The organism is Thermomonas sp., from assembly GCF_029945965.1.
Lineage (GTDB): Bacteria > Pseudomonadota > Gammaproteobacteria > Xanthomonadales > Xanthomonadaceae > Thermomonas.
The window spans coordinates 981,556-1,038,105 of sequence record NZ_JAQSDO010000015.1 but is presented as its reverse complement, the minus strand read 5'-3'; the positions used below and the strand labels follow the sequence as shown (position 1 = coordinate 1,038,105).

Sequence of the window (56,550 nt, the reverse complement as noted above, 5' to 3'; positions counted from 1 at the left end):
CGGCGAACGCGATACCCAGTGCCAGCAACAAGATCGGCGTCGCCCACGGATGATCGCGCATCGCTGTGGTCAGGATCAGGAATTCGCTGGCGAACACCCCAAATGGCGGCATCCCGAGGATTGCCAGGGTGCCGATCATCAGGCCCCAGCCGATGGATGGGCTGACCACAATCAGCCCGCGGATCGAATCCATCACCTGGGTTCCGGCTTTCTGCGTCGCGTGGCCCACGGTGAAGAAGATCGCCGACTTGGTCAGCGAGTGCACGGTCATGTGCAGCAGTGCGGCAAAGTTCGCGACCGGCCCGCCCATGCCAAAGGCGAACGTGATGATCCCCATGTGCTCGATCGACGAGTAGCCGAACAACCGCTTGATGTCCTTCTGCCGCCACAGGAAGAACGAGGACAGCAGCACCGAAAACAACCCGAAGCCCATCATCAGGTTGCTGGCCAGGCCGGTGTGCACTGCGCCATCGACCAGCACTTTGCAGCGCACCACCGCATACACGGCGACATTGAGCAGCAGTCCGGAGAGCACCGCCGATACCGGTGTGGGACCTTCGGCGTGGGCATCTGGTAGCCAGTTGTGCAGCGGCGCCAGCCCGATCTTGGTGCCGTAGCCGACCAGCAGGAACACGAAGGCGAGGGCGAGTACGGTCGGTTCGAGCTGGCCCTTGACGGCGTTCAGGTGGGTCCACAGCAAGGCCGTGCTGCCTTCGCCGCCGAGCACCTTTTCCGCTGCGAAATACAACAGGATCGTCCCGAACAACGCCTGCGCGATGCCGACACCACACAGGATGAAGTACTTCCACGCCGCTTCCAGGCTGGCCGGTGTGCGATACAGCGAAACCAGCAACACGGTCGACAGGGTCGCCGCCTCCATCGCTACCCACAGCAGGCCGAGGTTGTTGGTCAGCAGTGCCAGCAGCATTGTGGACATGAACAACTGGTACATACTGTGGTACAGGCGGGATCGCGCCGGGGTCAGGCGGCCGTGTGCTTCCTCGATGCGCATGTAAGGACGTGAAAACAACGCGGTGGTCAGGCCGACGAAGGCGGTGAGCGCGACCAGGAAGACATTGAATGGGTCGACGAAAAACTGCTCGTTGCCGGCCAACATCGGACCATGCGCCATCACCCGGGCGGTCAGCGCGATGCTGGCCAGGAAGGTGACGAAGCTGAAACCGACATTGACCTCCGGCGCCCAGCGGCGCGCACCGACCATGGTCAGGACCAGACAGCCGAATACAGGCGTGGTGAGCAGCAGGAACAGTTCCATCTCAGTCGTCTTCCTTGAGCTTTTCCATGTGCTCCAGGTCGAGGCTGTCGAACTGTTCGCGAATCTGGAAGAAGAACACGCCGAGGATCACCATGCCGACCAGCACATCGAGGGCGACGCCCAGCTCGACCACCATCGGCATGCCGTAGGTCGCGCTTGTTGCAGCGAAGAACAGCCCGTTCTCCATCGCCAGGAATCCGACCACCTGCGAGATTGCCTTGGTGCGGGTGATCATCATCAGGAACGACAGCATCACCACCGCCAGCGCGATGCCGAGCGTGCCATGCGAAATGGTCGTCGCCAGTTGCGTGACGGGTTGCGCCAACCCGAACGAGAACACCACCAGCACGATCCCGACCAGCATCGTGGTGGGGATATTGATCAGCGGTTCGGTATCCCAGCGCACGTTCAGTCGCGCTATCAGGCGATGCAGGATCCACGGCAGCAGCAGCACCTTGAGCACGCCGGACAGCACGGCCGAGTAGTACAGGTGGTGCTGGCCGGAGCTGTACGCGACGATCGCGGTGGACGCGGTGAGCACGCCGCCCTGCACGGCGAACAGGTTCACCAGCGAGACGATGCGCCGCTGCGAGAGCATCGCGAACGAAGTCAACAGTAGCAGCGCTGCGCACAGATTGATCAACTGGGTGGAGAGCGGGAGCGCGGTCATCGCTCAGATCTCCAGCAACTGGTGGACGAGAAGGCCAAGCACTGCGAGCAGAAAGGCGGTGGCAAGGAACTCGGGTGCGCGGAAGATGCGCAGTTTTGCGCTCAGCGTCTCGATCAGCGCCAGCCCGGTACCGGCGATGGCCAGCTTGCCTAGCGTGATCAACCAGGCACCGAGGATTGTGGCCAAGCCGGCGTCGCTACTGGCCAGCCCCCAGGGTGCGAACATGGCGATCCCGATGGCGACGTAGTTGAGCAACTTCAGTGCCGAACCCCATTCGATAAGTGCCAGGTGCCGTGCCGAATATTCCAGCACCATGGCCTCGTGGATCATGGTCAGTTCGAGGTGGGTGGTCGGGTTGTCGATCGGGACGCGCGCGTTTTCGGCCAGCAGCACCATCACGAAGGCGATCGCGCTGAACGCCAGACTCGGATAGATCACCAACTGGGCGCTCGACAGGGTGCCGATGATGGTTGGCAGCAAGGTGCTTGCGGAGATCATCGATGCAGTGAAAAACACCATCAGCAGGGCGGGTTCGGCGAGAAAGCCGATCAACATTTCCCGGCGCGCGCCGAGCGAGCCGAAGGCGGTGCCGATGTCCATCGCCGCCAGCGCCATGAAGACCCGCGCCACCGCGAACACGCCGACCAAGGCGATGGTGTCGGCGGCCGAACCCAGCGCAGCATCGGCGCCGAAGGTGGGAATGATCATCGCGGCCAGTACCATCGCGCCAAACTGGATGTAGGGTGAGGCGCGGAACAGGGGTGACGCGCCGTTCGCAATGACCGCATCCTTGTGCATCAGCTTGCGCAGCACCCGATACGACTGCAGCACGCCGGCGCCGCGCCGGTTCTGCAACCATGCCCGGCATTGATCCACCCAGCCGATCAGCAGCGGGGCCACCAACACCGCCAAGCCGGTGTCGATCACTGCCATCAGCAGCTCGCGCGCGCTCACAGCACGAACACCAACAGGGCCAGCAGGGTGACAAAGCTGTACAGCAGGTAGATCGCGATTCGCCCGTGTTGTAGCCGGCCTACGAGTTTCGCCACGCCCAGCACGCCGGCCGCCACTGGCAGGTACAGCCAATACCACCAACGGTCACCGAGCTGCAGCGCGTAATGCGGCGCACTGTCGAATGGAGAGGGGCTCTGGCGTTCGATCTGGAAGAACGGTCGGAAGATGCGTCGGATCGGCTGGCCGAAGCCCTCGGCGGTATCCTGCACGCGCGCGGTCTGTCCGGGGAATCCACAATCCCAGAAATCCGCCCTGCGCACGCGGCCGTGATAGAGCAGGCGCACGCAGAGGAAGGTCAGGGCAACCGCCAGCAGGATGCCGGCAGCGAACGCCAGCGGGCTGTAACTGGCGCGACTGGCGGCGGTCGGTGTCAGTAACCACCAATGCTTCGACAGGTCGCCGAGGCCCGATCCAAGCAGACTGAGGTTTACCGCGTCGAGCGCGCGCAGCACGGTGACCGGCATCAGACCCAGTGCGATGCAACCCAGTGCCAGCCAACCAAGGCCGAAACGCTCCAGCCAGCCGGCATCCTGTGCCTGTACCAGCGCCTTCTCGCGTGGCCGGCCCAGGAACACCACGCCGTAAAATTTCACCATCACGTAGGCCGACAGGGCGATGGTCAGCGTAAAAGCTGCAGCACCGATCGGCACCAGCATGTTGATGATCGCGTGCGGAAGGCTGGTTGTGTACAGGTAGCCCTGCAGCAGCAGCCATTCGGAGACGAAGCCGTTGAGCGGCGGCAGACCGGCCATCGCCAGCGTGCCGACCAGCGCCAACCACGCCACCCACGGCATGCTGTGGATCAGCCCGCCGAGCTTGCCGAGGTTGCGCTCGCCGGTCGCGTGCAGCACCGAACCGGTGGCAAGGAACAGCAGGCTTTTGAACAGCGAGTGGTTGAGGCAGTGATACAGCGTCGCCGCCATGGTCAGCGACGCCGCAACGGGCATGTGCAGGCCATGGAACAGCACGGTCAGGCCGAACCCGGACAGGATGATCCCGCTATTCTCGATCGACGAATATGCGAGCAGCCGTTTCATGTCGGTCTGCACCGCCGCAAAAACCACCCCGAACAGCGCGGTGAACGCGCCGAGCATGAGCGCCACCACGCCCCACCACCAGACGGGCGTATGCAGCAGGTCAAAGGTGACCCGAATCAGTCCGTAGATCGCAGTCTTGATCATCACCCCGCTCATCAGCGCCGACACCGGCGAAGGTGCCGCGGGGTGCGCTTCCGGTAACCACACATGCAGCGGCACGATGCCAGCCTTGGCACCGAAACCGAACAAGGCCAGGAAAAAGGCGATCGACGCCCAGGCTGGAGAGAGCGAGGCGGCACGCATGGCGTCGAAGGTGAATTGCCACGAACCGCCCTGCAGCACGCCGAAGCACAGCAGGATACCGATGGCCCCAATGTGGGCGAGCAGCAGGTAGAGAAAACCGGCAGCACGGATCTCGGGTACCCGATGCTGGGTGGTCACCAGGAAATACGACGCCAACGCCATGGTCTCCCAGGCAACCATGAAGGCGTAGGCATCGTCAGCCAGGACCACCATCACCATGCTCGCCAGGAACACGTGGTACTGCAGGCACATCAGTCCGGGCGCGGCGCCTTCGCCGGCGCGAAAATAGCCTGCCGAATACAGCGAGATGCCAGTTGATGCTGTGCCGATCAGACTCAGGAAGATCGCCGCCAGTGGATCCAGGCGTACGTGGAATGGCAGATCGGGCAGCCCGATCGGCAACACCTGGACCTGGATGGGCCCTGTCAGCGCCAGCACGCCGATGACTGCCAACGCCAGGCCACCGACCACTCCCAGTGAAAACAGCCAGCGCCCAGTAAACACAACGCTGCGCGGTCGCAACAATCCTGCCAGGCCGATCAGGACCCAGCCGGCAGCGACGGCGAGTGCTGCGGTTAGCAGGTCGATCGGCACCGGAGCTCGCCAATGGCAAGTGCAAAGGCTGCGTGATCGCTGTAACCACGTTGTTCCGCATCAGTGTGGGTGCGGCGATCGGACATGCCTGCGCTCTCGATGCAGAACATCATGCAGAGTCCTTCAACCGTACGCCGCGTCCCCGGCCCTGGCTGGGCTGGTCGTTGGCGATCAGTTCGACGCCGGTGGCATCCAGTGCTTCGACGATCCTGTTCAAGGTGCCGACCATCCCGCGCACGATGCCATTGCTGGCCTCCATGCGCTGCACGGTGGGCAGGGAGACACCCGCCAGCTGGGCGAGCTGGCGCTGGTCGATCCCGAGCAAGGCGCGCGCCGCGCGCATCTGGGCGGATGAAATCATGATCTGCCGAGTGGAAATCTTGAACGTCTATTTCACCACTCGAAACTACATGATGCAAGCTCCAGATATCGATATAGATATATTAAACATGATAATGATTGTTTCTAGAACGTCACAACACTTCTGACGCGAAATCGGCCAGACGCGAGCGCTCGCCGCGGCGCAGTGTGATGTGCGCGCTGTGCGCCCAGTTCTTGAAGCGATCCACCGCGTAGGTCAGGCCCGAGTTGGTTTCGGTCAGGTAAGGCGTATCGATCTGCTCGACATTGCCCAGGCAGACGATCTTGGTGCCCGGGCCAGCGCGGGTGACCAAGGTCTTCATCTGTTTTGGCGACAGGTTCTGCGCTTCGTCCAGGATCAGGTAGCGCGACAGGAATGTGCGCCCGCGCATGAAGTTCATCGATCGGATCTTGATCCTTGACGCCAGTAAATCATTGGTAGCTGCGCGGCCCCAGCTGCCGCCTTCCTGGTTGTGGGTCAGCACTTCCAGGTTGTCGGTCAGCGCACCCATCCACGGCGTCATTTTTTCTTCCTCGGTGCCGGGCAGGAAGCCGATGTCCTCGCCGACACTCACGGTTGCGCGGGTCATGATGATCTCGCGGTAGCGCTGCGCGTCCATGGTTTGCGCAAGGCCAGCAGCCAGCGCCAGCAGGGTCTTGCCGGTGCCGGCGGTGCCGAGCAGGGTGACGAAATCGATCTCCGGATCCATCAGCGCATTGAGCGCGAAGTTCTGCTCGCGGTTGCGCGCGTTGATGCCCCATACCGCGTGCTGGCTGTGACGGAAGTCATCGACGATCTGCAGCACGATCTTGTCATCGGTGAGGCGGGCGACCTTCATTTCGGCCTGTTCGTCGCCCGGCAGGTAGACGAACTGGTTGGGATACCAGTCATCGTCGTCATTCAGGGCAATTTCGTAATAAGTCCGGCCCTTTTCGGTCCAGGAGCGCAGTTCTTTGCCGTGGATTTCCCAAAAATTCGGCGGCAGCGCGGTGGCGCCTGTGTAGAGCAGGCTGAAATCGTCCAGTGCGCGGTCGTTCTCGTAGTCCTCGTTGGGAATGCCGGCGATCGACGCCTTGATCCGCAGGTTGATGTCCTTGGACACGAATACCACCGGCGCGCCGGGGTCGGATTCCTTCAGCGCCAAAATCGCGCCGAGGATCTGGTTGTCCGGGATCACAGTGCCGAAGCGCCGGCCGGCATCGAAATCGCCGGTCTGGAAACGCAGCCTGCCAATGCTGTCCGCGCCGCGCAATTTCAGGCCGTTTGGCCGTTGCAGCAAGATCCCATCGCTGATATCGGTACTGCCGTGGGCCTCGATCAGCTCATTGAGGAAGCGGCTGACTTGGCGTGCGTTACGGCTGGCTTCAGAGGTGCCTTTCTTGCCGTTGTCCAGCTCCTCCATCACCTGCATCGGCAGGTACACATCGTGTTCCTCGAACTTGTACAACGCAGTCGGGTCGTGCATCAGCACATTGGTGTCGAGGACGTAGATGCGCTTGCTTCGCGTCATGGACTGGCTTCCGTTGGAGTCGGGCAGGACAGGGCCGCCGTGGCCCGCAGGGCGGGACGGAGGTGATTCGTGGAGACAGGAACGATCACTGCGACGTGGCAGCCTTCAAGGCATCCAGCACGGCTTGCGCATGGCCGGGGACTTTGACAGGTCGCCATGTCTGGCGGATGACGCCGATCGGGTCGATCAGGAAGGTCGTGCGCTCGATGCCGAGGTATTCGCGGCCATACAGTTTCTTCAGCTTGATCACGTCGAACGCCTTGCACAAGGTCTCGTCCGGATCGCTGGCCAGCTCGAAGCGATATCCCTGTTTGGCAGTGAAGTTCTGGTGGCTGCGAATCGAGTCGCGCGACACGCCGAGGACATCAGCGCCAGCGCGGCGGAACTTGGTCAGCAGCTCGTTGAAGGCGATGCCTTCGTTAGTGCAGGCCGGGGTCGAGTCCTTCGGGTAGAAATACAACACCAGCCATTTGCCGCGGAAATCGTGCAGGCTCGCCGGGGTGCCGCTGGTGAGGCTGAGCGGCAAGTCGGGAATGCGGTCGCCGATGTCCATTAGACGAGATCCATTAGCAATGCCCACCCATCAATATTTCATTGGATCCATGATCGCGTCGAGGTTCAGATGGTCGCAGAATTCAAGGAAATCGTCGCGCAAGGCGGCGATGTGCATGTCTGACGGGATACCAATCGTCAGTTGCGCGGAAAACATGTCAGCCCCGGTCTGCATCGCACGGTATCGCGCGCAATGCAGGCTCTCGATGGTGATGCCCTGGCCGTCGAAGAAATCCGCGAGCTGGAACATGATTCCGGGTTTGTCCGAGGCGATCACCTCGACCACGTAGGGCAGCAGGTTGGACTGCACCTGCTTGGGGCCGGTGCGATACCAGACCAGTTTCAGGCCTTCCTCGCGCTCGAGCTTGGCTAGCATGGTCTCGAGCTTCGCCACCGCGTCCCAGGAACCGGTGGCGAGCGCGGACACGGAGACGTCGCGACCGACTGTGGCCAGCCGCGTATCGACCAGGTTGCAGCCGGAATCGGCGATGCGCCGGGTCACGGCGAGCAAGGGCGACTGCGGGTGCGTGGTGTACGCGTTGATCAGCAGGTGGTTTTCATTCGGCGCTGGCCGTGGCGTGATATCGGTCAAGTGCAGCGTCCGTGCAAAAGGAGGTGTGTGTGCGGCGCCTGGGTCGTGGCTGGGTGCCGAATACCTGCAGCATACTTGCCGGTGCTTTTGCGCCGCAAGTAAGATCAAGCCTGAATCGGCCCCGGCCGAGCCCTTCCCCGCGTCGGCATGCATCCTGCCCGGCGCCTTCTTCGTGAGTCCGCAGCCTTGCAACTTTCCGGCAGTATCACCGCGCTGGCGACCCCGTTCACGGACGCTGGCGACATCGACCTTCCTGCATGGCAGCGCCTGCTCGAAGCACAACTGGCTGCAGGCACCAATGCCCTGGTAGTCGCCGGCTCCACCGGCGAGGCACCCGCGCTGTTCGATGCCGAATTCGAGACCCTGCTGCGCAGCGCGGTGGCATTCGTGGCCGGGCGCATCCCGGTGCTGGCGGGTACCGGCCAGTCCAACACTGCCAAGACCATCCTGGCCAACCAGCGGGCTGCTGCGCTGGGTGCCGATGCCGCGCTGGTAGTGACGCCGCCGTATGTACGGCCCACGCAATCCGGCCTGCTCGCGCATTTCCGTGCAGTTGCCGATGAGGGCGGGCTGCCGGTCGTGCTCTATAACGTGCCCGGCCGCACTGGCTGCGACATGGCGCCGGAGACCACGGCCGACCTGGCGATGCACCCGAATATCGTCGGAATCAAGGAAGCGCGCGCGGATGAATCGCGCATGGACAGCCTGTTGCCGCTGCGCAGGCAGGGCTTCGCCGTGCTCAGTGGCGACGATCCCACTGCGCTGCGGGCAATGCTGGCAGGCGCCGACGGCATCGTCTCGGTGGCATCCAACGTGGTGCCGGGTGCGTTCCGACGCCTGTGCGAACTGGCGCGGGCAGGGGATGCGGCCGAGGCGGAGGAGTTCGATGCCCGCCTGCATGCGCTTTACCATTTCCTGGGCTTGGAGCCCAATCCGATTCCCCTGAAAGCCCTCCTGGCGCTGAATGGGATCGGCCATGGGCTGCGCCTGCCGCTGCAACCGCTATCATCCATGCATGCCGCCGAGGCCGAACGCCTGCACGCGGACATCATCCAGCTAGAACAACGCTGCCGCATCAAGGCGGCCTGACAGGAGATCCTGATGCGTCTTTCCCCCCGCGCCACCCGTGTTGCCACCATGTTTGTCGCTGCCACCCTGGTTGCAGGCGTGTCGGGCTGCAGCATGTTTGGGCTTGGCAAGAAGAGCGATCTCTACACGCAGAGTGGCGAGAGCCGGCCGCTGGAAGTCCCGCCGGACCTTGATCGCCCGTCCGCAGAGCGTGCCATGGCCCTGCCCGACACAAGCAGCGTGTCCGCTTCGGGCATGAACAACGCAGGTGGCAGCAGCGCTGCGCCGGTCGGCTTCAATGCAACCGGCGACCGTGATGCCGTGTTCGCCCGCGTCGGTGAAGTGCTTGCCGCGACCGATGGCGTAACCATCGCCAGCAAGGCGCAGATCCTTGGTACCTACGATGTCGATTACATGGATGCGAAGTTCCTGGTGCGGGTGACCAAGGTGGGCAACGGCGCATATATCTCCGCGGTCGATCCGCGCGGCCTGCCGCCGACCGGCAACGCCCCGGTCAAGTTGATAGGTGCGCTGAAGTCCGCAATCGCGCCCTGATCGCGGCATCAACCGAACCAACAACAACGGCACCCCATGGTGCCGTTGTTGTTGGTTCGGGCTGCTGGACCGGCGCGACTCCCGAACCAATGCAAGCGCTTCCGCAGCCAGTCCGGATGGTCGGCGTGCGAGCTGGATAGCCTCAGCGTTCCAGCAGCGGCAACTTGTTCGGCTTGCCGTCCCATTCCGCGGCATCCGGCGGCGGATCCTTGCGCGTAGTCAGCACTGGCCATTCCTTCGCCAGATCGGCGTTGATCTTCGCGAAGCCCTCCTGTCCGGCGGGTACGTCTTCTTCCGGATAGATCGCATTGACCGGGCACTCCGGCTCGCACAGGGTGCAGTCGATGCATTCGTCCGGGTCGATCACCAGGAAATTCGGGCCTTCGTGGAAGCAGTCCACCGGGCACACTTCGACGCAGTCGGTGTGCTTGCACTTGATGCAGTTTTCGGTGACGACGAAGGGCATGCTGGTTGGTCCGTGCTGCAGTGTGGGTAGTTTAACGCCGTCGAATCCAAACCGGGCGTGGGATTGGCGTGGCACATCGGCCGTTCAGGCCTTGTAGCCAGGGATCTACGCTTCGCTGCTCGCCACCCCGAGGCCGGGGGCGATGCGGTTTCCCACGCAAATCGGCGTGGACGGTAATCCCCCCATTTTTAGCTGACATCAAAAGTGGAGTTAAGCGGCGAGTGCCAGTTTCTGCATTGGGGTGATGCCGCCGAGGCGATGTTCGGGCGCTCGTGGTTGTAAGTCCATAGCCAGCGCGTCGCTTTGTCCTGCACTTGCTCAATGGATTCGAACAGGGTTCTGGTGAGCCAGGCGTAGCGCACGGTCCGGTTGTGGTGTTCGATGTAGGTGTTCTGCTGCGGCTTGCCTGGTTGGATGTGCTCGATGCGTATGCCCTCCCGTTCCGCCCAGGCCAGCAAGGCGCCACTGATGTACTCCGGGCCGTTGTCACAGCGGATCACACCTGCCTTGCCGCGCCACTCGGTTTCTTCAGGCGTCGGTTCTCGTCCTCAAGTTCCTTCATCCGGGCAACCATGGGAACCTCCATGCCGCCGAACTTGCTACACCACCTGTAGAACGTGGCCGAGCTGATGCCGTGTTCGCGGCACAACTCCTGAACCGGTGTGCCGGCTTCGGCCTGCTTGAGTACGCCGATGATCTGGCTGTCAGTGAATCGCGATGTCTTCATGGAACCTCCTCAGCAAATCGTACGAGAAAATTCCACTTCTGGGGTCAGCTAACCGGTGGGGGATTACCCAGTGACTTTTGGTGCATTCCCTTCTGTGAGCTATCCGATCAATGAATTCACACTGCCGTCTTGTTCGGAAGCAGGCGGTCGTACTCTTTCTTGACTACTTCGTAGCATTCGCAGGATCTACGCTCCAGGCCTTTTCGGTCCAGTACGTGTATGTGTCCACGTGAGTATTGAATCAGGTCGGCTTTTTGAAGCTTCAATGCAGCCTCGGTCACACCTTCGCGGCGCACACCCAGCATGTTCGCAATGAGTTCCTGGGTCATCACGAGTTGGTCGCCTTGCAATCTGTCCAGGCTGAGCAGAAGCCAGCGGCATAGCTGCTGGTCCAGTGAATGGTGGCGGTTGCACACAGCGGTTTGGGCCATCTGCGTGATCAATGCCTGGGTATATCTGAGCAGCAGATGGAGGACTGGGGCTCGATTGAATTCATCTTTGACCACGCGCGATGAGAGTCGGAAGGCCTTGCCGGCGCTCTGGACCACGGCACGACTGGTCGTCGATTCGCCACCCATGAACAGCGAGACGCCCACCAATCCTTCGTTTCCGACCACGGCGATCTCGGCAGAAGAACCGTCCTCCATCATGTAAAGCAGAGAGACGATAGCCGTAGTGGGGAAATAGACATGGGTCTGTAGTCCACCCGTCTCGTAGATAACTTTGCCGAGCGGCATGCTGACGAGTTCGAGCTGTGGCTGCCATCTTTGCCACTCACTCGCGGGTAGGGCGGCGAGAAGATGGTTTGCGAGCGGATCAGAAGACATGGCTTCCTCTTGAGTAGGAACGCGCTACTAGCGAACGCGTGGGAGAGGGTGCCGGGTATCAGTACTGGATTTGATTAATCACCGCTATGTGGAACCGACTGATTACCAACTCATAGTCCCCATTTTACGGATGTCTATGTGCGGTTCCGGACAAACCACAGAATCACTGTCTCAGGGTGAGCTTGGTGTGAGCTGGAGCCGGTCGCAAAGCGCAGACAGGTCTACGAAGTGCAAACGATTCGCTCTTCCTGGTTGCAGGGTTACACTGAACTTTCAAATTCTCTTGTCATTTGTCGGCACTAGCGTCGAATGCGCAGCGCCTAACCTTGTGCTTGACTGCATCCCATGAGCAATCCAGCCCGAAGCTCCGATCAAAAGCTGCAGAACATCCAAAAGAAGGCTTTTCACTATTTCGAGAGCGAAGCCAATCCAGTCAATGGATTGATTCGCGACAAGACGGCGCCTGATGACAAACGGCCGCTGGATTGGCCTTCGAGTATCGCCGCCACGGGATTTGCGCTGGCTTGCTATCCGGTGGGGGTCTCGCGTGGATTTTTATCGCGCGAGGCGGCCGTGCAACGTACGCTAGCCACGCTGCGGTTCTTTGCCCGGAGTGCCCAGGGCCCAGAACCCGATGCCACTGGATATCGGGGTTTTTACTACCACTTACTCGATATGCATACTGGTCGTCGTGCTTGGCAATGCGAGTTGTCCACCGTCGATACAGCGCTGCTGTTGGCTGGCATGCTCACCTGTGCGAGATTCTTTGACGAAGAGATGGCAGACGAAGCGGAGATTCGTACGCTGGCAGATGCGCTATATCGGTGCGTTGTTCACTCATCAGTTTCCGCTGATCTGGATCGACTTCCGCGGGATCCAGGACGCCTTCATGCGCGACAAAAGCAACGACTATTTCGAAAACAGCCGGCGCGCGACGTATGTGCAGCGTCAATATGCCATCGCTAATCCGCTCGGATTCAAAGGCTACTCGGCCAATTGCTGGGGTCTGACTGCCTGCCAAGGACCGGGTCCCGACACGCTGCTGATCGATGGCGTGGAGCGTCAGTTTTTCAGCTACGGTGCGCGGGGAGTCCCCTTTGGCCCTGATGACGGCACCATTGCGCCTTCCGCTATCGTGGCCTCGTTGCCGTTCGCAGCGGAAATCGTGCTGCCGGCTATCGATTACTTCATCGACGAGCTGAAATTCCACGATCTCAATCCGTATGGTTTCAGGACAACCATCAACCCGACATGCGCCACCAAGCCGGATGACGCCTGTGGTTGGGTTTCGCCCTGGCATTTCGGTATCAACCAGGGTCCGATGGTGTTGATGATCGAAAATTACCGCAGCGGTTTGTTGTGGCGGCTGATGCGCGAATCCCCTGATCTGGTGAGAGGCCTCAAACGAGCGGGATTCAGCGGCGGCTGGCTCTGATCAGCGGCGGACTAATCACTGCGACGACTTCCCCGCCAGCGCTTCGTAACCGGCGATAACATCGAACAACTCCTCGTCGATGGACTCCTGTCGAATGCGGTGGAAGGTGCCATTCAATGTTTCCAGCATGCCCTGGATGTTTTTTTCGGCCCGTTGCATCGCCGCCAGACGGCTGCCGTTTTCGCTGGCAAGCGATTCCGCGCAGGCCTGAAAAAGAACGACGAACAGGTATTCCCGGATGAATGCCTGCAGCGCCGGAGCAGCGGGTCCGATGATTTGCGGCACATTGTTGCTCGGCCAGTTGAGCGCTGCGAAAGCGCTGCCCCACTTCCGATCCAGTGGCAGCAATTGCCGGCTCATCGGTTCGTAGACGGCACCTGATTTGGGATGGTTGTAGAAGACATGGATGTCTTCAACCTCACCGCGTTCGCGGGCCGCCTGGATGTCGATGAGCAGCTGGCCGACGAGTGACGTTATGCCATGCACGGAGGTGGGAACGGACAATGCGACGGTGTGCGCTGGCTCGATATCCGTCAGCAGCAACTGGATACGGCCGCCCACCGCCCATATTTTTTTGATCTTGCCGGGCAGCGCCGTGAGCGTACGCGATACGAAATCCGACAACACCTCGTTGAATCCACCGACAAGGCCCTGGTCCGAGCCAAGGACAATCGCGCCGATGGGTTTGTCCACCAACTTTTTATCCACCGGCAATGGCGCTGTAAAGCCCCCGCGCAACGACACGGCCAAGCCGAGTTCCACGGTGCGGCGGTAGTCATCCAGGGATTGAACGGCTTTTTCGTACTGGCCGATGCTGGAGGCGGCCAACGCCTTCATTGATTGCACGACGCCTTGTAGGTCGCGCGCGCCATTGATCTTGCGACGCAGGCTTTGCAGGTCTCCGCTCATTTGGGAGGCGCTGCTTCCGGCGGAGCGTGGAATGGGGTGAGTGCCCGCGTCGCGACATCCACGATGCACTGTCGGTCGGCATCGCTCAATTTTTCGGCTGATGAGAGCCGTTCGATGGCGTCTGCCGGAATCTCTATCGTCGCCTTGCGTAGCGCCTGTTCCGCTTCGTCTACCTTGTCGATAGCCACCGCGTCCAGCAGCCCTGCTGTCAATGCCAGCAGCACGATGATCTGCTCGACTAGCGATATCGGCTGGGATTCAGGCTGAATGAGGTATGCGCGAATACGTAGCCCGTGGTCGATCGACTGGCGCGTGGATGCATCCAGGCGGGTGCCGAACTTGGCGAATGATTCCAACTCCTCGAACTGCGCATAGGCCAGCTTGATGTTGCCAGCGACTGCCCGATAGGCGGCTCGCTGCGCTGCGCCGCCCACCCGTGAGACAGACTTGCCGACATCGACCGCCGGCAGCACGCCAAGATCAAACAGCGTGGGGGAGAGATAAATTTGACCGTCGGTGATCGAAATGAGATTGGTCGGAATATAGGCGGAAATGTCCTGCGCCTGGGTTTCTATGATCGGTAGCGCGGTAAGCGAACCATTGCCGCGTTCCTCGTCCAGATGCGTCGCCCGTTCCAGCATGCGCGAGTGGATGTAGAAAATGTCGCCGGGGAATGCCTCGCGGCCGGGCGGCCGACGCAGCAGCAGGGAGAGCTCGCGATAGGCGCGCGCGTGTTGCGTCAGGTCGTCGTACACGACCAGCACGTCACGTCCCTTCTCCATGAAATATTCGGAAATGCTGGTCGCGGCATATGGCGTGATGTAGAGCAGGCCTGGTGCGTCGTTGCCTTCGGCGACCACCACCACGGTGTAATCCATGGCTCCCTTCTCACGCAGCGTGGCCACCACCTTGGCGACGGCGGAGGCGCGTTGGCCGATCGCGCAATAGACGCAAATCACGTTCTGGCCGCGCTGGTTGAGGATGGCATCGATGGCGATTGCCGTCTTGCCAGTCTGTCGATCGCCGAGGATCAATTCGCGTTGGCCGCGTCCGATCGGAATCAGCGCATCGATGACCTTCAGCCCGGTTTGCAAGGGCACCGATACCGGGGCACGATCCATGATCGCCGGTGCCGTACGCTCGACGGGCAAGCGCTGACTCGTGGCTGGCACACCTTTGCCGTCGAGCGGGTGGCCCAGTGGATCGATGACACGACCCAGTAATGCCTCACCGACCGCCACATCCATCACCCGTCCGGTGCGCTCGACCTCATCGCCGGTGTGCAGGGCTTGGTAGTCGCCTAACAGGATCACGCCGATTTCGTCTTCATCGATGTTGAATGCGATGCCAAGCAGCCCACCCGGAAATTGCACCAGTTCCTCATATCCCACGCCGGGAAGCCCCGACACAATCGCGATGCCGGTGGAAACGCGCGTGACAAAACCCACCTCGCGCAATGTCAGCGACGGCGTGAACGTGGCGCGGGCTTGGCCCATGCCATCGAAAGCGCGATCAAACACGCGCTGCATGGTTTCCGGTGTCGTACTCATGGGGCCTTGGCGGCGGGCGCTGGCGCGGGTGCGGATTTGGGCTGGGCCGGAGCGGGTGCAGGTGCAGGTGTCGGCGACGAAGGCGGCTGCGCCAACACGTCATCGACACTCTTGTTCAACGACGCCAGGTATTCACTTATCGTCCAGCCGAGTTTTTGCCCGCCGGCCGTGAGTTCGATGCCGCTGATGAATTCCGGATTCGTTTTGAATCGGACGCTTACGTCAGTCGCGAAGGTGGCGTCCAGTGCCTTCTGGATGGTTGCCTGCTGCGCAGCGGGAAGATTAAAGGCACTACTTATGACCGCACCATCCGACGAGCTTGAAATCGCATGGGCGAGGGTCTTCTTCGTATCGTCATCCAGTGTAGCGAGCCGCTGCACGAAAACGTCTGCCAGCCGTTCTTCCAGACTTGTCGAAGCCAGATCACCGAGAGCCTTTCGCGTGATCGCGAAGACCTCCTGCTGAACACGGTTACGAAGCGCCTGATTGAGCTTGCCCGCATCGGCCTGTAACGCCGCGCGCTGCGCTTCAGTCAAGGCTTCAACAGACTTGCGCGCTTCGGCGAGCAGCCGTTCGCGTTCGATGTTGGCCTCTTCCGTCGCTTTATTCAGCAGTGCGCTACGTTGTTCGTCGAAGACCTTGTTCTTGCCTTCGAACTCGTCGCGCGCCTGTTGCGCCTCCGCTTTCCTGGTGTTGGCATCGGCGACTTCCGTAGCAATCCGCTTCTCGCGCACATCGATGGCATTGAGGATGGGGCGATACAGAAAACGCTTTAGCAGCCACACCAGGATCAGGAAATTCAGCGCCTGGGCCACTACGGTGAACCAGTCGATGAGCATGGCTTATTTGCCCCCGGCGGCGGTAATGAAGTGGGCCCAGAAGGGGTTGGCGAAGATGAGGATCATCGACACGACAAAGCAGTAGATCGCGGTTGACTCGATCATCGCCAAGCCGACGAACAAGGTTCGGGTGATCGTCGCGGACGCATCGGGCTGCTGCGCGAGCGATGTCATGGCGGCCGCGACGGCCCTGCCTTCGCCAAGCGCGGGACCCATGCAACCGAAGCCGGTTGTCAATCCGGCCGTGATGATCGAGACCAATGCGATGAGCGCGCTGCTGTCCATGGAGAATCCTTTAGGGGTATTGCGCTTTCAATGAATGGGTAAGGAGCGCACTGGCCGGGGTGGTTTGATTGTGCGCACAACAGTGGCAGCAGCGATGTAGACGGCTGCCAGAATGCTGAAGATGTACGCCTGGACCATGCCGGTGAGCAGGCCAAGCGCAGTCATCACGATCGGAAACAGAAATGGCGTGATCGTGAGCAGGATGGCGATGATCATCGTGCCGCTCATCATGTTTCCGAACAAACGCACGGCCAGGGCCAGTGTTCTGGACACCTCGCTGATGATGTTGAAGGGCAGCATGATTGGTGTGGGCTCGACATAGGTCTTCAGATAACCAAGGAAGCCCTGCTCGCGCATGCCGAACAGCGGCACCGCGACGAACACGCACAGCGCCAGTGCGGCAGTAGTGGAAAGTGAACCTGTCGGCGGTGTGTAGCCGGGAATCACGGTGCACAAACTGGCCGTGGCGACAAACAGGAACAAGGTGCCAATAAAACCCAGATAGCGTTCTGGATGGCTCAGGCCCACTTCCTGGATTTGCGTATTGATTCCGGTGACGATGATTTCCAGCGCGGCTTGCCAGCGCGATGTTTCGCCGTCGGTCGTCAGCTTGCGCGTGATGAGCTTGGAGCCAAGCGCCAACACCAGCATGAGCACCCACGTCGTGACGATCGTGCCATTGAGTACTACAAAGCCGTAGTGCCAGAAAATACTTTGGTCAGAGGTCAAGTTCATGGCGAAATTCGCAAGGGTTCGCTGGCGGTCTCTGGAGTGTGTTTACCGATGATCCGCGTCAGCAATGCGCGTGCTACGAGGAACCCGCCCATGCATGCCAGCAGAGGCTGCCATCCGCCTTGCAGGGCAAGGTAGAAGCCGCCCACTGCCACGACAGATCGCAACAGGAAGCTGACAAGTATCAACAGCGCCGGCTGCGGTGAAACCATGCTCCGGTTGACCGTCCACCATAGGCCGCCAAAAAAGAACGCGCCGAGAACTACACCTGCAAGCACGGCAAGCACCAGATACATGGCTTCAGTCATCGCGGTCCTCCGGTTGTTCATGCATGGCCTTGTCCTCTTGCGATATCCAGTGCCAGGCGTTGGCGCAACCAATGACAAGACCCGCCATCAGCAGTGCAAGCGTCCATGAATGCGTGCCGGGATGGTGGTGATCCCACCACATGCCGACCAACGCACCGAGAATCGTTGGGACTGCCACCGACCAACCGACAAGCCCGAACATCCCAAGCCCGGACCAGACCCCGGGTTTGCCTTCACGCTGCACCCTCAGCTTGCGCGCGATCTTCCGGCTTAGCTCGCTGTCGAGATGCGTCTCCTCATTCGGCGGGACGGGTTTCCGTTCATCGCTCATGACGGAATTCCACCAGCCGGCTCATCAGCCCGCTTTCCAATTTATCCATCGCGGCGCGCACGTTGCGCTGCTGTTCGTCAATGCTCAGGAACTCGCGCTTCACTGCATCCTGCAGCTCGGCGAGATTCTTGCCACCAATGGCGCGGCGTACGGATACCAGGACATCGTCACCGGCCTTCACCAGCATGCCCTCATCCACCGCGATATAGGCAAGCGCGTCCTCCTGCGTGGCGTAGGTCAGGATGCCGGGAACCAATGCGGCGGCGCAGTCCAGGCGATGCGGCAACAGGCCGAGCGAGCCATCACTGGTTTCCGCGACGATGCTCGAAACGTCGCTCTGTTCCAGGAAGAGGCCGTAGGGCAGCAGTACTTTAAGTTTCATGGGCGCTCACCGGTTCGGTCTTCGCTGGTGGCGTAGTAGCCGCCGCCGGTGGGGTGGGTGTGGCCGGTTTCATGGCCTCGTCGATCGCACCGATCATGTATAGCGCGCTCTCGGGGTAATCCTTGTATTCGTCGCGCAGGATGCGTTCGCAGCCATCCAGCGAATCCTGCAGGCTGACCAGCTTGCCCTTGACGCCACTGAATTGCTCGGTGGCGAAAAACGGCTGGGTCAGGAATCGTTCCAGTCGCCGGGCACGCGCGACGACGCTGCGATCCTCGGGCGAAAGTTGCTCCAAGCCAAGCATCGCCACCACATCCTTGAGATCGTCGTATTGCGCCAGCGTTCGTCGGATCTCCTGCGCCAGCTTGTAGTGTCGTTCGCCGACGATGCCGGGCGTGGCCATTTTGGAATTGGACTGCAGCAGGTCGATGGCCGGGTAGAGGCCTTCGCTCGCCCGCTTGCGCGACAGCACGATCGATGCGGACAGATGCGAAAAAACATGCGCGGCTGCCGGATCAGTCAGGTCATCCGCCGGCACATACACCGCCTGGATCGAGGTAATGGCGCCAGCCTTGGTATTGGCAATGCGCTCTTCCAGTCCCGACAGTTCCGTGCTCATCGTGGGCTGGTAGCCCAGGCGCGACGGCATCTGCCCCATCAAGCCGGAGACTTCCATCCCCGCCTGGATGAAGCGGAAGATGTTGTCGATCAGCAGCAGCACATCGCGATGTTCGTCATCACGGAAGTATTCGGCCATGGTCAGCGCAGTCGCGCCGACCCTGAATCGGCTCCCCGGCGGCTCGTTCATCTGGCCGAACACCATCACCATGTTTGGCAACACGCCGGCTGCCTTCATGTCGCGATAGAGTTCTTCGCCTTCGCGGCAGCGTTCGCCGATACCACAGAAAATACTCACACCTTGCTGATGCCCGACCATGTTGTGGATCATCTCGGTGAGCAACACGGTCTTGCCGACACCAGCGCCACCGAACAGGCCCGCCTTGCCGCCACGCTCCAGCGGCACCAGCACATCGATCGCCTTGATGCCGGTCTCGAAGATCTCCGATTTGGTGGAACGGTCAGACAATGGCGGTGGCGCGCGATGGACCGAACGCCACTGGACATCCATCGGCGCCGGTTGATGGTCGATGGCATTGCCGAACACATCGAACATGCGCGAAATGATCTGCTTGCCGACCGGCGCCTGCAACGGTCCACCGGTATCTTCTACCGGCATGCCCCGAGCTAGTCCCTGGGTTGGGGTCAACGCGATGCCGCGTACGCGCTGCGCGTCGAGTTGCGACATCACTTCGATGACGATCTGGTTCGAATCACCAGCATGCAGCAGCGAATAGATTGCCGGCAAGCCATCGGAAAATTCCACGTCGACGACGCTGCCGCGTACGGAAACGACCTTCCCGCGCCTGGTTGCAGCAGCCTTGGCGATATCCGGGTTCAACATCACTTCAAGCAGCAGCCGGTGTTCTTTCGGGCTGGACCTGCCACTTCCAGTTGCGGATTTCCGGCATGTCCTCGCCATGCTGGTCGATGTAATGCTTGTGCTCGATCAGCTTGTCGCGCATCTGCTGTTCAAGATAGGCACCCTTCGAGCCCAAGCCCGGCACGCGATCAACCACGTCCTGCACCAGGTGGTAGCGATCAAGGTCGTTTTGCACGCGCATGTCGAACGCGGTCGTGATGGTGCCTTCCTCCTTGTAGCCGCGCACATGCAATTCGTGATTGGTGCGTCGGTAGGTGAGCCGGTGGATCAGCCACGGGTAACCGTGGAAGGCAAAGATAATGTGTTTGTCGCGGGTAAACAGCGAGTCGTAGTCCGCGTCGTTCAATCCATGTGGATGTTCTGAACAGGACTGCAGTTTCATCAGGTCGACCACATTGACGACGCGCACCTTCAGGTCAGGCAGGTGCTCACGCAGGATCGAGACCGCGGCCAGCACTTCCAATGTCGGGGTATCGCCGCAGCAAGCCATCACCACGTCTGGTTCGCTGTCCTGATCATTGCTGGCCCATTGCCAGATACCAATGCCCTGCGTGCAATGCAGAACCGCGGCATCCATGGTCAGCCATTGCGGCAAGGCATGTTTCCCAGCCACCACCACGTTGACATAGTTCCTGCTGCGAAGGCAGTGATCCATCACCGACAACAGGCAGTTGGCATCCGGCGGCAGGTACGCGCGCACGATGTCGGCCTTCTTGTTGATCACGTGGTCAAGAAAGCCCGGGTCCTGGTGGGTGAAGCCGTTATGGTCCTGTTGCCAAACGTGTGAGGCGAGCAAATAGTTCAACGAGGCGATTGGTCGGCGCCACGGCAGCTCCTTGGTCACCTTGAGCCACTTTGCGTGCTGGCTGAACATCGAATCGATGATGCGGATGAAGGCTTCGTAGCTGTTGAACAGGCCGTGTCGGCCGGTCAGTAGATAGCCCTCCAGCCAGCCTTCGCACTGGTGCTCGCTCAGCATCGAGTCCACGACGCGTCCAGCGGGTGCGAGGAATTCGTCGTTGTCTTGCGTGCGCGCGTCCCACTGCCGGTCGGTGACCTCGAATACGGCGCCGAGCAGATTCGACATCGTCTCATCGGGGCCGAACAGGCGGAAATTGCGCTGCTCCTGATTGACCTGGGCCACATCGCGCAGGAATTTGCCCAGCACCAGCGTGTCCTGTGCATCCACTGCGCCGGGCGAAGCCACCTGCACGGCGTGCTCGCGGAAATCCGGCATGTGCAGATCCCGCAGCAGCAGGCCTCCGTTGGCGTGCGGATTGGCGCCCATGCGCCGATCACCTTTTGGCGCCAGCTCGGCCAATTCCGGCATCAGTTTGCCGGCCTCGTCAAACAGTTCTTCGGGCTTGTAGCTCTTCATCCAGCTTTCAAGCTGTCCCACATGGTCCGGATGCGCGGCATTGACCAGCAAAGGCACCTGATGCGATCGGAATGTGCCCTCGATCTGCAGGCCGTCAACGAACTTCGGCCCGGTCCAGCCCTTGGGCGAGCGCAGCACGATCATCGGCCAGCGCGGTCGTGCCGAATCGACCGATGTGCGTGCGGCCTGCTGGATCCGGCGAATGTCTTCGATGGCCGCGTCCAGGGTGTTGGCCATGAGTTCATGCATCGTGTCTGGATCGTCGCCTTCGACGAAGTAGGGCGTCCAGCCGCACCCGCGGAAAAACTGTTTCAGCTCGTCGTGATCGATGCGTGCCAATACCGTCGGGTTACTGATCTTGTAGCCATTCAGATGCAGGATCGGCAGCACGGCACCGTCGGTAGTGGGGTCGAGCAACTTGTTGGATTGCCATGCGGTCGCCAACGGACCCGTTTCCGCTTCGCCGTCGCCGACCACGCAGGCGACGATCAGGCCGGGATTGTCGAACGCAGCACCGAATGCGTGACTGAGCGAATAGCCGAGTTCTCCGCCTTCATGGATCGATCCCGGCGTCGTCGGTGCGACATGGCTGGAGATCCCGCCAGGAAACGAGAACTGCTTGAAGAATTTCTTCAGCCCGGCCTCGTCCTGGGTGACGTCCGGATAGACTTCGCTCCAAGTGCCTTCAAGGTAGACATTGCCGACGATCGCCGGGCCACCGTGACCAGGGCCTGCGACATAGAACATGTCGAGGTCGTATTTCCCGATCACGCGGTTCAGATGCACGTAGATGAAGTTCTGCCCGGGCGTGGTACCCCAATGGCCGACCACGAGTGGCTTGACGTGCGATAGCTTCAGTGGCTCTTTCAGCAGCGGATTGTCATACAGGTAAATCTGGCCGACCGACAGATAGTTGGCGGCGCGCCAGTAGGCGTCGATCCTGTGGAGCAGGTCTGGAGTCAGCGTGTGGGTTTCCATGGCAAGCGATCTCCGTGTGGGTCGATCCCGAGGATGCGAATGACGGGCTTCGTGACCATGAATTCTTCATCGGTGCGAATGACGCGGACATCAACTGTGCTTGCCGCAATCGATATGACATCTGCAATTTGCTGCGTACTTGTCCTGGACAAGCTCAGCGCCAAAAAAATTCCAGCCCTGTGCAAATGCGGGCCCTGACGACAGCGTCACCGCCTCGGCCGCTTGTACATCCAGCCTCTCGCACGCCCATGGCTTCGTAGCGGCGCGGGATCGGGAGCAATGCTTCAAACAGCGCGAACTTGATGCTCGACGACCCCTCGTTGATCATGAGGACAAGCGGGCTAGGGCGCGTCATGGATAACTCCGTACGAGTCACGTCATGGTCATCTCGGACTTGATCCGGCTGCACTTGGCGCTCCAGATCTGTCTTCGCGCAGGACGCTCATGGTGCATATCGAGCGCTTCATTGCCTCAGGACGACATCTGATTGCTGTGGATATCGCGCACAACCACATTGGTCGCCGACCATGGGGTTGCGGCCATGGCGGCCATTCTGGACTGATGGTGCGTAGACATCGTGTGATCGGGGCCGTGGCTCCGTGAAATGAGGCTTTTCATTCGCGAGACGATCCGGGAGAACGGGCTACCCCCGGATGTCGTCTCTCCCATTGGCGATGCCGATGGAGCACCGTTCGGGCTATGCCAGGATCCCACGCGGCTCTGGCCGGAGTTGGCGCAACGCGAGTGGAAAACGTCGTCGGTGAAGATTCCAGACCTCGGCTTCCCGAAGTCTTCGAGCCTGAACTCGATTGGCTTGCCGGCAGTGGGCTGAAAGCCTGAGCGGTACGTCCATTGATCCTGCATTTCGTGGCTCCCAGCCAATGTATCCAGCTTCCAGCTCGCAAGGAGGCCGCATTCTTGCGGCCAATCGCGAGATCCATCTTTGGCCATATCCGTATGGCGCAGCAGCAAGATCCTTCAACTTGATCGTGACCGACGGACGCGATTGTGTCTGTCTGCTACCGAACGTTGAGACGAAATGTTCAGCGATTGGGCGCAGTCGCGCAGGCGACGAAATCGATGCGATAGCACGCACCGGCGCCGGCTGGTGCGGTCATGAAGCACCGACGGGCGCCGAACGCAGCTACACGGTCGGTGCGTTCAGATCCAGGGTGTGCAGCACCTGCGTCGCATCGTCTGGATCCTGAGAGCGCACAAATCCGAGATGTTCGGCGAGTTCGCGCATCGCCTGATTATTCAGCGCATCCATCGAGTACATGTGCGAGATACCGTGCTGGCGCGCGACATCGATCAGGTGGTTCATGAGCAATGTCCCGAGCCCGCGGTTGTGCCAGTCGTCGCTGACTGCAACAGCGCATTCGCAGCTCACGCCATCACTGCTTGCGTAATAGCGACTCACGCCGATCTCGCGCTCAGCGGCACCATCGGAGATCAGGGCAACGAACGCGATTTCGCTCACATGGTTCACATGTGTGAATTGCCTGAGTAGTTTGGAATCCGGACTCTTGATCGACCCGAGAAAGCGATAGCGCCTGGACTGCGGTGACAATTGCTCGATGAAACGTCGTTCAATTTCCGCATCGTCGTCTCTTATCGCGCGAATCAGAACCGTCGTGCCATCGCGCAAGGTCTCGGTCCATTGCATGTCGTCAAGAATCGGATTGATCGATCCCGCGAGGGGCGATGCGACACTCCCGCCAACCGTTGATGCATCCTGAATATCACTGGCCATAGCTGTTCCTGCCTTCATCGAGATGATTTCTTCTGGAAGAATGCACTTGGTTCGACACGCTGTCCGTTCGGTAGCGCACCAAATCAAAGCAGCACCGACTCCGGTTCATCCGGACGAATCCCGCGCCCACGCAATTGCGTCCTCAAGTGCATCGTAAGGAAATGCTTTCAGCTCGGCCTTCACGAAATGCTCGGCAATGCGCGGTGCCAAGCTCGCCAACTTGCCATCTGTTGCCACGGCAACCCGGGCGACCTTCTGTTGGTGATTCCTGATGAAACGCATGTGCCTGAAGACGCCGCCCAAGTTTTGCCAGCCCGGAAACTCGCGAGCGTGGATGACGATTCCATGCAGGCTCCCATGGGCCTCGATCCAGGTGTCGGCGGTGAGCGCGATGGCATCGAAATCGGTTGCGCGTAGCGGGGCGCTGACGTCGACGACGATAACCCCGGATTCCAGAAGTAGCCTGTGCGACGTGGCAGCGCCTTCGGGGAGCGTGGCAAGCCATTGGATCGCTTTTTCGAGATCTTCGTTGCTGAAAACCTGGACAGGGCAAGGCAGGATGAACCCGACCAGCCGCGCGGACTCGCGAATCCAGGCAACGTCACTCACGATGGCGCAGCCGTCGAAGAGTCGCATCGAACGCAGGCCAAGCTTTGCGTCTTCCCACGCGGCGCTCGGAGTGTACCCGTCGAATTCCGTTCCCAACTGGTACAGGAAACGGATACGACGACCATCGCGGCGGGCGTCGTCCAGCATGGGTTCGAAGACGTTTTCGTAGTCCTCCTTGGTGACCTTCCCGACAGCTCTCAGACCCTCGATTCCGGCGGGAAGATTTTCCAGCCGTTCAAGCATGGCGGTTCTCCCTCTCATATCCCGCATCGCCCTCGACGTCGAAAGCGCTGTGCGGTTTTTCCTGATCGGCGTTGCAACGACTAGTGGTGCCTTCCTGGCTGCTCCAGCGTGTCATCGAGCGATCTTTTCAACTTGTTTGTTGCTCCGGCGATCGCCTGATCCAGGGTCGCCGCCGCGCACGTCACTGCGGTGGGCTGCTGCCCCTGAAGGCGGGCTTCCATCATGCAGCGTTTGTCGTTCTGGCCACTCTTGTCGCCGTTCTCGTCGCTGAGGTGTATCTCGAGCCGGGTGATATGCGCACTGAAGCGGTCGAGAGAACTCGCCACCGTTGCTTCAACGCGAGCTAGGAGAGCCTCGCGTCCTTCAATGTGGTCGTCTGTATTGACTTGGATTTGCATGAGCTTCCTATTCATCGAGTCAAATCTACTCGTGGTGTTCCTGGCGTTCCGTTCGGCGTCGTACATGGGCGGCACTGCGTGACATCAGAGCTTGACGAAGACGACGTTGCGCGTACGTGATGTCAAGCCGTGTTTGGCCACCCGGAGGTGGCTTCTTCTACCTAAATTCTCAACCCGACACTTCGTAGGTGGGCTTTTAGGCGGGTCTTAATAGTGCGTACTTCATAAGCCACTGATTTTACTGCCTGGATGGTGCTTTCTACGGGAATCGAAGCGGTGAGGCAGCGATTTGCCTCTGCGTCGGCATTAGTCCTCACCGACGCCGGTCAGCCGATCCGCTTCGCCGAGGGCGCCCATCATGTCGATGTCGAGTTCTGTTGCCAGGCGCTCTGAAAGGTTCTCGGACAGCCGCCCGCGCTGGCGGAGCAGATCAAGCTGGCGACGCTGCGCCGAGAGTGCGGCCATCAGCGCGCGATCCTCGTTCGGCTCGCGCTTGCCCAAGCCAGCCTTGGCGATGCCGATGTCCCCATCGCGGAGGCGTTGCAGTAGTCGCTGGCATTGTGCTTCGTCTAAATGGCCCTCTTTCCTGGCATGTGCGATCGCGACAATTCCCGCTCGGCGTGCGTTGCACCTGGCACGGTGTTCATCGCGTTCGTCGCGGCTCGCATCACCGACCCGGAGCCATCGCACGAGCGGCACCAAGGTGAGTCCCTGCAGCATCAATGTCGCGAAGATCACCGCGAACGTGATGACGATGATGCTGTCGCGCGTGCCGTTGTCACCTCCAATGGAGAACGGCAGCGCGAGCGCGAGGGCGAGTGACACGATGCCGCGCATGCCGGCCCAACCGAGCACCGTCCGTTCTCCCCACGTCGTCCGCGGGCTATCGTCGCCTCGCAGCGATTCGACGATTGGCGGGATCACGTACATCCACACCATGCGCAGTGCGATCACACCGCCGGCAACTGCTGCGCTGGCCGCGAGCAGTTCCCAGGGCGGGCGCGTGACGATGCTCTGACCCATGAGCAGTCCAAGCAGGAGAAATACCAGGCTGGTACTTGCGAACCTGATCGCACCCCACACGGTGCGCGCAGCGAGGCGGGCCGAAGCGCCTGAAATGCTGGTCGCGAAGTGACGCAGCATAAAGCCAAGTGTCACGACCGCGAGCACGCCGGATCCTCCAGTGCGCTCCGCTACGTGGTAGGCCAGATAAGGCGTGACCAGCGAGATCGCTACTTCCAGCGGCACGCTGTCGGCGTATTGTCGGAGCAGCTTGGCGGCCCAGCCCGCGGTGAGCCCGACCGCAATACCCAGGGGACCCGCTTTCGCCAGCGCCATGGCGGCGTCGCTCCATGAGAAGTAGCCGGTTGTCGCAGCCTTCAGTGCGATTCCATATGCAACGATCGCGATGGCGTCGTTGACCAGACCTTCGCCCTCGAGGATCACCACGAGGCGGTGGGAAAGACCGGTTTTGGCCGCGACTGTCGTTGCCGCGACCGGGTCTGGCGGTGCCACGATTGCACCGAGCACCAATGCCGCTGCCCATGGTAATCCCGCGACCACATGACCGAAAACTGCCGTCACAACTATGGTCGCGAGTACCAAGCCGATCGCGAGCAAGCCTATTGGCAACCGGTTGCGACGGAACGATTGCAGCGGCATGGCGTACGCCGCAACGGTAAGCAGCGGCGGAAGGAATGCGAACAGCACCAGGTCAGGCGGCATGCGGACGAGGGGCATTCCAGGGATCCAGTGCCACGCGATGCCTGCAGCAAGACCGCTGATGGCAAAAATTACCGGCGAAGGCGCGCGAAAACGGCGTGCCAGCAGGGTGGTTGCAACAACCAGCCCCAGGATCACGAACGCGGCGTCAATACGTGTCATGGCTGCGTGCTTGCGTACGCCACATGACCATCGAAATCACAGGTAGCCAAGTCGCGATCATGGCTGGTGCAGCGCCACTTTTATGCCGAGATAAAAAGTGCGACCCGCAGCGGGCTCGAAGCTCGCACCATTGGCCTGCCCGACGATGACCGAGCCGATGTATTTGAGATCGAACAGGTTATCGATTCGCGCAAACGAAGAAATCTGATGGCGTCCCGTATTCCACACGTACCCAGCGTTCACGCCAGCAATCGCGTAGCCCGGTGCACTGATCGTCCCGGCATCATTGGCCAATACCGCGTCGGCAGTGTCGACCTGCAGTCCTGCATGCCAGCCGAGTGCGCCACCCCAGCGCAAGCTCGCATTGAAGAATTGGCGCGGAACGCCGGGTATGCGCCCATTCGCAGGAACCGCACATCCATTCGACCCTCCGCAACTGCCAAATGCATCAAGGAAGCGCGCATCCAGGTACGTATAGGCCGTGTCCATCTCCCATGTGTCACCGAACGGCATGTTCAGGCCAATCTCGATGCCGCGACGACGCGAACTTCCGACGTTCTGGTAGGTCGTTCGTCCCCCCGAGTTGCTCAATACGCCAGTCTCATTGGCAGTATTGGCTTGGAACAGTGCAACTTCCAGTTTTGAACCTCCATCAAACAGCCACTTCGAACCCACCTCGGCATTGCCAGAGCGCGAAGGTTTCAGCGAGAAGTTCAAACCACTGCCGTTCTGGCGGTATCCCAATTCGCTGAAGGTCGGCGTCGCGAAACCAAGGCCATATGAGGCATACAAATGCCAGTCGGGACTCACGTTGAACATCACGCCGATGACAGGGGCGGTGGACACATACGACACGCACCCGCTGTCATCCGGATTGTTGGTCGTGATGTAACGGTCGCGTGAGCTGAAACGAACCACACTGTGGCGTGCGCCCGTGGTCAGCGACCAGCGCGGCGCGAAGTGCCAGCTGCCCTGCACGTACTGATCGACGTTGTAAACGTCATCCTGCTCGTTGCGTCGCAACGCCCCCACCACGCCAAGCGTTTGACCAATGAAATTTTCATGGCCCAGGCGCACCTGCTTTGAGCGGTCATAGGCAACTCCGGCGGCAAGATCAAGCGGCTCGCCGCCAAGACTGCCTTTCCATGTCCAGCGGAAGTCGGCCCCACCAAAAGTAGTGTCGAGATCGACCACCCCGCCAGAACTCAACGGATTGTTCTGGGCGCTGACCGGGACCGAAAGAAATTGTTGCACGCCGCGTGTGCCGTAATAGACCAAGAGGTTCACTGCCTGGTCATTACCCAGCGGTTGTGTGTACACCGCACCGACCTGATTTTGATGGACGCTCTTGCGGGTTTTATAGGTCAATGCAGATGGCGATGCTTGTCTCGGATTGGATTCGAATTGTTGCGCCGTCAGGCCCTGTGGGTCCAGCGCAAGCGGCATCGATACCGAATTCAACATTAGCGTCAGCTTACCGCTGTTGTCGAATTTGAAATCAAGCTTGCCATTGCTATTTATGCGCGATACGCGGCTGTAATCACGGTAGCCGTCGGTGTGGAAGTCGGAAAGGTCCGCGTTGTAGCCCATGTCGCCACGCGTCCCGCGGACACCGGCGTCGAGACGCCACATGCCATCGCTGCCGTGGCCGCTACTGCTGCGAAGGACAGGTGGGTCACTGCCGTCCGCGGTAAAGATCTGGATCACGCCGCCGGAGGAATTGCCGTACAGCGCCGAAAACGGTCCGCGCAAGACTTCGATGCGCTCGGCGCTGTCGAAATTGAAGTTTGATACCTGGCCTTGGCCATCCGGCATCGTCGCGGGAATGCCATCGGTATACAGGCGCACACCGCGCACACCGAACGTGGATCGCGAACCGAAGCCGCGGATCGATATTTGTTCATCCTGCGCGTAATTCTGGCGTTCGCGGGCTAGCACGCCCGGCACCTGGCGCAGGAATTCGGAAGCATTGATATTTGGCGTGTCAGCGTTGAGATTGCCGAGAGGCACCACGGTGATGGAAGCGGGCACGTCGAACGCTGGTTCCGCTATGCGGATTGCGGTGACCACAAGGGCAGGCAGGCTTTTCTGCGTGCCTGATGAATTGCGTTGCTGCGCCTGAGCAGCAGGCAAGGCCAGCAAGTACAGCGCCAATGCAGATGCGAGGCAGCGATACGCAGACCGGTCAGTCACGGCGTTTATCGGGTGGCCGATGACACCCGCCAGACAGAATTGCCGACATCATCCGCAATGACCAGCGCGCCTTCCTTGTCCAAGACCAGGCCCACCGGCGCGCCATAAAGGCTCTTGTCGTCCTCTGAGTGGAAGCCTGTGACGACAGGCACTGGTTTGCCGACAGGCTTGCCCTGGTCAAAACCGACGAACACCACCTGATAGCCACTCAAGGGAGATCGGTTCCAACTGCCGTGTTCGCTGATGAAGGCGCCGTTCTGGAATTTTGCCGGCAACGAGTTGCCAGTGGAGATCAGCAGGCCCAGCGGAGCTACATGTGAGCCAAGCGCATAGTCGGGCTTGATGGCACTCTTGACCAGGTCAGGACGTTGCGGCATGACGCGAGTGTCCACGTGCTGGCCGTAATAACTGTAAGGCCACCCATAAAAACCGCCTTCCTGCACCGAGGTCAGATAGTCCGGCACGAGATCAGGGCCGATCTCGTCGCGCTCGTTGACAATCGTCCAGAGCTTGCCGGTCGTAGGTTCCCATTGCAGCCCGGTGGGATTGCGAAGGCCTGAGGCATAAATGCGACTGCCACCGGTGGCGACATCCACCTCGAGGATGTCGGCGCGTCGGTATTCCACGGCCAACCCGTTCTCTGTGATGTTGCTGTTGGAACCGACGCCGACATAGAGCTTGCTTCCATCCGGACTGGCCAGCAGCGACTTGGTCCAATGGTGATTTATCGTGCTGGGCAAATCCGCAAATTCGACGCCGTGGGCGGTGATCTGCGTTTCCCCTGTGACATAGGGAAACTTCATGATGCGGTCGGTATCAGCGACATAAAGCGAGTCTCCAATCAGCTGGATGCCGAACGGCGAGTTCAGGTGCTCGATGAAGACATGCTTCTCCCATTCGCCGCTGGCGCCAGTTGCTCTTCTCAGTAACGTGATGCGGTTGCCACCTTCGCCACTCTTGCCGGAGCGCGACATCACCAATCCGGCGATCATCTGCTTCGGCGTGGTGACAGGTTCGGTGCCGGGGCCATTCGCTTCGACCACCAATACGTCTTCGTTGGGCAGGACGAGGATCTGACGTGGGTGCTTCAAGCCACTGGCAATCCTCTCAATTACCAATCCATCAGCCACTTTCGGGGTCTGGCCTTGCTTCCAGTCCGCTTTTGCAGGTACCTGCATCGGTGGCGTCAGGAATCGCTGGGGCGGTGGCAAACGAGGATCATCGCCTGCCTGCTGAACAGGGCTCAAGGATGCTTTTTGGTTGCACCCGCCCAGGAATGCCAGACACGCCAAGGCGAGGGCGGCAGGAACGATGATCTTACTCATGGACGTAATCCCCCGCGGTGGCTGGGCGCATGGCAGGCAAGATGTGCGCGATCGACAACAGGATCACCGTGACCAGCGACAGCCAAACGGCGGTGGGCACTACTTCGTAGGCATCACGCGTATGCACGAATGCGTTGAAAATCGCTGCGATGATGGCGAACAGGTTAAGCCAGAAATCAAGTCGGTCCGCCGTTGTAGCGAATTTCCGCGAAGTGAACCAAACCTGCACCAGATTGATGAAGCGGGGTATCACCGCAAACAGCAGGCCGATCGTCACCAACCAGTCAGCACTCTTGCCCCACATCACGACCGCCGTGTTTGCATAGATGATGTCGAAGATCAGGGCAGCGACAAAAAATCCAAAGGCAATGGGATTGAGCAGGGCATAGATGGCATTCGCAAGCGCAGAGCGATGCGGTGCGTTGATGGGATTCATGTGGGTCGACCTCCGTGAAATAAAACGGATCGATCTGTGCAGCAATACCTGGATGGACGGCCCAGATCAATTGACTTGTCACTACGACGGTTCAGGCTCATTGGCCAGATGCGTGGCCGTACAGAAGTTTTATTCTGCGACTCAAGGCGTGAAAAGCTCGTTCACGAAAACAAGTGTTGCAGCGACCTTCCGCGAAGCAAAGGCAATGCTGATCACTGATGCCGACTATTGCTTGGGTAGTGCGTACACCACGATTTGGTCGCCAACCTGATCCTTCAGGATGGTGTTGCCACCGGCCACGAATGCCACGTATTCGCGCCCCTTGTATTCATAGACTGACGGGTTGGCGACCGCAGGTGCCTGCGTCTGATCTGACCAGAGTTCCAGTTTCCTCGACTGATCGAGCCGTGATTTTGGCCTGGTCGGGAACGGCTGCGTCGGCGATAGTTTTTCACCCATTACAGAACCGTCACCGCTGGGAACCGGCCGTTCCTCGATCGGCTAGACGTCCTCGCCGGTCTTGCGATTGACGACGAACAGGAGCCCATCTTGGTGGCCTGGATCAGCGCGGGGATGCGTATGCCGGCGACCGTCATGTCCATCAGTGTCGGCGCCGAGTTGATGTCGTAATCCAAGACGTCGTGATGCAACCATTGCCGCGACCAGATAACCCTGCCAGTCTCGACGTCCAGTGCGGTAGTAGACGTCGCCAGTGGTGCTGCTTCTGTCCGGTTGCCACCCCAGTAGTTGGGTGATGGGGACGAGACAGGCAGATACACGAGACCAAGTTTTCTGTCGGCCGACATCTGGGTACGGACGTTGGCGGTACCGCTCTTCTTGCGCATCTCATCGGACAGCGCTTGGAAGGCCCATTCGCGCTTTCCGGTACGTGCATTGATTGACCACACGGTGCCGGGGGCCTTCTCGAAAGCCCAATCCTTGCCGGCCTAGCCGAGATCAGGTGATCGCCGACGACGGTCGGCGGCTGCAGCAGCGACAGCGGCCATTTGTCGTGAGTGGTGTTCCATTGATTGACGTTGAGCACGCCATCGTTGGCAAAGCCGGCGCATTTCTTGCCCGTATCTGCGTCCAGCGCGAACAGCCGTGCGTCCATCGTTCCCATATAGACGATCTTCTGGCACGGCATACGCGTTACCGGATCGTCCGTAGCCCAGAAAGCGACGCCACGATTTTTCAGGACAGGCTGGGTCAGCGCCTTGAGCGGCGTATGCGTATCGAAGCTCCATTTCTGCTTGCCGGTCGCCGGATCCAACGCGATCAGGCGATAGAACGGCGTGCCGATGTAGAGCGTGTTGTTGGCAGAAATCGGCGTAGCCGACCAAACCGTCGCCGGTACATTGCCACTGCCGTCAGATAGGTCCCTGGTATGGGACTCCCAGACCTTCTTCAAATGGCCGACATTTTCTGCGGTGATTTGATTGAGATGGCTGTAATTTGGGCATTCAACTGGCCATGGAAACTGTCCCAGGTTGGCTGGTTCGGTACCAGCGGGACATTCTTGTCGGTCTGGCTGGCGGCCGTGGCATCAACTGCCTGTGGCACACGCTGCGGCTGCGCTAACACCCACGTCGAGATTGTCATCAGGAGGAGCGCTGCACCTGCACTGGCAGTTGTGGTGAGAATTTTCGTGGAGTTCTTCATGGTGGGCACGGTTTGAGTCCTCATGAGTAGGCGGCGCAGTTCACACCAGATGGCCGTATCCCATCAAGGATCAGGCCGACAAGACCAACGCCCATCGCCACGCAGACCCACCATTGATGGAGCAAGAGGGCGACGAAACAGGTGCCGGCAAGAGCGAGCACGATCAGCACGCGCAGCACAACTTGCACGGTGCTGCGCTCGTGGCCCCGAGAACTGCCGCCATGACCGCCAGTGCCGCACAGACCAAGATGACCGCCAGCGCGCCGAGCGCGAAGACCAAGAGTGCGACCATGAAGCTCCAGAAATACAATTCACGCCCGTAACCGAAGGGGTGCGTGGCGTCCGCCGGCTTGGCCGCCCGCCTGAGACCGTAGAGCAGCAGTAGCTCGTTGGCGCTATCCACCAGCGAGTGAATACCTTCGCTGAGCATCGCTGAGCTGCCGGTGTATGCAGCAGCGGCGAACTTGGTGATGGCGATGGCGACATTGCCTGCCAGCGCGGCATAGACCACTTACTTCGAGGTCCCAGGGGCGGACATAGACGAGATCCCAGATGTCAATAAGCCAATTCCAGCATGGAGCCGGTGAATGTTCACTCAAAAGCAGTGGTAGTGGGCAGCCGTACGCAAGCTGTCGGTGAAGGAAACCATGGACGCGCGGAACGACCAGCGCATTGCCACCAGCAATGATTATTAGATGACACACCGCCCGAACGGTGATCCAATCCTCTACATCGCATCTAGACAACAATCCTGAGGAGGATTACGGATGGCAACGAAGAAAGCGGCTCCGGCCAAGAAAAGCGCAACCAAGGGAGTTGCTCCCAAGCCAATTAAGGAAGCATTGACAAAATCAGGCTTGATCGCGCACATCGCTGAAGTCAGTGGGGTTGCCGCGAAGGACGTACGTGCCGTGCTCGCCACGCTGGAAGGCGCAATCAGTGGTTCCGTCTCCAAGAAGGGTGTTGGCCAATTCACCCTGCCTGGCATGATGAAGATCACCGCCTCGAAAGTCCCGGCAAAGCCGAGGCGCAAGGGCATCAACCCGTTTACCAAGGAAGAAGTGTGGTTTGCCGCCAAGCCTGCCTCGATCAAGCTGAAGGTGCGTCCACTCAAGAAGCTCAAGGACGCTGCCGCCTGATCTTGTCGATACGCACAACAGAAGACATGGATGGTGGCCTGCGGGTGCTCGTGGCAATTGCTGGCGAGCACCTAGTAGTGCGGGTTTCTTTGCGCAGTGAGCCTGCGGCGATCAATCTGGACTAGATACTACTGCCGACGCCACCGCCATCTCCGCCTTCACCGTCGGCCCCAGGTGGGGCAAGATCAGGGCGAATGCCAGACGGAACGTCTTCCGATTTCACTTGCTTCAGAAATTCCGCATCGCGTTTGACTTTGTCGGCATTCGTCTGGCTGTTGGCGGATTCGTGGTTGGTCGGGTTGGACATATGCTTAACCTGCGAATTCGTGGGTGGATTCTCAGGATAAATCCAGTCGCGTGAATGCAGCGGGAGGGTATCCATCCAACCCTTTCAATGCACTAGCCGCGCGCTACCTCTGGCCGTTAGCAGCGAACGGCCGTTTCCGACCTATTCCGTTGAAAAACTCGGTTGTGTTGCCCGAGCACAACGCATCGCAAGATCGCGCGCCAGATCAACGAAGCAGCACGCGACGTGGCCCGCCAGATCGCGACCACACTGCGATACAAACAGATCAGGGATGCCTTTGCCCGCAGCATGGTGTGCGTTCCATACGAGCCGCTGTCGAGCCCGATCTCGCGAATGCAGCGATGCACGATGAGTGAGTACTGGCGCGTAGACGTAGGCAAGTGCAGGGACCTGGCGACTCGGACGGGGAATACTAAAGTCAGAGGCGCGAATAGGACGTCCCAGACATCCATAAGTGATGAAGCCACCCGGAGGTGGCTTCATCGTTTCTTTACCAACCAACCAACGATTCGTAGGTGGGTTTCATCCGTGAAATTTCATAAGTAACTGATTTTACAAAATTTATGGTGCTCCCTACGGGATTCGAACCCGTGTTTTAGCCTTGAGAGGGCCACGTCCTGGGCCTCTAGACGAAGGGAGCAGTGTCGAAGCTCGCGCTTCGCCGGTTGGACGACCGGTACGGTGGCGGCTGGGCCGGGCACCGAGCTTGCTAGTATAGAAGCCCGCGCTTGCCACTGGCAATCGCCCGACAGCCTTCTGGAGCGGCACTGCCGCAACGCATGACCGACAACGCCACGTACAGCACACCCCCATTGCCCGAATCGCGCACGATCACTCGGGATCAACACGGCATCTCGCGCAAGCAGATGAGTCCGAACGCACTGCGCGTGCTCTACCGGCTGCGCGAGGGTGGCTTCGGCGGTTACCTGGTCGGTGGCGCAGTGCGCGACCTGCTCGCGGGTGGATCGCCCAAGGATTTCGATGTCGCCACCGACGCGACGCCTGAGCAGGTCAAGTCGTTGTTCCGCAATTGCCGCCTGATCGGTCGCCGCTTCCGTTTGGCTCACGTGGTTTACGGGCGCGAGATCATCGAAGTGGCCACGTTCCGCGCCAATGGCGGTGAGGATGTCGAAGGGGATCGCCAAGTCCATGCCGATGGCAGGCTGTTGCGCGACAACATCTACGGCAGCATCGAGGAGGATGCGATCCGCCGCGACTTCACAGCCAATGCGCTGTATTACACGGTCGAGGATTTCTCGGTACGCGACTACACGGGCGGCTATGCGGATGTGGAGGCGAAGTTGTTGCGCCTGATCGGTGATCCAGAAGCCCGCTATCGCGAGGATCCGGTACGCATGCTGCGCGCTGCCAGACTGGCGGCGAAACTCGGTTTCACCATCGAGGCTGCCACTGCCGAACCAATCCCGCGACTCGCACCGCTGCTGGCCGAATCTGCGCCAGCGCGGCTGTTCGAGGAAACCCTCAAGATGTTCCTGTCTGGCCATGCTGTGGCCAGCTTCGAATTGCTCGAAGCCAATGGGCTGCTGCCTGCGCTGTTTCCGGAAACCGCGCAGGCGCTGGCATCGAACAAGTCCGGTGCGCTGCGCCGAATGGTCATCGACGGCCTGGGCAATACCGACCGTCGTGTCGCCGCGGACGAGCCGGTCTCGCCGGCCTTCCTGTATGCAGTGTTGCTGTGGCCGGCCTATTGCCGCGCGCTGGCATTGCTGCAGGCGCAGGGCGTGCATGCGGTCGAGGCGCAACGCCGCGCCGCCGATCGGGTCACCCTGCACCAGGTTTCGCGCACAGCCCTGCCGCGCCGGTTCTCGCTGCCGATGCAGGAGATCTGGCTGCTGCAGCCGCGGTTCTCGTTGCGCCAACGCAAGCGGATAACGCGCCTGCTTGCGCATCCACGTTTCCGCGCAGCCTTCGACTTCCTCGAACTGCGCCTGTCGGCATCGAATGCGCATGCCGACGATGTCGCGTTCTGGCGCGAGGCGCAGTTGCACCCGGCCGAAGCAGGGGTGGTCGGGAATGGACCTGCATCAGATGCCGAGATGCTTGATGACGCGCTCGAGCAAGCCAGCGATGAAGGCGAGCCGGGCGCACCACGCAAGCGTCGCCGCCGTCGCCGTCGCAACGGCGCGGAAAACTCCGAATCCGCGTGAGCATCGTTGCGGTCGTTGGCCTGGGTGCGAACCTGGGCGATGCCGAGGCGAGCGTGCATGGCGCGATCGTCGTGCTCGACCTGTTGCCGGCAACACGCCTGCTGCGCGCATCGAAGTTGTATCGCACGCCTGCGTGGGGTCAGACCGAACAGCCGGATTTCATCAACGCGGTGGTCATGCTCGAAACCGGGCTTGGCGCGCGCGCTTTGCTTGATCGCCTGCTTGCGATCGAGCGCGACTGCGGCCGCATCCGCACGGCGGGCGAACGCTGGGGGCCACGCACGCTGGACCTGGACTTGCTGTTGTTTGGCGACGAGGTGATCAATGAGCCCGGCCTGCAGGTGCCGCATCCGCACCTGCACGAGCGCGCATTCGTCTTGTTGCCGCTGGCGGAAATAGCCCCCGAACTGCCCATTCCCGGTATCGGCATCGTGGGCGAACTGGCCGCCATGATGGCGAGCGACGGCATCGAAGCGATACCTTAGACGCCCGTGCCAAGGAGTCCACGATGACCGACGTGCAAAAAACCTGGACAGTTCCGCGACTGGCCGCGGCGCGCACCGAAGGCCGCAAGCTCGTCATGCTGACCTGCTACGACGCCAGCTTCGCGCGCGTGCTGGACGACAACGGTTGCGACCTGATCCTGATCGGCGATTCACTGGGGATGGTGGTGCAGGGGCATGCGTCCACGCTGCCGGTCACGGTCGACGACATCGTCTATCACACCACCAATGTCGCTCGCGGCGCCAAGCGCGCGTTGAAGATCGCGGACTTCCCGTTCGGGTCCGACGGCTCGCCGCATGAGGCGCATGCCAGCGCGGTGCGCTTCATCCAGGCTGGCGCCAGCATGGTCAAGCTGGAAGGTGCGGGGCACAAGCTCGACACCATCCGTTATCTGGTCGAGCGCGAGATCCCGGTCTGCGCGCACCTTGGCCTGACCCCGCAATCGGTGCATCGTTTCGGTGGGTTCAAGGTGCAGGGTCGCGAAGATACAGCCGCGGTGAAGTTGCGCGAAGACGCACTCGCTGTTGCCGATGCCGGTGCGTCGTTGCTGGTGTTGGAGGGTGTGCCTGCAGCGCTCGCCACCGCGATCACCGCGGCAAGTCCGATCCCGACAATCGGTATTGGTGCCGGCGCAGGCTGCAATGGCCAGGTACTGGTCCTGCATGATCTGCTCGGCCTGGATACCGGTCACCGCAGGCCGAAGTTCGTGAAGGATTTCCTGGCTGATGGTGGGTCGGTTGCTGGTGCGGTGCGTGCGTTCGCTAATGCGGTGCAGGACGGCAGATTCCCGGCCGCCGAACACAGTTACTCGTGATCGGATTTTCATACTCTGGTCTTGATGATTGAATCTTGATGATTGAAGTTGTCGACCAACTGGATGCCTTACGGGCCCGCATCGTCGCGTGGAAACGCGATGGCTTGCGCGTCGGTTTCGTGCCGACCATGGGCAACTTGCACGCAGGTCATTTTTCATTGATCGAACTGGCGCGCAGGCATACCGACAAAGTCGTCGCCAGCGTGTTCGTCAACCCGACCCAGTTTGGCCCAAACGAAGACTTCGGCTGCTATCCGCGCACACCTGATGCCGATGCAGAAGGCCTGCAGGCTGCAGGTTGCAATGTGCTGTGGCTGCCGTCGGTCGGGGCAATGTATCCATATGGCGCCGATCATGCGGTGCAGATGCACGTGCCCGGCATCACCGATACGCTGGATGGTGCGTCCAGGCCTGGTCATTTCGATGGCGTGGCGACCGTGGTCACGCGCTTGTTCAACCAGGTGCAGGCGGACGTCGCAGTGTTTGGCTGCAAGGACTATCAGCAGTTGGCGGTGATCCGTTACCTGGTCCGTGACCTCGCATTCCCGATCGAAATCATGGCTGGCGACACCCTGCGTGAAGCGGACGGTCTGGCGATGAGTTCACGCAACCAGTACTTGAGTGCAGAAAATCGTGCCATCGCGCCAACCATCCATCGCTTGCTGCAGGCGATGCGCGATGCCTGGCATGCGGGAATGCCGCGCGAGGGAATTGAGGCGATCGCGGATCAATTCTTGCGCACTGCTGGCTTCGTGCCGGATTACGCCGTACTGCGGCGCCCGGATCTCAGTGAGCCCATGGACGGCGAGGGTGGTGCGCTGGTCGCGTTGGTTGCTGCGCGGCTGGGGACGACACGGCTGATCGACAACCTCGAGTTCGATGCCTGAATTTGACCCGGGTTTAACTTATGTCCTGCGATGTTGCAGTGCGGAATATCGCATTTATACTAGCCGCTGACGGGTGCAAACCCGGGCCGCCTGCTGGAGCCACCGATGCAACTGACCCTGCTCAAAGCCAAGATCCACCGCGCCACCGTGACCCATGCCGAGCTGCATTACGAAGGTTCGTGCGCGATCGACGGTCGCCTGCTGGATATCTCCGGCATCCGCCAGTACGAGCGCATCGACATCTACAACGTCAACAACGGCAAGCGCTTTTCGACCTACGTGATCCGTGGCGAGGAAGGCAGCGGGGTGATCTCGGTCAATGGCGCCGCCGCGCACCAGGCGCAGCCTGGCGACCTGGTCATCATCTGTGCCTACGGGCATTGCGATGAAGCCGAAGCCGCCACTTACAAGCCGACGCTGGTGTACGTGGATCGTGACAACCGGCTGACCCATACCAACCATTCGATGCCCAAACAGGCGGCTTGAGCGGACGTGGGGTCGACTTGAAAAATGGGGTCAGAGTGAAGTTTCCTGATCGCGTTGCCAGAACGAATTGAATTCGTCGGCAGGAAATTCACTCTGACCCCATTTTTCCCATGCCGCCGAAGGTCCCGGAGTAAGCCGGGACCAGCCGACCTCGCCTTCAATTACTTGATCCCGTGACGTTCTAGCGCCCATTGCACATGTTCGCGGACGACGGGTGACGGATGCTCGCGGCGCGACTGCAATGCAGTGATCACCGCTTCGCTGCGGGGTGCATTGCCCAGGGCCACCGCGATATTGCGCAACCAGCGCTCGTGCCCGCTGCGGCGGATCGCCGAGCCTTCGGTACGTTGCAGGAATTCGTCCTCGTCCCACCCGAATAATTCGGTGAGGCTCGCCTGATCCAGGTTGTTGCGTGAGCGGAAATCCGGTTCGTCGGTACGTTTGGCGAACTTGTTCCACGGGCAGATCAGTTGACAGTCGTCGCAGCCGAAGATGCGGTTGCCGATCAGCGGACGCAGTTCCTCGTCGATGCTGCCTTCGTGCTCGATGGTGAGATAGGAAATGCAGCGGCGCGCATCCAGTCGATAGGGTGCAGTGATGGCCTGGGTCGGGCAGATGTCGATGCAGCGCGTGCAGGTGCCGCAATGTGCGGATGCGGGCGGATCGATCGGCAATGGCAGGTCGATGAAGATTTCGCCGAGGAAGAACCAACTGCCGCCATCGCTATCGATCAGGCAGGTGTGCTTGCCGATCCAGCCCAGCCCCGCGTTGCGCGCCAGCGCGCGTTCCAGCACCGGCGCGGAATCCACGAATACCCGATGCCCGAACAGGCCGATTTCATCCGCCACCGCGTCGGCAAGCTTCTGCAGACGTTGGCGCATCAGCTTGTGGTAGTCGCGACCGAGTGCATAGCGCGCGACATAGGCACGTTCGCCGTCGGCCAGGTTGGCCCATGCGGCGTCGGGATCCTGACCGTAATCCAGGCCGACCGAGATTACCCGCAGTGTCTGCGGCACCAATTCGGCCGGACGTGCACGCTTGTCGCCATGCCGGGCCATCCACTCCATCGAACCATGCAGGCCTTGCGCCAGCCAGTCGTTGAGATGGGCTTCGTCGCTGGCCAGTTCCACCCCGGAAATGCCGACGCGCTGGAACCCGGCGGCCTGCGCCAGCGTGCGGATGCGGGCTGCGAGGGCGGTGTAGTCGGGCAGGGGCGTGTCCACCCGTGAAGTATAGGAGCGCGCCCGATGGCCTGCGCCCATTAGAATCTCTACATGTCACCGACCACCACCCTGTACGACATCGATGCCCTGCGCTTGCTGGAAGCACGCGGCATCGAACGATGCGATGACGATGGCTTCGCATTGATGGCCCGTGCAGGCGAGGCGGCATGGCGTTGCGTGCTCGCGCACTGGCCGCAAGCCCGGCGGATCGTGGTGGCGTGTGGACCGGGCAACAATGGCGGCGATGGCTATGTGCTGGCCCGCCATGCCCATGAATCAGGGTGCGATGTGCGCGTCCTGCGCTTGTTCGGACATGCACCGGCGACACCACTGGCCAAGCAGGCGTGCGACGAGTACATCACCAGCGGTGGCCGCATCGTCGAATTCCTTGATGTGCAAGCCGCGTTGGCGGATGCCGACCTGGTCGTGGATGCATTGTTCGGCATCGGTCTGTCGCGTGCACCGGATGCTGCCACATCGCCATTGATCGATGCGATCAATGCGCAGCCAACACCCGTACTTGCGCTGGATGTGCCAAGTGGCGTCGATGCCAATACCGGCTACACAGCGGGTGCAGCGATCAATGCGCTGCGCACGTTGCAGTTCATCGCCGCACATCGCGGGCTTTACACGGGCGACGCGCTCGAGCATGTCGGTGAACTGGAACTGGCCACGCTCGATTTGCCCGCTTCACTGTTCGTTGGTGTCGAAGCCAGCGCGCAAACCTGCACGGTTGATGCACTGCAGGCCATGCTGCCGCTGCGTGCGCGCAATACCCACAAGGGCCGCAATGGTCATGTGCTGTGCATCGGTGGCGACCACGGTGGCGGTGGCGCGGTGTTGCTGGCCGCCGAAGCCGCATTGCGCTGTGGCGCGGGTCTGGTCAGCGTGGCCACGCGTAGCGAACATGTGTCGGCGCTGCTGTCGCATCGTCCCGAGGTCATGGCGCATGCGGTTGCATCGGGAGCGGACCTGCATGCATTGTTTGGTCGTGCGGATGTGGTCGCGATCGGGCCGGGGCTCGGCCAAACCGAGTGGGGTCGTGGCTTGTTCGATGCGGTCATGGCCAGTAACAAGCCGCGCGTGGTGGATGCCGATGCGTTGAACCTGATCGCGCAGGCACCACGCATGCTGCGTCCCTGCGATGTGTTGACACCGCATCCGGGCGAAGCCGCACGCCTGCTGGGTTGTGACACCAGCGAGATCCAGCGCGACCGGTTTGCTGCTGCGAAGTTGCTATGCGAACGCTTCGGCGCGCAGGTCGTTCTCAAGGGTGCGGGCACGATCATCGCCTCACCAGACGCACGGCCCGTGGTGATCGCTGCGGGCAATCCGGGGATGGCGGTCGGCGGCATGGGCGACCTGCTGACCGGCTGCATAGCGGCAATGCTGGCGCAAGGACTGTCGCCACGTGATGCGGTGATCGCAGGTCCCTTGCTGCATGCAAGCGCAGGTGATGCGGCATCGCGCGAGGACGGTGAACGCGGCCTGCTGCCCAGCGATCTGCTGCCGTGGCTGCGTCGGCTGGCTAACCCGGTGCGACGATAAGCACATGCACGATCTGTTCCTCCCCGATGCCGATGCCACCGCCGAACTTGGTGCGCGCCTGGCCCAACACCTCCCGGCGCAAGCGGTGGTGGAACTGCACGGCGACCTCGGTGCCGGCAAGTCCACGCTGGCGCGCGCATTGCTGCGCGCGCTCGGCGTTACCGGCACCATCCGCAGCCCGACGTACACCCTGGTCGAGCAATATCCGCTGCCGGCCGGCGGAATGGCCTTGCACTTGGACCTGTATCGGATTGGCGATCCCGGCGAGCTGGAATTCCTGGGCCTGGATGCCGGCGAGATCCGACTGTGGCTGGTCGAATGGCCGGAGCGCGGGCAGGGTGCGCTGCCGCATCCGGAGCTCAGGATTGAGCTTGAAGTCGAAGGCATGGGCCGGCGCTGCCGGCTACGACCTGCAAGCCCCGTCGGCGAGGCATGGGTGGCAGCACTCACTCAGAAGTGAGGTTTGCGGAATGTTGTTGCAAGACCTGAATAGGAAAGTACGGCAGGTCACGGATTATTAAGGGAAAAGTGCTTGCCAATACTTGTAACAAGTGCTTAACTCCGTCACATGCGCGTGAAGGAGCTCAACCTGCAACAGGTACTACTCAGCGCCGCACTGATTGGTGCGTTGTGCTGGAACCTTGCGGATGCCTCTGAAATCAAGGGCTTGCGTGTGAATGCCGGTGCCACAGGCACCCGCGCCGAGCTGCTGCTGGACCGCGAAGGCCAGTACAAGCTGATCGACCTGCGCAACCCCGACCGCCTGGTGTTGGATTTCCCGGACAGCCGGATCAGCCAAAACCTGACGATGCCGCAAGCAGCAGGCGTGGTGAAGGGCGTGCGCAGCGGCCAGCCGCAGCCTGGCACCGTGCGCATCGTGTTCGACCTGGCCAGCAATGTAAGTCCACTCAAGCCGCGCATCGAGCAGTCTGCCGAAGGCCCACGGCTGGTGCTCGAGTGGCCGGGTGATGACGTAGCCCACACGGCATTGCCAGTGCAGTCTGCAACGACTCGGCCTGCGACGAACCAACCTGCAAAGAGCCCGCTTGATCCAATTGCCGAGATCGCACGCAAGGCTGCTGACACGCCGGTGACTGCCGCTGTTGTGGCCGATGCGGCTGCAACAGACAAGGTAGCCGCCAGCAGCACGTTGCCGACCGCAACGTCGATGCCGGGTGTGGTTGCAACCGGTATTCCCACCCGCATCGCGACCGGACAGCCTGTTAACGACGCAGTTGCTCCGCAAACGATCGAAAACGAACCGGCGCCAATCGTTCGGCGCACCATGCAGGCCGGGATGCGCCCGCTGGTGGTGGCCATTGATGCCGGCCACGGCGGCCAGGATCCTGGCGCCCACGGCAAGAACGGTTCGCGCGAGAAGGACGTGACCTTGGCAATAGCCCGTGAACTGGCGCGCCAGGTCAATGCCACGCCTGGTCTCAAGGCTTATTTGACCCGCGATACCGACGAATTCATCCCGCTGCCGCAGCGCGCGCGCCGGGCCAGCGCCAACAAGGCCGATATCTTCCTGTCGATCCATGCAGATGCGGCCGAAAACCGTTCCGCGCGTGGTTCCTCGGTCTATGTGCTGTCCACCCGCGGGGCATCGTCGCAGCGTGCGCGCTGGCTGGCCGACAAGGAAAACGCGGCCGATGTGATCGGTGGCGAGCGCATACGCACGGCCGGCAACACCTTGACTTCGGTGCTTCTGGACCTGACCCAGAGTGGCAATATGAAAGCGTCTGAAGACGCCGCCGATCATGTGCTCAGCGGGCTGAAGCGAGTCGGCAACAACCACAAGCCGGACATCGAGCGCGCCAATTTCGCGGTGTTGCGCACCTCCGACAAGATGCCGGCGATGTTGGTGGAAACCGCATTCATCTCCAATCCGGACGAAGAAAAACGGCTGACCGATCCCGGCTTCCAGCGCACGCTGGCCGCGGCCATCCTGGATGGCGTGGACGATTATTTCTCCCGGCAACCGCCGCCGGGCACGCTGTACGCAGCGCGCGCGCAGGTATCGCAGTCTGCAACCGCGGCAGCGGGCGGCAGTCCCTGAAAGCTGGACGCTGAATTTCTTGGAGAGAACTGCTGCGCGAGACTCCCGCGGTAAACTCACTGAGTGAGCATCCGCCAACACAGCATTCGTCAACTGCCAGACACACTCATCAACCAGATCGCTGCTGGCGAGGTTGTTGAACGTCCTGCCTCCGTGGTCAAGGAACTGGTCGAGAACGCGCTTGATGCCGGTGCGCGCCGGATCGACATCGACCTGGAGGAAGGCGGCGTGCGCCTGATCCGCATCCGCGACGACGGTGGCGGCATTCCTGCGGACGAATTGCCGCTGGCGGTAACCCGGCATGCGACCAGCAAGATCGCCAGCATCGAGGACCTGGAAGCCGTGGCCACGCTGGGGTTTCGCGGCGAGGCCTTGCCCTCGGTTGCATCGGTGAGCCGTTTTTCGCTGATCTCGCGCCATAACGGCGCCGAACACGGCGCGATGCTGCAAGTCGATGGCGGCCGCATCGGTCAGGTGATGCCGCAATCGCATCCATCGGGAACCACGGTCGAAGTGCGCGACTTGTTCTACAACGTGCCAGCGCGGCGCAAGTTCCTGCGCGCCGAGCGCACCGAGCTGTCGCATATCGAGGAATGGCTGCGCTCGCTGGCATTGGCGCGGCCCGATGTCGAGCTGCGGGTGTCGCACAACGGCAAGCCGTCGCGACGCTGGAAGGGAGAAGGCGATCTCCTGAGCGATGTGCGCCTGCACGAGGCGCTCGGTCAGGACTTCGCGCGTAACGCATTGCGTGTGGACCACAGCGGTGCCGGCCTGCGCCTGCACGGCTGGATCGCGCAGCCGGCCTACAACCGCGCCAGCACCGACCAGCAATACCTGTACGTGAACGGTCGTGCGGTGCGTGATCGGAATGTCGCGCATGCGGTGCGCCAGGCGTTTTCCGACGTGCTGTTCCATGGCCGGCATCCGGCCTATGTGTTGTTCCTCGAACTCGACCCGCGCGGCGTGGATGTCAACGTGCATCCGGCCAAGCATGAAGTGCGTTTCCGCGAATCGCGGCTGGTGCATGACTTCGTTTATCGCACCCTGCACGAGGCATTGGCAGAGACCCGCGCCGGCAGCATGCCGCACCATGATGTCTCGCATCCTGCATCGATCGGCTGGACGATGCCGCCGCCGCGACAAGCTGGCATTGGATTGCAGGTGGGTGACGCGTCAGCCGCCTATGCCGCGCTGTATGCCGATAGTGCTATGAATGAAGTTTCAGAGTCCTTCGTGTCGATGCCGGCGGATGACGAACAGGGCATGCCGCCACTCGGTTTTGCGATTGCGCAGTTGCATGGCATCTACATATTGGCCGAAAACGTCGACGGCATGATCGTGGTTGACATGCATGCCGCGCACGAACGCATCGGCTACGAAAAACTCAAGACTGCGCACGATGGCGCCGGCCTTCGCACGCAGCCGTTATTGGTGCCAGCCAGCATGTCTGTGTCCGAACGCGAGGCCGATATAGCCGAACGCGAGGCCGATACCTTGGCCAAGCTGGGTTTCGAGGTCGCACGCAGTGGCCCGCAATCCTTGCTGATGCGCAGCGTGCCGGCGTTGCTTGCGCAGGGCGACGTGGAAGCCTTGTTGCGCGACGTGCTCGCCGACCTGCGCGAACATGGCAGCACGCGCCGCATCGAGGAAACCCGCGACGAATTGCTATCGACGATGGCCTGCCATGGCGCCGTGCGCGCCAACCGGCGCCTGACGCTCCACGAAATGAATGCATTGCTGCGTGAGATGGAAGCCACCGAACGCTCGGGGCAATGCAACCACGGCCGTCCAACCTGGACGCGTTTCAACCTGGCGGAGATGGATCGATGGTTCCTGCGCGGACGATGATGAAACAAACGGTGACAGTGCTGGCGATCGCACTGTTGTGCGCGGCCTGCCAGAAAAGCCCACCACCCACCAAGGCGGTCGATGACACGATGGCGAAGGCAGCGTTCGTGAAACAACAACAGGATTGGCGCGCCGAGCGCCTGGCCAAGTTGACCAAACCAGATGGCTGGGCCAGCCTGATCGGCCTGCATTTATTGGACCCGGGTGCGCATCGCCTGGGCAGCGCCGAGGACAACGGCATTCGCCTGGCGATGGGGCCGGCGCACCTGGGCGTACTTACCGTGAAAAAGGACGCATTGAGCTTTGTGCCCGAGCGCGGTGTCGATGTGAAAGTCGACGATGCGCCGGTGCAGGGCAGCGTCAGCCTGCGCGACGACACCAAGCCGGATGGCCCAAGTCGGATCAGTTTCGACGATGGCAAGGGCGTGGCGACGGTCATCGTGCGCGCCGGCGGCTATCGGCTGCGGGTGAAACATGCCGATGCCGACACCCGCCTGCATTTCGTCGGACTGGACTATTGGCCGGGTGGCCGGGACTGGCAGGTCAAGGCCCATTTCATCCCGAATGCTGCAGGCAAGACCATGCCGGTCGCCAATATCATTGGCAGCATCGACGAGATGGCCAATCCCGGCGTGCTGGAGTTCCAGTATGCAGGCAAGACGTTCCGGCTTGAAGCGCTGGACGAAGGCGAGGGCACCCTGTTCCTGGTGTTCGCGGACCGGACCAGTGGCCACGGCAGCTATGGTGCGGGCCGTTTCATCGATGCGCCGATGCCGGATGCGCAGGGCAATGTGGTGATTGACTTCAACCAGGGCTACAACCCGCCATGTGCGTTCACGCCTTTCGCGACATGTCCGCTGCCGCCGCCGGAAAACCGGCTTGACCTGGCAATCGAAGCCGGCGAGAAGGCCTACGCGAAATCCACGCACTGAGGCGAGCAGGCATCACGCCCATATCGAACGAGGATCTGCCTTTGAACATCCGTCGCCTCCCGCTTGCCCTGGCCGTCATGCTCGCCGTGTCGTTCACCATGCCGATGGCCAATGCGGGGCAAGCCAAGCCTGGACAAGCCAAGCCTGGACAAGCCAAGCCTGCTGCCACCGCAAAGCCGGCATCAACGTCGGTCTCGACTCCTGCATCGGCTCCCGCATCCATTCAGCGGCCCTTACTATGGAAGGTGTCCGATGCCGACAACAGCGTGTACCTGTTGGGTTCGTTCCATCTGCTCAAGGCCGACGATTATCCGTTGCCGGCCGAAGTTGTTCGTGCGTTCGACGATGCCGAATCGCTGTTGTTCGAGATTGATCCGCGCGAAATGAATTCCCCGGACACGATGGCCGCTGCGCGCAAGTACATGGCGTACGCGCCGGGCAAGTCGCTCAGTACGGTGCTGCCCAAGCCCACGCTGGAGAAGCTGGACAAGGTGATGGCCGCGAGTGGCGGCTCGGTGCAGGCGATGGAGCAGAGCGAACCCTGGGCGGTCAGCCTTGGCATGATTCTAGCGGTGACCCAGACCATGGGTTTCAAGGCGGAATTGGGACTGGACCGGAACCTGATGGAACGCGCTGCGAAGGCCGGCAAGCCCACTGCCGGGCTGGAAACCGTGGATGCACAGCTGAAGGCGATGGATTCGGTGCCGTATGACGAGCAGGCAGAGGGCCTGGACGAATTCCTCGATGATCCGATGAAAGCAGCAAAGCAGATAACGGACATGCATGCCTGGTGGCGTGCTGGCGATGTTGCCAAACTCGATAGCGGGATGCGCGTCGACATGGCCAAGAAAACGCCAATCTCCTACAAGCTGCTGGATGTGGATCGCAACAATATCTGGGTGCCATTGATCGAGCAGCGCCTGACCGGTTCCAAGCATGACGACACGTTGGTCGTGGTCGGTAGCCTGCACTTGCTGGGCAAGGACGGCCTCGTCGAAAAACTGCGTGCGAAGGGCTATAAGGTCGAGCGCATCTGCGATACCTGTGAAGTCGCTAAGTCGGGTAGAAAGCCCTGAGCAAACTGCGACGCCGCCTAGCGTCGGATAATTCGCTCCGCGGCTCGAAATGCCGCTATTTCCCGGCCCGTCGGCTTGCATGCCGACGGGCGTTCTCGGGCTCGCGGCTGCGCCGCTCGAATTCCCCGTTCACCCCGACGCTCTCGCCGTCGAACCTGCGACTCAATAATGTCGTTGATGGTGTTTTGATACCGGCAAAGCGAGCCCATCCAAACCTCCCCCTGCACGCAGGGAGAGGCGTTAGAGAGGCACCATCACGATGCAATCCACCGGGCAGGGCGTCACGCACAGCGCGCAGCCGGTGCATAGCGATTCGATTACCACGTGCATGTGCTTGCTGGCGCCGATGATCGCGTCCACCGGGCAGGCCTGGATGCATTTGGTACACCCAATACAGTCGGCTTCGACGATCATCGCGACCAATGCTGGCTGCTGTTCGCCGCGACTTCGGTCGTAGGGCTTCGCCTGCAAGCCCAGCACATGTGCGAGTGCGCGTGCACCGGCATCGCCACCAGGCGGGCAATGGTCGATCCCCGCTTCGCCGGCAGCTATTGCCTGGGCGTACGGGCGGCAGCCGCCATAGCCGCATTGACCGCACTGGGTCTGCGGCAGGATGCGGTCGAGGCGTTCGACCAGTTCGGATGATCCCAGCGGCGCGCGTGCGCTCACTTCACCGGCATACCCGGCTGCGCGCCGGTATCAGCGTCCAGCAGCGACAGTCCGCCGCCATCGAAACCCGCCGACAGGATCATGCCTTCGCTGATGCCGAAGCGCATCTTGCGCGGCGCCAGGTTGGCGATGAACACCACGTTGCGGCCAATGAGTGTGTCCGGCTCGGCGTAACTGGCTCGAGTGCCGGAGAAGATCTGCCGCTGCCCAAGCTCGCCGGCATCCAGCAGGAACCGCAGCAGCTTGTCCGAACCTTCGACGAAGCCGCATTCGAGCACCTTGCCGATGCGCAGGTCGAGCTTGGCGAAATCGTCGATGCCGATGAATTCACCCGTTTGCTTGCTTGCCTCTGCAGGTGCAGACGTCTTTGGTTTGCTCACGGTGACAGCTGGCGCGGCGGGGGCGGGGGCGGGCGTGAGTGTGTCCTTGCTGGCGTCGATCATGGCTTCGATATGCTTCGGGTCAATGCGGGTGAACAGGGGCGTGTAGTTTTGTGCCAGCGTTCGCCCCTCGAGTTCGACACCCTTTTCTAGCGTCAATTCCGTACCAAGGTAATGCTCTACTTTGGTGGCTGTCGCGGGCAGGATCGGCTTCAGCACGCCGGCGATGTCGGCAAATGCCTGCATGGCGGTACTCAGGACGACGTGTAACTCGGTTCTACGAGTCGCATCCTTTGCTAACGCCCAGGGAGCGGTTTGCGCAATGTATTCGTTGACCTGATCTGCAGCCGTCATTGCATTGCGCGCGACTGCCGCCGCGTTGTCCTCCGCATACAACTCGACAGCCAGATTGTGCGTGTGGGCAGCAACACTACCGAGCAAGGCGACGCGCTGTTTCCAGATGTCACCGAGTTCCTCGGCTTCGCTGGTACCGGAGGGCGCAGCCCAAAGCGTATTTTCGAAATGAGTTTCCAGCAATTTCGCGCAGCGACTTGCGATGTTCACGAACTTGCCGACCACGTCGCTATTAACCCGCGCCACGAAGTCGCCCAGGTTGAGGTCGAGGTCATCGACGCCGCCTGAGGTCTTGGTGGCGAAGTAATAGCGCAGCGCTTCCGGCGCGAGGCCGGCATCGAGATATGTCCGCGCCATCACGAAGGTGCCGCGCGACTTGCTCATCTTGGCGCCGTCCACGGTCAGGTAACCGTTGACGTGCAGCCGGGTCGGCGCGCGCATGCCGGCGCCGTTCAACACCGCAGGCCAGAACAGGCCGTGGAAATTGACGATGTCCTTGCCGAGGAAGTGATGCAGTTCGGTGTCGCTGTCCTGACGCAGGTAGGCGTCGAAGTCGATCCCGCGTGCTTCGCACAGGGCCTGGAAACTGGACAGGTAACCGATCGGTGCGTCCAGCCAGACGTAGAAGAACTTGCCGGGCTGGCCGGGAATCTGGAAGCCGAAATATGGCGCGTCACGTGAGATATCCCACGCGCGCAGGCCGCCTTCGGCATCCAGCCACTCGCGCAGTTTGGCTTTGACGCCAGGCACCGCGACATCGTTTTCAAGCCACTGGCGTAGGAAATCCTGGAACTGGCCCACTTCGAAAAAGAAATGTTCGGAATCGCGGAGTTCGGGTGTCGCGCCGGACACCACCGACTTCGGTTCCTTGAGTTCGGTGGGCGCGTAGGTCGCGCCGCAATGTTCGCAGTTGTCGCCGTACTGGTCGGGTGTGCCGCAATTCGGACAGATACCCTTGACGTAGCGATCGGGCAGGAACATGCCCCTTGCCGGATCGTAGAACTGTTGCACCGAGCGTTGTCCGATGTGGCCGCCTGCTTCCAGCGCCGTGTAGATCGATTCGGTCATCACGCGGTTGCGCGGCGAGTTGGTCGAGTCGTAGTGATCGAAGGCAACGCCGAAGTCAGCGAAGTCGCGTTCGTGGCTGGCCTGGATATCGGCAATGAAGGCTTCCGGCGTGACCCCGGCCTTTTCAGCGGCCAGCATGATCGGGGTCCCATGGGTGTCGTCCGCGCAGACGAAATGCACCGTATCGCCGGCCATGCGCCGCGCGCGCACCCAGACGTCGGCCTGGATGTAGCCCACCAGGTGGCCAAGGTGCAGCGGACCGTTGGCGTAGGGCAGGGCATTGGTGACGAGTGCGTTGCGGGACATCGTGGGTATCGGTGCGAAGCGGTCGGCGATTATCGCATGCAGGCGAATGAGGCCCGGAATGCGAAACCCCGGCTGCCGGGGTTTCAGGATGTTGCAAGGTGCGCGTCGTTGCGGCTTATTGCCGGATCCACACCTGCTGCCGGCAGAAGAACGCGATGCAACCGGACATCCCCAACTTGCGGCCGCCATCCAGCAGTTCAAGTTTGGACTTGTAGGTCTTGCCGTTGTCCGGGTCCAGCACCCGGCCTCCACTCCAATGCCCGGCGCCGTCGGGCTTGAGTCCCCACAGGATCACCATGCCCTTGATCGGCTTGTCCTTGTTGCTGCCGCTGCACTTGATGCAGTTTGGATCCGGGCCATGCTTGGTATCGAGGACCTCGGTCACGCGGCCGGCAAAGCTCCCATCGCGCGCCTGGTAGATCTCGACCACCGACTTCGGCTTGCCGGTCGCATCATCAATCGTCGTCCAGCGGCCAGTCGCCGCCTGTTGCGCATGCGCGGGCAACATCGGCAGCGCAAGCAAGGCCAGCATTGCGAAAAATGTAATCGTACGCATCGTCAGTTCCTCGTCCAGACATGGAAACGGCCCGCAGGCGGGCCGTTTCGCGGTTTCATACTGATGAAGTCACATCGACAGGTTCAGTCCGCGCGTACCCAGGTGGCGGTGCGGCAGAAGAACGCCTTGCAGCCCTTGAGCTCGAGCTTGTTGCCGCCGTCGACCAGCTTCATCGACCTCGCGGTGAAGTTCATGTCCTCAGACGGCTTGTAGCCACTGCCGCCGCCCCAGGTGCCATCCTTGTCGGCCTTCATGTTCCAGACGGTGACGATGCCAACGAAGGACTTGCCCTTGTTGGCGCCGCTGCACTCGTCGCAGGTGGCCGGAAGGCCCAGGTTCTCCACGATCTTGGCCGCAAGCGTGCCGTTCTTGGCCGCATAGACCTCGGTGACGGTCATGGCCTTGCCGGTTTTGTCATCCAGAGTTTTCCATTTGCCGATCGGCGAATTGTGGTCCTGTGCCGAGGCCGAGAATGTGATCGACGCGATCGACGCGAGCGCGACGGTGAGGATGATCTTGCGCATGTGCTGTGCTCTCCCAGGGAATGATGGGGCGCGATGGCACCCGACACCTGTTTTATACCCCATTCGCAGTGGTATGGAACACTCGACTGCGATGTGTTCGGCTTGAACCTGCATATGGATCAGCAAGGATTCAGCCGGGCGGCGTCAGGCACCGGACGAAGAAAGTCAGCGCGGCGTGTCTTGTTTTTGTGATGGCTTCGGTTGTGATGGGGTGCTGTCATCCAGTTTTTCCGGTTCTCCGACAGTCACTGTTCCATCCCGGAGGTTTTCCCAGAAGTTGTCGTGCCAGGCGCGATATAGCTTGGGATCCCAGTATTTCGGATCGAAGAACTTGGAGCCATCAATGCTGCCGTGGCCTGGAACGATGATCTGCATATTGCTGGAAAGCGAGCCGACCCGGCTTCCCGTCATCTTGGAGCGTCCCCGTCGCAGCTCTTTTGCGAGGCGCGGCTCAGTAGCGGCGTCTCCGTACTCCGCATAGATGTCGTCGACGCGATCACGAGCCCGCTGGCGTTCGGCCGGGCTCAATGCATTCCAGTAACCATTGCGGGTATTCACGAAGCGTGGATATCCGCGTTCAGCGGCCAGATCCATCCAGACCAGCGCCATCACCCGGTCGCGTTCAACGCCGACACCCGACCACGACATCTCCCCAATGATGGCCTGGGATGCCTTGTCGCCGTAATAGGCGGCCTTGCGGAAGCGCTCAATGGCCTTGCCGAAATCGCGTTCGCCATAGGCACTGAGTCCTTGCGATCGGAACAGCAAGTCCGGGTGACCGTCAAGAAATCCGGAGGCAAGCATGGTGTCATCACTGCTCGGATCTGCTTGTGCCTGGGCCGCCGCATGCGCAGGCAGGCCGAGCAACAACGCCAAGCTGGGGAGCAACCAGGTCATTCGTGAAATTCGCATCAGGATCTACCGCGTGAAAGGTGACAGGAAGTAACAGGATAGGCTGCGAAGCGAGCCGACATGAGAGCCGGAAGTCAGGGCGAAAAAAAAAGAGCCCGGCTTGCGCCGGGCCCTTGGTCACGCACCTCAATGGGACTCTAGAATTTGAAATTCAGGCGGGTAAAGAACGAACGGCCCATCAGATCGTACTGGGTAGCGAACGCCGGCACGTTGCCGTAGCGGGTTGCGACGCCGCTGGACACGTAGGGCGGCTTCGAGTCGAGCAGGTTCTGGATGCCGAACAGCACCGACCATTTCGGCTGGTTGTAGCGCACCGAAACCGTGTGGTACAGGCGGGACTCAGCAACGATGTCACGCTGCGCGCCGATCCACCCTGAATAGCCGGTGGGGTAGGTCGGCGACAACGTCAACGCCTTGGTCGCGTCCACGTAGTCCATGTACCAGGTGTAGTTCCAGTCACCACGCTTGAGCAACGTCCGCAGGTTGCCGACCAGCTTCGGGCGGCCGATCTGACCATTTCGATCCGAATTACTGAACCCACTGGCGGACGTGGTGCTGAACAATTGCTCGAAGTCCTCCATCGTGTAGGTGACCTGGCCTTCGACTTCCAGCTTGCCGAACGAATAGTCCTTGTCGAAGCGGGCTAGCAAGTCGTAACCACGGACCTTTTGTTTGTTGATGTTGACGTAGGTCGCGTAAACCTCTTCGATCTTGTTCGGCGCGGTCGGATCGGTCGACGGATTGCGTTTGAGCATGCTGCAGAAGCTGTTCGGGTAGACCTGGGCGCCATAGCAGCCTCTCAAGATCGAGGTGGCACCGAGGTTGGTGATCTGGTCGCGAACCTCATAGTCGAAGTAGTCCAGCGCCACGCTGAACGGCCATACCGTCGGCGTCAGCACGATGCCAGCGGTAAAGGCGTTGGACGTCTCCGGCTTCAGGAAGCCGGCGCCGCCGCCTTGGAACACCTTGGCAGAGGATGGATTGCCCACGTAATTAGACGGAATGCCTGCGGCCCCGCAATTGGCGCGGATGAAATCGTTGGTGCTTGTGCCCCAATCGATGCAGGGGTCGATGCTCAGCTGGCTGGTGAAGCTCGACAGGTTGCCGAGGTAGAGCTCGTACAGACCAGGCGCACGGTAGGACGTGCCCTTGGTGGCACGCAGGCGCACCGACGGGATCACTTGCCAGCTGAGGCCGGTCTTCCAGACATAGTCCGACTTGCTGACCGAGCCATAGTCGAACGCGCGTGCAGAGAAGTTGGCTGTCAACGCCTCGATCGCGGGTAACCCCTTCAGTAGCGGCACTTCGATTTCGGTGAAGATTTCCTTCACGTGATCGCGGCCCTTGGTGACTTTCGCGGAACTCTGGCCCCACAGGTCGCCGTTGCGCTCCACGTCGCTGGGTTGGTCGTTGATGCCGAAGTTGCGATATTCGACGCCGAACGCGGCACCCACGGCACCTGCCGGCACGTTGAACAATTCGCCGGTCGCCGTAGCGTTGAAGAGAATCTGGTCGTAAATGGTGTTGCCGGTATGCCACTGGCTGACGGCCGAGACCAGCTCACTCATGCATTTGCCACTCAGCACGCAGGGGCTGAAATAGTCCACGGTCGGCGCGTTGGGGCTGTAGGTCACGTCGCCAGACTTCGAGGCCAGGATCGACAGGACGCTGTAGTCGCCATCCGAACGCGTGTAGGACAGGTTGGTAGCCCAGGACCAGGTGTCGGTCTTGCCAATCAGCCCGTCGAGTCCGGTATGCAGGTAGTAGTAATTAACACGGGTCTTCGAGTCAGACGGGAACGGCATCACCGGCTGTGCGACACCTGACGGCACCTTGGCAACGTAGGTCGGATCATTCGCATAGCGATAAGCTGCGTACGGTGACGTCGCGCCACCAACCACGGGGAAGAACTGGCGCCAGCGATGGGTATCAGTGCCACGCCGATTGAACAGGACCTCATTGGTCCAGTTCACGTCGCCGAATCTGAAATCGGACGTCGCAAACACGCTGAAACGCTCCTGACGATCAACGATCTGCTGCTCACCATAGAAGTCGAAGTTCAGCACGTCTTCGTAAAAGGCCTGTCCAGTGTTGCCAGGCCCATAGCCGGCGTTGGTGCGTGGACGGTAACCCGGGATCAGGCCAATTGTTGTGCCATCAGGCGAAGGAATGTAGCGACGGCCGGTCAATGCGTCGAACACGGTATTCGCATACAGGTTGCCGCTGGTGCAGCCGGTCAGTGGCGTGCCTGCGGTGATCGAGCGATCCTGGCGATCAATCCGGTTGCCGCTGGCATCGAACGCCAAGTCCTGCGGGCATTTCAGGAAGTCGCGGTCACGTATGCGCAACGGCTCCTGGATGTAGTATTCCGCGGCAGCGGCTATGTTGCCATTGCTGAAGTTCCAGCCGTTTGCCAGCGAAAAGCTGACTGTCTCGGCCCCGCCATGCTGGGTTCCGCGGCCATTGAAGCTGAACTCAAGGCCATCGAAGTTCTTGCGGGTGATCAGATTGACCACGCCGGCGATCGCATCGGACCCATAGATGGAGGACGAGCCATCCTTCACGATCTCGGCACGTTGCAGGATCGCTTGCGGGATCACGTTCAGGTCGAATGCAAGCACCTGGCCGCGGGTGCCGGCGGGGCCGGGACGCTGGCCATTGAGCAGGACGGCGGTGCGCTGGGCGCCGAGGCCGCGAAGATTGATTGTCTGCACACCGGTACCGCCTTCCACCACGAAGCCAGCGAACTGGTTGCTGATCTGGGTAGAGCCCGCGGCCACGCTGGATTTTTGCAGGAATTCGGCGGTATTGATCTGGCCGACGTCCGCGCTGACGTCCGCGCTGATGACCTGTACCGGCGACGTCGTGTCGTATTCCAGGCGTTTCAGCAGCGAGCCGGTGACCGTGATTTTCTCAAGGGTCTTGGGTTCGGCTTTCTTGGCCTCATCCTTCTTGGCCTGTTCAGCAGCCTGATCCTGTGCAGGCGCAGGCGCTTGCTGAGCCATTCCGACGCTACCATACAGGCAGCTTGCCAAGGCGACGAACAACGGAAGCTTGCGGAGCTTCAGGCTCTTTGCGGTATTCCTCATCATTTTCCCCTTTCCCCTTGCTGGATGATTGTCCGAAGCCCCCTTCGGACAATTGTTGACAAACTTGTTGACAAATTGTTAACCCAGTGTATTTGCGATGTAATGAACCTGCAACCTTCCGGTAATGCCCGATCTGCATGAGGCGTCGATAGGTGGTGCCTATCAGAGGCCGCCATCTCCGCAGTCGTTTTTCAGGAATGATTCCATCAATCCGAGCGTCTGGACCTGGTGCGAGGTGTACCAAGGCATGCTGTGGGGCATGTCCGGGATCAACGCGAACTTGGCATTGACCTTGCCGCGCACAGCGTCATAGAAGCCCTTGGCGTGGAAGGAGGGCACGCGTACATCGCGATCACCCACAAACAGCAAGACCGGGATGTTTGCCTTGTCGGTGTTGAGCATGGGATCCATTCCCTTCACCGTATTGCCCTGCAGGATGCGCTGGAGGCGGTTATCACTCCAGCTTCGGTCGATATTGCCCAGGTCGGTCACGGGTGCGCCTGCAATTGCGCACTGATAGGGGCTGTTGGGTCTCACTACGGCTGCAGCAGCGGAGAAGCCGCCATAGGAATAGCCGAAAATAGCCAGTCGCTTCGGATCGGCGATGCCCTGCTTCACCGCCCATGCGGCCGCGTCGTCATCGTCATCCTGCATTTTCTGGCCCCACTCGGCATCGCCTGCAATCCACAATTTGCGGCCCAGGTCCGTTGACCCACGGTACTGCGGGCGCAATACCGCGTAACCGCGCGAGGTCATGAAGGGCACCCAGCCCGACACGTCCCATCCGCCGTAGTCGCGTGCCCACGGTCCGCCATGCGGATGGATGATCAGCGGCAGCGGGGCGCTGCCTTGCTTCCAGTCGGCCGGCAGGTCCAGTAGCGCTGGAATGGTGAGGCCATCGCGTGCTGGATATTCGACCCAACGTTGCTCACCTATTTGTTTCGGATCGATACCTGGCCGCTGGCTGCCGAGGGTCACGATGCGCTTGCGGTCGAGCAGGACGTGGTAACTCGGTGGA

56 protein-coding genes, 1 tRNA gene and 1 pseudogene (2 of these 58 cut by a window edge) are annotated in these 56,550 nt (G+C 60.9%); 16 read left to right on the top strand and 42 right to left on the bottom strand.

Annotated elements, in window-relative coordinates; translation table 11 throughout:
• The 8 genes from PSV05_RS11075 to PSV05_RS11040 form a co-directional block, all read right to left on the bottom strand.
• A protein-coding gene (locus PSV05_RS11075; protein WP_300065070.1) for a hydrogenase 4 subunit F crosses the window boundary here: on the bottom strand, positions 1 to 1,276 show its 5' portion. The gene continues 176 nt to the left of window position 1, outside the view; only the first 1,276 of its 1,452 coding nucleotides appear in the window; its start codon is at positions 1,274 to 1,276; its stop codon lies beyond the left edge, outside the window.
• 1 nt (position 1,277) lies between these two features.
• The gene (locus PSV05_RS11070; protein ID WP_300065068.1) at positions 1,278 to 1,946 is read right to left on the bottom strand and encodes a formate hydrogenlyase; all 669 of its coding nucleotides are present in this window, start codon (positions 1,944 to 1,946) and stop codon (positions 1,278 to 1,280) included.
• Between the two features lie 3 nt (positions 1,947 to 1,949).
• A complete protein-coding gene (locus PSV05_RS11065) occupies positions 1,950 to 2,900 on the bottom strand; it encodes an NADH-quinone oxidoreductase subunit H (RefSeq protein ID WP_300065066.1) in 951 nt (316 codons plus the stop codon).
• Positions 2,897 to 4,894: a hydrogenase 4 subunit B gene (gene hyfB, locus PSV05_RS11060; protein ID WP_300065064.1), complete on the bottom strand. Its 1,998-nt coding sequence runs from the start codon at positions 4,892 to 4,894 to the stop codon at positions 2,897 to 2,899. Before hyfB ends, PSV05_RS11065 begins: the two co-directional genes overlap by 4 nt.
• A gap of 109 nt (positions 4,895 to 5,003) precedes the next feature.
• Positions 5,004 to 5,255 (bottom strand): helix-turn-helix transcriptional regulator, encoded by a 252-nt coding sequence (locus PSV05_RS11055; RefSeq protein WP_300065062.1) that lies wholly within the window; start codon positions 5,253 to 5,255, stop codon positions 5,004 to 5,006.
• A gap of 112 nt (positions 5,256 to 5,367) precedes the next feature.
• Entirely contained in the window at positions 5,368 to 6,765 is a 1,398-nt protein-coding gene (locus tag PSV05_RS11050; protein ID WP_300065060.1) for a PhoH family protein, read from the bottom strand.
• Between the two features lie 85 nt (positions 6,766 to 6,850).
• On the bottom strand, positions 6,851 to 7,318 hold the full coding sequence (locus PSV05_RS11045) for a peroxiredoxin (protein ID WP_300065058.1): 468 nt from the start codon (positions 7,316 to 7,318) through the stop codon (positions 6,851 to 6,853).
• Between the two features lie 30 nt (positions 7,319 to 7,348).
• Positions 7,349 to 7,909, bottom strand: coding sequence for a glycine cleavage system protein R (locus PSV05_RS11040; RefSeq protein ID WP_300065056.1), 561 nt, complete (start codon positions 7,907 to 7,909; stop codon positions 7,349 to 7,351).
• 186 nt (positions 7,910 to 8,095) lie between these two features.
• Here PSV05_RS11040 and dapA point away from each other — a divergent pair, with 186 nt between their 5' ends.
• Positions 8,096 to 8,998, top strand: coding sequence for a 4-hydroxy-tetrahydrodipicolinate synthase (gene dapA / locus PSV05_RS11035; protein ID WP_300065054.1), 903 nt, complete (start codon positions 8,096 to 8,098; stop codon positions 8,996 to 8,998).
• A 12-nt stretch (positions 8,999 to 9,010) separates the two neighbouring features.
• Positions 9,011 to 9,532, top strand: a complete 522-nt coding sequence (locus tag PSV05_RS11030) for a hypothetical protein (protein ID WP_300065052.1) — start codon at positions 9,011 to 9,013, stop codon at positions 9,530 to 9,532.
• A gap of 142 nt (positions 9,533 to 9,674) precedes the next feature.
• Here PSV05_RS11030 and fdxA read toward each other — a convergent pair whose 3' ends face one another.
• The 3 genes and pseudogenes from fdxA to PSV05_RS11015 all read right to left on the bottom strand — a co-directional run bounded on the left by fdxA (position 9,675) and on the right by PSV05_RS11015 (position 11,552).
• Complete coding sequence (fdxA, locus tag PSV05_RS11025) at positions 9,675 to 9,998, bottom strand: ferredoxin FdxA (RefSeq protein ID WP_300065050.1); 324 nt, start codon at positions 9,996 to 9,998, stop codon at positions 9,675 to 9,677.
• Between the two features lie 210 nt (positions 9,999 to 10,208).
• Positions 10,209 to 10,725 (bottom strand): annotated as a pseudogene (locus PSV05_RS11020) (transposase).
• Between the two features lie 116 nt (positions 10,726 to 10,841).
• Complete coding sequence (locus tag PSV05_RS11015) at positions 10,842 to 11,552, bottom strand: Crp/Fnr family transcriptional regulator (RefSeq protein WP_300065048.1); 711 nt, start codon at positions 11,550 to 11,552, stop codon at positions 10,842 to 10,844.
• Between the two features lie 634 nt (positions 11,553 to 12,186).
• On the opposite strand from PSV05_RS11015, the gene PSV05_RS11010 reads away from it, so the two are divergent.
• Positions 12,187 to 12,987, top strand: a complete 801-nt coding sequence (locus tag PSV05_RS11010; RefSeq protein ID WP_300065046.1) for a glucoamylase family protein — start codon at positions 12,187 to 12,189, stop codon at positions 12,985 to 12,987.
• Positions 12,988 to 13,002: 15 nt separating this feature from the next.
• Here the strand turns inward: PSV05_RS11010 and PSV05_RS11005 are convergent, their stop codons facing one another.
• The 10 genes from PSV05_RS11005 to PSV05_RS10960 are packed head-to-tail and all read right to left on the bottom strand — an operon-like array spanning position 13,003 to position 22,180.
• Entirely contained in the window at positions 13,003 to 13,896 is an 894-nt protein-coding gene (locus PSV05_RS11005) for a F0F1 ATP synthase subunit gamma (protein WP_300065044.1), read from the bottom strand.
• A complete protein-coding gene (locus PSV05_RS11000; protein WP_300065042.1) occupies positions 13,893 to 15,446 on the bottom strand; it encodes an alternate F1F0 ATPase, F1 subunit alpha in 1,554 nt (517 codons plus the stop codon). Before PSV05_RS11000 ends, PSV05_RS11005 begins: the two co-directional genes overlap by 4 nt.
• Positions 15,443 to 16,285, bottom strand: a complete 843-nt coding sequence (locus PSV05_RS10995; RefSeq protein ID WP_300065040.1) for a F0F1 ATP synthase subunit delta — start codon at positions 16,283 to 16,285, stop codon at positions 15,443 to 15,445. Before PSV05_RS10995 ends, PSV05_RS11000 begins: the two co-directional genes overlap by 4 nt.
• Positions 16,286 to 16,288: 3 nt before the next feature.
• Positions 16,289 to 16,570, bottom strand: coding sequence for a F0F1 ATP synthase subunit C (locus PSV05_RS10990; protein ID WP_300065038.1), 282 nt, complete (start codon positions 16,568 to 16,570; stop codon positions 16,289 to 16,291).
• A 27-nt stretch (positions 16,571 to 16,597) separates the two neighbouring features.
• Positions 16,598 to 17,305, bottom strand: coding sequence for a F0F1 ATP synthase subunit A (locus PSV05_RS10985; RefSeq protein ID WP_300065036.1), 708 nt, complete (start codon positions 17,303 to 17,305; stop codon positions 16,598 to 16,600).
• Positions 17,302 to 17,598 carry an ATP synthase subunit I gene (locus PSV05_RS10980; RefSeq protein WP_300065034.1) on the bottom strand — a complete coding sequence of 99 codons (297 nt, stop codon included), beginning with the start codon at positions 17,596 to 17,598 and terminating at the stop codon, positions 17,302 to 17,304. Before PSV05_RS10980 ends, PSV05_RS10985 begins: the two co-directional genes overlap by 4 nt.
• A gap of 4 nt (positions 17,599 to 17,602) precedes the next feature.
• Positions 17,603 to 17,941 (bottom strand): AtpZ/AtpI family protein, encoded by a 339-nt coding sequence (locus PSV05_RS10975; RefSeq protein ID WP_300065032.1) that lies wholly within the window; start codon positions 17,939 to 17,941, stop codon positions 17,603 to 17,605.
• Positions 17,931 to 18,323, bottom strand: coding sequence for a F0F1 ATP synthase subunit epsilon (locus PSV05_RS10970; protein ID WP_300065030.1), 393 nt, complete (start codon positions 18,321 to 18,323; stop codon positions 17,931 to 17,933). The genes PSV05_RS10975 and PSV05_RS10970 overlap by 11 nt, the downstream gene beginning before the upstream one ends.
• Positions 18,313 to 19,785, bottom strand: a complete 1,473-nt coding sequence (atpD, locus tag PSV05_RS10965) for a F0F1 ATP synthase subunit beta (RefSeq protein ID WP_300065028.1) — start codon at positions 19,783 to 19,785, stop codon at positions 18,313 to 18,315. Before atpD ends, PSV05_RS10970 begins: the two co-directional genes overlap by 11 nt.
• 4 nt (positions 19,786 to 19,789) lie before the next feature.
• Positions 19,790 to 22,180: a phosphoketolase family protein gene (locus tag PSV05_RS10960; RefSeq protein WP_300065026.1), complete on the bottom strand. Its 2,391-nt coding sequence runs from the start codon at positions 22,178 to 22,180 to the stop codon at positions 19,790 to 19,792.
• Positions 22,181 to 22,784: 604 nt separating this feature from the next.
• Here PSV05_RS10960 and PSV05_RS10955 point away from each other — a divergent pair.
• A complete protein-coding gene (locus PSV05_RS10955; RefSeq protein WP_300065024.1) occupies positions 22,785 to 23,012 on the top strand; it encodes a hypothetical protein in 228 nt (75 codons plus the stop codon).
• 312 nt (positions 23,013 to 23,324) lie between these two features.
• Here PSV05_RS10955 and PSV05_RS10950 read toward each other — a convergent pair whose 3' ends face one another.
• The 11 genes from PSV05_RS10950 to PSV05_RS10900 form a co-directional block, all read right to left on the bottom strand.
• Complete coding sequence (locus PSV05_RS10950; protein WP_300065023.1) at positions 23,325 to 23,933, bottom strand: GNAT family N-acetyltransferase; 609 nt, start codon at positions 23,931 to 23,933, stop codon at positions 23,325 to 23,327.
• A 105-nt stretch (positions 23,934 to 24,038) separates the two neighbouring features.
• Positions 24,039 to 24,785 carry an STAS/SEC14 domain-containing protein gene (locus PSV05_RS10945; protein ID WP_300065021.1) on the bottom strand — a complete coding sequence of 249 codons (747 nt, stop codon included), beginning with the start codon at positions 24,783 to 24,785 and terminating at the stop codon, positions 24,039 to 24,041.
• Between the two features lie 80 nt (positions 24,786 to 24,865).
• Positions 24,866 to 25,198: an HPF/RaiA family ribosome-associated protein gene (locus PSV05_RS10940; protein WP_300065019.1), complete on the bottom strand. Its 333-nt coding sequence runs from the start codon at positions 25,196 to 25,198 to the stop codon at positions 24,866 to 24,868.
• Positions 25,199 to 25,489: 291 nt separating this feature from the next.
• Positions 25,490 to 27,067 carry a sodium:proton antiporter gene (locus PSV05_RS10935; RefSeq protein ID WP_300065017.1) on the bottom strand — a complete coding sequence of 526 codons (1,578 nt, stop codon included), beginning with the start codon at positions 27,065 to 27,067 and terminating at the stop codon, positions 25,490 to 25,492.
• A 57-nt stretch (positions 27,068 to 27,124) separates the two neighbouring features.
• Positions 27,125 to 29,260 carry a TonB-dependent receptor gene (locus PSV05_RS10930; RefSeq protein WP_300065015.1) on the bottom strand — a complete coding sequence of 712 codons (2,136 nt, stop codon included), beginning with the start codon at positions 29,258 to 29,260 and terminating at the stop codon, positions 27,125 to 27,127.
• 5 nt (positions 29,261 to 29,265) lie between these two features.
• Positions 29,266 to 30,585 carry a sorbosone dehydrogenase family protein gene (locus PSV05_RS10925; RefSeq protein ID WP_300065013.1) on the bottom strand — a complete coding sequence of 440 codons (1,320 nt, stop codon included), beginning with the start codon at positions 30,583 to 30,585 and terminating at the stop codon, positions 29,266 to 29,268.
• Positions 30,578 to 31,021, bottom strand: coding sequence for a hypothetical protein (locus tag PSV05_RS10920; protein WP_300065011.1), 444 nt, complete (start codon positions 31,019 to 31,021; stop codon positions 30,578 to 30,580). The genes PSV05_RS10925 and PSV05_RS10920 overlap by 8 nt, the downstream gene beginning before the upstream one ends.
• A 225-nt stretch (positions 31,022 to 31,246) precedes the next feature.
• Positions 31,247 to 31,480 (bottom strand): hypothetical protein, encoded by a 234-nt coding sequence (locus PSV05_RS10915; protein ID WP_300065009.1) that lies wholly within the window; start codon positions 31,478 to 31,480, stop codon positions 31,247 to 31,249.
• Between the two features lie 142 nt (positions 31,481 to 31,622).
• Entirely contained in the window at positions 31,623 to 32,432 is an 810-nt protein-coding gene (locus tag PSV05_RS10910) for a PQQ-binding-like beta-propeller repeat protein (protein WP_300065007.1), read from the bottom strand.
• On the bottom strand, positions 32,429 to 32,683 hold the full coding sequence (locus tag PSV05_RS10905) for a hypothetical protein (protein WP_300065005.1): 255 nt from the start codon (positions 32,681 to 32,683) through the stop codon (positions 32,429 to 32,431). Before PSV05_RS10905 ends, PSV05_RS10910 begins: the two co-directional genes overlap by 4 nt.
• 163 nt (positions 32,684 to 32,846) lie before the next feature.
• The gene (locus PSV05_RS10900; RefSeq protein WP_300065004.1) at positions 32,847 to 33,194 is read right to left on the bottom strand and encodes a cation transporter; all 348 of its coding nucleotides are present in this window, start codon (positions 33,192 to 33,194) and stop codon (positions 32,847 to 32,849) included.
• Positions 33,195 to 33,450: 256 nt separating this feature from the next.
• Here PSV05_RS10900 and PSV05_RS10895 point away from each other — a divergent pair, with 256 nt between their 5' ends.
• Positions 33,451 to 33,822, top strand: coding sequence for an HU family DNA-binding protein (locus tag PSV05_RS10895; protein ID WP_300065003.1), 372 nt, complete (start codon positions 33,451 to 33,453; stop codon positions 33,820 to 33,822).
• Positions 33,823 to 33,943: 121 nt separating this feature from the next.
• Here PSV05_RS10895 and PSV05_RS10890 read toward each other — a convergent pair whose 3' ends face one another.
• Both PSV05_RS10890 and PSV05_RS10880 read right to left on the bottom strand, forming a co-directional pair.
• Positions 33,944 to 34,204, bottom strand: coding sequence for a hypothetical protein (locus tag PSV05_RS10890; protein WP_300065001.1), 261 nt, complete (start codon positions 34,202 to 34,204; stop codon positions 33,944 to 33,946).
• 489 nt (positions 34,205 to 34,693) lie between these two features.
• Positions 34,694 to 34,769 (bottom strand) — tRNA-Glu (locus PSV05_RS10880).
• A gap of 139 nt (positions 34,770 to 34,908) precedes the next feature.
• Here PSV05_RS10880 and pcnB point away from each other — a divergent pair.
• The 5 genes from pcnB (at position 34,909) to panD (ending at position 38,988) form a co-directional block, all read left to right on the top strand.
• Complete coding sequence (pcnB, locus tag PSV05_RS10875; RefSeq protein WP_300064999.1) at positions 34,909 to 36,297, top strand: polynucleotide adenylyltransferase PcnB; 1,389 nt, start codon at positions 34,909 to 34,911, stop codon at positions 36,295 to 36,297.
• 2 nt (positions 36,298 to 36,299) lie between these two features.
• Complete coding sequence (gene folK, locus PSV05_RS10870) at positions 36,300 to 36,782, top strand: 2-amino-4-hydroxy-6-hydroxymethyldihydropteridine diphosphokinase (RefSeq protein ID WP_300065486.1); 483 nt, start codon at positions 36,300 to 36,302, stop codon at positions 36,780 to 36,782.
• 23 nt (positions 36,783 to 36,805) lie between these two features.
• Positions 36,806 to 37,615, top strand: a complete 810-nt coding sequence (gene panB / locus PSV05_RS10865; protein ID WP_300064997.1) for a 3-methyl-2-oxobutanoate hydroxymethyltransferase — start codon at positions 36,806 to 36,808, stop codon at positions 37,613 to 37,615.
• A 38-nt stretch (positions 37,616 to 37,653) separates the two neighbouring features.
• Positions 37,654 to 38,502: a pantoate--beta-alanine ligase gene (panC, locus tag PSV05_RS10860; RefSeq protein WP_300064995.1), complete on the top strand. Its 849-nt coding sequence runs from the start codon at positions 37,654 to 37,656 to the stop codon at positions 38,500 to 38,502.
• 105 nt (positions 38,503 to 38,607) lie between these two features.
• Complete coding sequence (gene panD / locus PSV05_RS10855) at positions 38,608 to 38,988, top strand: aspartate 1-decarboxylase (RefSeq protein ID WP_300064993.1); 381 nt, start codon at positions 38,608 to 38,610, stop codon at positions 38,986 to 38,988.
• Between the two features lie 161 nt (positions 38,989 to 39,149).
• Here panD and queG read toward each other — a convergent pair whose 3' ends face one another.
• Positions 39,150 to 40,250: a tRNA epoxyqueuosine(34) reductase QueG gene (gene queG, locus PSV05_RS10850; RefSeq protein ID WP_300064991.1), complete on the bottom strand. Its 1,101-nt coding sequence runs from the start codon at positions 40,248 to 40,250 to the stop codon at positions 39,150 to 39,152.
• A gap of 12 nt (positions 40,251 to 40,262) precedes the next feature.
• Between queG and PSV05_RS10845 the strand changes: the two genes are divergently transcribed.
• From PSV05_RS10845 to PSV05_RS10820, 6 genes are all read left to right on the top strand, one after another.
• Positions 40,263 to 41,759 carry an NAD(P)H-hydrate dehydratase gene (locus tag PSV05_RS10845; protein ID WP_300064989.1) on the top strand — a complete coding sequence of 499 codons (1,497 nt, stop codon included), beginning with the start codon at positions 40,263 to 40,265 and terminating at the stop codon, positions 41,757 to 41,759.
• Between the two features lie 4 nt (positions 41,760 to 41,763).
• Positions 41,764 to 42,219 (top strand): tRNA (adenosine(37)-N6)-threonylcarbamoyltransferase complex ATPase subunit type 1 TsaE, encoded by a 456-nt coding sequence (gene tsaE, locus PSV05_RS10840; RefSeq protein WP_300064987.1) that lies wholly within the window; start codon positions 41,764 to 41,766, stop codon positions 42,217 to 42,219.
• A 108-nt stretch (positions 42,220 to 42,327) separates the two neighbouring features.
• Entirely contained in the window at positions 42,328 to 43,818 is a 1,491-nt protein-coding gene (locus tag PSV05_RS10835; RefSeq protein WP_300064985.1) for an N-acetylmuramoyl-L-alanine amidase, read from the top strand.
• A gap of 63 nt (positions 43,819 to 43,881) precedes the next feature.
• Complete coding sequence (gene mutL, locus PSV05_RS10830) at positions 43,882 to 45,666, top strand: DNA mismatch repair endonuclease MutL (RefSeq protein WP_300064983.1); 1,785 nt, start codon at positions 43,882 to 43,884, stop codon at positions 45,664 to 45,666.
• The gene (locus PSV05_RS10825) at positions 45,645 to 46,598 is read left to right on the top strand and encodes a DUF1684 domain-containing protein (protein ID WP_300064981.1); all 954 of its coding nucleotides are present in this window, start codon (positions 45,645 to 45,647) and stop codon (positions 46,596 to 46,598) included. Before mutL ends, PSV05_RS10825 begins: the two co-directional genes overlap by 22 nt.
• A 41-nt stretch (positions 46,599 to 46,639) precedes the next feature.
• Entirely contained in the window at positions 46,640 to 47,674 is a 1,035-nt protein-coding gene (locus PSV05_RS10820) for a TraB/GumN family protein (protein ID WP_300064979.1), read from the top strand.
• A gap of 240 nt (positions 47,675 to 47,914) precedes the next feature.
• On the opposite strand, the gene rnfB is transcribed toward PSV05_RS10820, so the two are convergent.
• The 7 genes from rnfB to PSV05_RS10785 form a co-directional block, all read right to left on the bottom strand.
• A complete protein-coding gene (gene rnfB / locus PSV05_RS10815) occupies positions 47,915 to 48,343 on the bottom strand; it encodes an Rnf electron transport complex subunit RnfB (protein ID WP_300064977.1) in 429 nt (142 codons plus the stop codon).
• Positions 48,340 to 50,451, bottom strand: coding sequence for a methionine--tRNA ligase (gene metG, locus PSV05_RS10810; protein WP_300064975.1), 2,112 nt, complete (start codon positions 50,449 to 50,451; stop codon positions 48,340 to 48,342). The genes rnfB and metG overlap by 4 nt, the downstream gene beginning before the upstream one ends.
• Positions 50,452 to 50,566: 115 nt before the next feature.
• Positions 50,567 to 50,983 carry a DUF2147 domain-containing protein gene (locus tag PSV05_RS10805; RefSeq protein ID WP_300065484.1) on the bottom strand — a complete coding sequence of 139 codons (417 nt, stop codon included), beginning with the start codon at positions 50,981 to 50,983 and terminating at the stop codon, positions 50,567 to 50,569.
• 107 nt (positions 50,984 to 51,090) lie between these two features.
• Positions 51,091 to 51,531 (bottom strand): DUF2147 domain-containing protein, encoded by a 441-nt coding sequence (locus PSV05_RS10800; RefSeq protein WP_300064974.1) that lies wholly within the window; start codon positions 51,529 to 51,531, stop codon positions 51,091 to 51,093.
• A gap of 165 nt (positions 51,532 to 51,696) precedes the next feature.
• Complete coding sequence (locus PSV05_RS10795; protein ID WP_300064973.1) at positions 51,697 to 52,428, bottom strand: sel1 repeat family protein; 732 nt, start codon at positions 52,426 to 52,428, stop codon at positions 51,697 to 51,699.
• A gap of 152 nt (positions 52,429 to 52,580) precedes the next feature.
• A complete protein-coding gene (locus tag PSV05_RS10790) occupies positions 52,581 to 55,532 on the bottom strand; it encodes a TonB-dependent receptor (RefSeq protein WP_300064971.1) in 2,952 nt (983 codons plus the stop codon).
• A gap of 162 nt (positions 55,533 to 55,694) precedes the next feature.
• On the bottom strand, positions 55,695 to 56,550 hold the 3' end of the coding sequence (locus tag PSV05_RS10785) for a prolyl oligopeptidase family serine peptidase (protein ID WP_300064969.1). 1,175 nt of this gene lie beyond the right edge of the window; 856 of the gene's 2,031 nt are visible here — the last part of the coding sequence; the start codon falls outside the window, past its right edge; the stop codon is at positions 55,695 to 55,697.

What these genes read in the sequence shown, in the direction of transcription:
- PSV05_RS10960 (WP_300065026.1), bottom strand. Translation starts at nt 22,180, where the DNA reads ATGGAAACCCACACGCTGACTCCAGACCTGCTCCACAGGATCGACGCC.
- PSV05_RS10800 (WP_300064974.1), bottom strand. Translation starts at nt 51,531, where the DNA reads ATGCGCAAGATCATCCTCACCGTCGCGCTCGCGTCGATCGCGTCGATC.
- tsaE (WP_300064987.1), top strand. Translation starts at nt 41,764, where the DNA reads ATGCACGATCTGTTCCTCCCCGATGCCGATGCCACCGCCGAACTTGGT.
- PSV05_RS11050 (WP_300065060.1), bottom strand. Translation starts at nt 6,765, where the DNA reads ATGACGCGAAGCAAGCGCATCTACGTCCTCGACACCAATGTGCTGATG.
- PSV05_RS10985 (WP_300065036.1), bottom strand. Translation starts at nt 17,305, where the DNA reads ATGAACTTGACCTCTGACCAAAGTATTTTCTGGCACTACGGCTTTGTA.
- queG (WP_300064991.1), bottom strand. Translation starts at nt 40,250, where the DNA reads ATGGGCGCAGGCCATCGGGCGCGCTCCTATACTTCACGGGTGGACACG.
- PSV05_RS11070 (WP_300065068.1), bottom strand. Translation starts at nt 1,946, where the DNA reads ATGACCGCGCTCCCGCTCTCCACCCAGTTGATCAATCTGTGCGCAGCG.
- PSV05_RS10905 (WP_300065005.1), bottom strand. Translation starts at nt 32,683, where the DNA reads ATGAAGAACTCCACGAAAATTCTCACCACAACTGCCAGTGCAGGTGCA.
- PSV05_RS10970 (WP_300065030.1), bottom strand. Translation starts at nt 18,323, where the DNA reads ATGAAACTTAAAGTACTGCTGCCCTACGGCCTCTTCCTGGAACAGAGC.
- PSV05_RS10945 (WP_300065021.1), bottom strand. Translation starts at nt 24,785, where the DNA reads ATGCTTGAACGGCTGGAAAATCTTCCCGCCGGAATCGAGGGTCTGAGA.
- PSV05_RS11045 (WP_300065058.1), bottom strand. Translation starts at nt 7,318, where the DNA reads ATGGACATCGGCGACCGCATTCCCGACTTGCCGCTCAGCCTCACCAGC.
- pcnB (WP_300064999.1), top strand. Translation starts at nt 34,909, where the DNA reads ATGACCGACAACGCCACGTACAGCACACCCCCATTGCCCGAATCGCGC.
- PSV05_RS10805 (WP_300065484.1), bottom strand. Translation starts at nt 50,983, where the DNA reads ATGCTGGCCTTGCTTGCGCTGCCGATGTTGCCCGCGCATGCGCAACAG.
- PSV05_RS10795 (WP_300064973.1), bottom strand. Translation starts at nt 52,428, where the DNA reads ATGACCTGGTTGCTCCCCAGCTTGGCGTTGTTGCTCGGCCTGCCTGCG.
- PSV05_RS11030 (WP_300065052.1), top strand. Translation starts at nt 9,011, where the DNA reads ATGCGTCTTTCCCCCCGCGCCACCCGTGTTGCCACCATGTTTGTCGCT.
- panC (WP_300064995.1), top strand. Translation starts at nt 37,654, where the DNA reads ATGATTGAAGTTGTCGACCAACTGGATGCCTTACGGGCCCGCATCGTC.
- PSV05_RS10975 (WP_300065032.1), bottom strand. Translation starts at nt 17,941, where the DNA reads ATGAGCGATGAACGGAAACCCGTCCCGCCGAATGAGGAGACGCATCTC.
- PSV05_RS10835 (WP_300064985.1), top strand. Translation starts at nt 42,328, where the DNA reads ATGCGCGTGAAGGAGCTCAACCTGCAACAGGTACTACTCAGCGCCGCA.
- PSV05_RS10915 (WP_300065009.1), bottom strand. Translation starts at nt 31,480, where the DNA reads ATGGGTGAAAAACTATCGCCGACGCAGCCGTTCCCGACCAGGCCAAAA.
- PSV05_RS10955 (WP_300065024.1), top strand. Translation starts at nt 22,785, where the DNA reads ATGAGGCTTTTCATTCGCGAGACGATCCGGGAGAACGGGCTACCCCCG.
- PSV05_RS10995 (WP_300065040.1), bottom strand. Translation starts at nt 16,285, where the DNA reads ATGCTCATCGACTGGTTCACCGTAGTGGCCCAGGCGCTGAATTTCCTG.
- PSV05_RS10890 (WP_300065001.1), bottom strand. Translation starts at nt 34,204, where the DNA reads ATGGATACCCTCCCGCTGCATTCACGCGACTGGATTTATCCTGAGAAT.
- panD (WP_300064993.1), top strand. Translation starts at nt 38,608, where the DNA reads ATGCAACTGACCCTGCTCAAAGCCAAGATCCACCGCGCCACCGTGACC.
- PSV05_RS10980 (WP_300065034.1), bottom strand. Translation starts at nt 17,598, where the DNA reads ATGTATCTGGTGCTTGCCGTGCTTGCAGGTGTAGTTCTCGGCGCGTTC.
- PSV05_RS11010 (WP_300065046.1), top strand. Translation starts at nt 12,187, where the DNA reads ATGCCACTGGATATCGGGGTTTTTACTACCACTTACTCGATATGCATA.
- PSV05_RS10895 (WP_300065003.1), top strand. Translation starts at nt 33,451, where the DNA reads ATGGCAACGAAGAAAGCGGCTCCGGCCAAGAAAAGCGCAACCAAGGGA.
- metG (WP_300064975.1), bottom strand. Translation starts at nt 50,451, where the DNA reads ATGTCCCGCAACGCACTCGTCACCAATGCCCTGCCCTACGCCAACGGT.
- panB (WP_300064997.1), top strand. Translation starts at nt 36,806, where the DNA reads ATGACCGACGTGCAAAAAACCTGGACAGTTCCGCGACTGGCCGCGGCG.
- PSV05_RS10920 (WP_300065011.1), bottom strand. Translation starts at nt 31,021, where the DNA reads ATGAATCCCATCAACGCACCGCATCGCTCTGCGCTTGCGAATGCCATC.
- PSV05_RS10990 (WP_300065038.1), bottom strand. Translation starts at nt 16,570, where the DNA reads ATGGACAGCAGCGCGCTCATCGCATTGGTCTCGATCATCACGGCCGGA.
- PSV05_RS11015 (WP_300065048.1), bottom strand. Translation starts at nt 11,552, where the DNA reads ATGTCTTCTGATCCGCTCGCAAACCATCTTCTCGCCGCCCTACCCGCG.
- PSV05_RS10825 (WP_300064981.1), top strand. Translation starts at nt 45,645, where the DNA reads ATGGTTCCTGCGCGGACGATGATGAAACAAACGGTGACAGTGCTGGCG.
- PSV05_RS10940 (WP_300065019.1), bottom strand. Translation starts at nt 25,198, where the DNA reads ATGAATAGGAAGCTCATGCAAATCCAAGTCAATACAGACGACCACATT.
- atpD (WP_300065028.1), bottom strand. Translation starts at nt 19,785, where the DNA reads ATGTTGAACCCGGATATCGCCAAGGCTGCTGCAACCAGGCGCGGGAAG.
- PSV05_RS10790 (WP_300064971.1), bottom strand. Translation starts at nt 55,532, where the DNA reads ATGAGGAATACCGCAAAGAGCCTGAAGCTCCGCAAGCTTCCGTTGTTC.
- PSV05_RS11000 (WP_300065042.1), bottom strand. Translation starts at nt 15,446, where the DNA reads ATGAGTACGACACCGGAAACCATGCAGCGCGTGTTTGATCGCGCTTTC.
- fdxA (WP_300065050.1), bottom strand. Translation starts at nt 9,998, where the DNA reads ATGCCCTTCGTCGTCACCGAAAACTGCATCAAGTGCAAGCACACCGAC.
- PSV05_RS10925 (WP_300065013.1), bottom strand. Translation starts at nt 30,585, where the DNA reads ATGAGTAAGATCATCGTTCCTGCCGCCCTCGCCTTGGCGTGTCTGGCA.
- PSV05_RS10845 (WP_300064989.1), top strand. Translation starts at nt 40,263, where the DNA reads ATGTCACCGACCACCACCCTGTACGACATCGATGCCCTGCGCTTGCTG.
- PSV05_RS10935 (WP_300065017.1), bottom strand. Translation starts at nt 27,067, where the DNA reads ATGACACGTATTGACGCCGCGTTCGTGATCCTGGGGCTGGTTGTTGCA.
- PSV05_RS10950 (WP_300065023.1), bottom strand. Translation starts at nt 23,933, where the DNA reads ATGGCCAGTGATATTCAGGATGCATCAACGGTTGGCGGGAGTGTCGCA.
- PSV05_RS11005 (WP_300065044.1), bottom strand. Translation starts at nt 13,896, where the DNA reads ATGAGCGGAGACCTGCAAAGCCTGCGTCGCAAGATCAATGGCGCGCGC.
- PSV05_RS11055 (WP_300065062.1), bottom strand. Translation starts at nt 5,255, where the DNA reads ATGATTTCATCCGCCCAGATGCGCGCGGCGCGCGCCTTGCTCGGGATC.